The organism is Flavobacterium sp. AG291, assembly GCF_003350375.1.
Taxonomy (GTDB): domain Bacteria; phylum Bacteroidota; class Bacteroidia; order Flavobacteriales; family Flavobacteriaceae; genus Flavobacterium; species Flavobacterium suzhouense.
In genome coordinates this window covers 57,672-115,342 of sequence record NZ_QQAR01000008.1, presented here as the reverse complement: position 1 = coordinate 115,342, position 57,671 = coordinate 57,672, and the positions used below count along the sequence as shown (strand labels likewise).

Here is a 57,671-nt window from a genome sequence, read left to right as displayed (position 1 = left end):
TAGCAAAAGGCAAGGGCCACATAGAGTTAGCACGCGCCATACCTACTATGGTATCCAGTTTTGTTGCAAAAAAGCCTTCTCCTGAATATCCTTCAGGTGCTTCAACCATTTTTATATCTGATGACTTGCTCATTGTAATTTAAGTTTTTGATTATAAGGAAATGTTTAATCTTCCTTTTTCTCCTTCATTTATTCCCACTCCAAACCTTTTTTCTTCATCACGTAGAAGAAACCTACCACAAGAAGAAGCATAAAGATTCCCATTTTTATAAGTCCTTCAACGCCCATTTCGCGGAAATTAACCGCCCATGGATACATGAATATAACTTCAACGTCAAAAAGCACGAACAGGATGGCAACAAGGAAGTATTTTACCGAAAACGGTATGCGGGCGTTACCAACAGATTCTATACCGCACTCAAAGTTTTTGTCCTTGTTTACAGAATGTCTTTTAGGGCCAAGCAGGCTCGATACAAAAATTGTAGTGCCCACAAAGCCAACAGCAAGAAGGATTTGCATTAAAATTGGGAAATAATCCGCCTGATTTGTCTGCATATTATATGTTTAATTTATAAAACAATTCACAAATATACACGTCATAGCTGAACAAATTCAACGTTTTTGTGATAGAAAAAGAATATAACCTTAATTTTTATTGGTTCTAAATAAAAACCGAATTAACAAATTTTAACACAATGTGAAAAAATTGTTATTATAAATTTTTTTCGGTTGTCAAATTCTTAAAAAAACACCTAAAAAACTAGTATTCCATGTGGGATTCTAAATAAAAAACCGCCCTTATTAAGGGCGGTTGGTTGATTGGTAGGTGATATGGTAATATATTTTAAGCTTATAGCGATGCAACCTGAGCGGCTACTTTACCTTTTTTTCCTTCTTCTTCAACGTAGCTCACTTTGTCTCCTTCGCGCAGATTCTCTGTGTTTAGGCCTGTAGCATGAACGAAAATATCCTTTCCTGTTTCGTCATCAGTTATGAATCCAAAACCTTTGGACTCAATGAAAAATTTAACTTTGCCTGTTCGCATTTCTGTAATAAAAAAAATTAATAATGGTTTCAAAGATAAAATTTATTCTGACACATCAAAGAAAAATGTTAAAAAAATTAATATTAATACATTGTAACGAGTAAAAATGCGTTGTTTTCTTAACTATTTAGCTTATTTGTAAGTTTTTTAATTACAGTAAGAATGTCTGTGTTTACAGGCTAAACTGCCAGTTTGCGATTAAACAGATACTGTTTGTTGAGATCTTTTCTAAGTCAATAGTACTAATATTTGCAAGTCCAAGATTGTCCCGTAGTTCTACATTGAGTTCATGATTTTTGTTCAGCTTAAATTTTGTCCCTATACTTAAGCTGATGCCATAATCGAATGATTTATAATTCTGTTCGTAGCTTTTTGTGGTTTTGTCACCAGTAATCTTATAGCCTTCGTCGAAATTATATGCTATAAATCCGCCGCCAGTTATATAATTATTCTCATAAATGTCAAGATAGTATTTCAGGTTTATGGGGATGACAACATAATCAAGCGAGGTTGTAACTTTGTAATTTACTTTAGTAGTAACTTCAACGCCGGTACCGTCGGGTCCAGTTATAAAACCGCTAGAGGTGTAATTGATTTTTTTTGCAGAACTCTTCCTTTCGTAATTAATGCCGGTGCGAAATGACCATCTTTGGTTGAGGGGAATCTCTGTAGTAAGTCCTATCAGGTATCCAAAAGCATATTTAAAGTCTTCCGGATAGCCCCTGCCTCTTATGTCGGAGTACGTTGAGCCGATATTGATTCCGTATTTTATTTCTTCCTGCGCTGATGATAATAGGGGTAATGCGAATAATAATAGTAGGTATAGTTTTTTCATTAAGGTGTATTGGTTTATGTGGCACAAAAATAGGGAAAGGTTTATTTTTTTGGTAAATTAAGCTTTCTTAATAAAATAAGAAAACCTTTACGGCGTTTATAATCTGTAATCTAACTTACTATGTGAAAGAATGAAAAAAAGCATAATTATAATTCTATTGTTGTTTGCAAATTTTTCGATTGCCCAAAACATTAGGGCTACCTACACTAAAACCACTCTGAACATGATTGGGGATGATAGTGATGTTCCAAGCGAACTGATGCCTTCTTTACATAGTTTTGAATATTCTGAAGGTAAATCGATTTACAAAATTACCTAGTCCGAAAAATCATCTGTGAAGCTGGTTGACAAGGAGACACATGGAGTCAAATATCAATCGGTACATAAAGTAATTCTTCCTGATGAGGATACTTATTATAAGGATATCAGAAATAATGTGTTCAGGCAGGAATGTTCTGATCCGGAAGGGGGATATAGCCTCAAAGATAAACTGAGGGAATTCAATTGGGAGTTAACCGGCGAAACGACTGTAATAAACGGCTATAAATGTAAAAAAGCAACTGCTGCCGTGACCTCTAAATACCTTAATCGCTCCTTTCCTGTGTATGCTTGGTATTGTGAAGCGATACCGGTAAGCGATGGGCCTTCTTTTTATTGGGGTCTTCCGGGATTAATTATAGAGGTTAATATGGATAATAAATATAAAATTTCTCTAACGGATATTGAGATCGTTAAAGAAGCTATAGTTGTCAAAGAGCCTTTGAACAAGAATGAAATGATTACCAGGGAGGAATTGGATAAGAGGTGGTAATGCTTTTACCTTTAGGAGAAGCTTTAAAAACAAAAAAAGCGGGAGTTAGTGACTCCCGCTTTTTTATTGTATGATGAAACGCTTCTTATTGCGCTACATTTAATTTAATGCTTAGTTCGGTAAGCTGAGCATTGTCAATTGTTGATGGAGCATCGATCATTACATCACGCCCTGAATTGTTTTTAGGGAACGCGATAAAGTCACGGATGGTTTCCTGACCACCAAGGATGGCCACAAGCCTGTCGAAACCAAATGCAAGACCGCCGTGTGGTGGTGCACCAAACTGGAACGCGTCCATAAGGAAGCCAAACTGAGCTTTTGCCTGCTCTTCGGTAAAGCCAAGGTATTTAAACATCAGTGCCTGTGTTTCTTTATCGTGTATCCTGATAGAGCCACCGCCTATTTCGTTACCGTTTAGTACAAGGTCATAAGCATTTGCCCTTACATCACCAGGGTTTGTTTCAAGAAGTGCCATGTCTTCGGGTTTTGGAGATGTGAACGGGTGGTGCATCGCGTGGAAACGCTCGCTTTCCTCATCCCACTCTAACAGAGGGAAGTCTACAACCCATAGTGGAGCGAATACTTCAGGATTTCTCAGTCCAAGGCGTGTTGCCAACTCCATACGGAGTGCGCTAAGGCGTGTACGTGTTTTGTGTGCATCACCGCTTAGTACTAAAATAAGGTCGCCCGGTTGAGCACCTGTAATCTCAGCCCATTTCTTAAGGTCTTCCTGATCGTAGAATTTATCAACTGATGATTTTATAGAACCATCAGCTTCATATTTTGCATATACCATACCGTTAGCGCCTACCTGAGGGCGTTTTACCCACTCGATAAGCTCGTCGATCTGTTTACGTGTATAAGCAGCAGCACCCGGAACTGCAATACCTACAACAAGTTCTGAACTGTTGAATACTGCAAATTCTTTGTGTTGTGCTACTTCGTTTAGTTCTCCAAACTCCATTCCGAAACGGATATCCGGTTTGTCGTTACCATATTTTCTCATGGCATCGGCATAGGTCATTCTTGGGAATTTACAGGTTTCAATACCTTTAAGTTCTTTTAATAAGTAGCTTGCAAGGCCTTCAAATACACCCATGATGTCTTCCTGCTCTACGAATGCCATTTCACAGTCAATTTGCGTAAACTCAGGCTGGCGGTCAGCACGAAGGTCTTCGTCACGGAAACATTTAACAATTTGGAAGTATTTATCCATACCACCTACCATAAGCAGCTGCTTAAAGGTTTGTGGTGATTGCGGAAGAGCATAGAATTGCCCCGGGTTCATTCTTGATGGTACAACAAAGTCACGTGCGCCCTCAGGAGTCGATTTTATAAGTACCGGAGTCTCCACCTCGATGAATCCCTGGTTAGAAAGGTAGTTTCTTACTTCCATTGCCACTTTGTGACGGAACATAAGGCTGTTCTTAACCGGGTTACGACGGATGTCCAGGTAACGGTATTTCATTCGGATGTCTTCACCACCGTCAGTCTCATCTTCAATGGTGAACGGAGGGATGATGGCAGCGTTAAGTATAGTAAGCTCACTAACCAGGATCTCAATATCTCCTGTGGCCATAGCAGCGTTTTTAGATTCACGCTCTATAACAGTACCTTTAACCTGAATAACAAATTCACGGCCAAGTGTAGCTGCCTTCTCAAAAACCTCTTTTTGAGTACGCGCTTCGTCAAATATAAGCTGGGTTATACCGTAACGATCCCTAAGGTCTACCCATATAAGGAATCCTTTGTTACGTGATCTTTGTACCCATCCGGCTAGAGTTACTTCCTGGTTGATATGCGATGCGTTAAGCTCACCGCAATTATGGCTTCTATACATTACTTGAAAATTTTACGAATGCAAATTTAGCAACTAATGTTTACAAAGCACAAAAACATGACACTATCTTTTTATCTTCCTCCGGTCTCTTTAAATGAGTTAATTATACCGGCCATTTCTTTCTCGTAGCTGTTTCGGTTTTCGGCATCGGTCCACACCATTATCTGGTAAAAACGATTGGCTCCTTCAATAAAGCCGATTTTCCAATATACACGGTTGCCTGATGAAACACCTTCAAACGAAATGGTGCGGGCTTTGAGTCCGCCAATTTTGGTTTCTTCAAAAGGAGGAAGCTGTTTTTTTGCAATAGAAGTCTCCATCCCATCAAGAATCATCTGTGAATAGCCTTCAAGAGTAGTTGGGTATTTTGCAGACAACTTTTTTTCAGCAATTTTAGCGGTAATGTCATCTTTGGTTTCGTCAATCCCTATAACAAAAATATTCTTGACTTTATTCTCATATTGAACCGATGCATCTTTATTAATATCTCCTGTTCTGATAAAATGATTAGGCAACTCCAGTGTGTAGCGATTACCAACATGGGCAGTTGTTGTGGTTTGCTCGCACGAAATGAACAGTGAAGCACAAAGTAATAATAAGAGTATATATCGGGTCATATGATTGTTATTTAAGTTGGTACTAGCAATTTAAGTATAAATACGTAATAATTGATGGGTTTGTCGTTTTTTTATTCCTTTAACGGGCTATATGTATAAAGCTGCTGATGGTATTGGAATAAAGTTTATTTTTACGGGAAATAAATCAATAACTATGAAAAAGATTGCGTTGATGCTGCTGTTTTCTATTGCAGGAGCTTATGCACAAACAGAGCCGATTAAATTTACGGCCAAGATAGTAAACCGCAACAGCGACTCACTGATAGTAAGGAGTCAGAAGGTGAATAAAGTGATTAAAGGAGATGCTAAAGGGAATTTTACAGATTCTTTTACTGCTGATGCCGGTTTTTTCCAGTTTTCTGACGGTACAGAACAGACAAACTTGTACCTTAAACCCGGGTATGACCTGACTATGATTGTTGATGGAAAAAAATTTGACGAGACACTTACCTATAAAGGAAAAGGAGAGAAGGAAAATAATTTCCTTGCCAAAATGGCCGTAGATAATGAGGCTTTGGGTAAAAAACTTGAAACCACTTCAGATCAGTTGACGCAGTTTAAACTTATAAATGAATTACTGGCCAAATTAGATGCCGGGCTTCAGGACAAAACATTGGATGAAGGTTTCCGTACCAGTTTAGGACAACAAATCGCAGGTCAGCGCAAGCAAATGGAAGCTATGGCTGCTCAGGCTGAAAAATCATCAAAACTAAAAGGCTTAGCTTCGGCATCATTTGACTATGAAAATGCTAAAGGGGGTAAAACCAAACTTGAAGATCTAAGAGGTAAATATGTTTATGTAGATGTTTGGGCTACATGGTGTGGTCCTTGCCGTCAGCAAATACCTTTCCTGAAACAGATTGAAGAAAAATACCACGGTAAAAATATTGAGTTTGTAAGTATATCTATTGATAAAGCTACAGATCATGATAAATGGAAAAAAATGGTAAACGATCAGGCGCTTGGAGGAACACAGCTTTTTGCAGATAAAGACTGGAGTTCCACTTTTGTTCAGTCGTATGGTATTAACTCAATTCCAAGGTTTATTCTTATTGGTCCTGATGGTAAAATTGTTGATGCAGATGCTAAAAGACCGTCAGATCCTGCGCTTCAGGCAGAACTTGATAGCTTATTAAAATAATATCATTTATAAAAATAATAAAGCCACTTTACAGTGGCTTTATTATTTAAAGAAAAAGGCTCACTATATAATATATGTGTCGTGAGTAAAGTTATATTTGTGATTAAAAACAATATTTAAAATATGAAAAAGATTGCATTTTTATTCCTGCTGGCTATAACAGGAGCATATGCGCAGACTGAAGTAAAATTCAGTGCCAAAATACAAAACAGAAATAGTGACTCGCTATTGGTACGTTCAAAGACTTTTAAGAAAGTACTTAAAGCCGATAACAAAGGGGCTTTTAAAGGTTCTTTTGCTGCTGAAACAGGATTTTATCAGTTATTTGACGGAACCGAAAGTACTACAGTATACCTGAAAAATGGTTTCGACCTTGCTCTTACGATGGATGCTAAAATGTTTGACGAATCTATTGTGTATAAAGGCAAAGGCGAAAAAGAAAATAATTATCTGGCAAAAAAGGCTTTGGATACCGAAGTGCTTTATGAAAAACTCAGTAAAACTGAAAAAGGATCCGACCAAAAAACCTTAATCGATGCTTTTATAAGTGGTTCTGAACAGCAACTTAAAGATCAGGGGCTTGATGCATCTTTTGCAGATATCATGACAAAGGAGCTGGAAGCCGATCGTAAGGAGTTGACTGCAATGGGTGAACAAGTTGCGAAGATGATGAAAATGACAGGACAGCCTTCACCTTTATTTACGTATGAGAATTTTAAAGGTGGCAACACCAGCCTGGCAGACTTTAAAGGCAAATATGTTTACATAGATGTTTGGGCTACGTGGTGTGGACCTTGCCGTCAGGAAATACCTTTTCTTCAGAAAGTAGAAGAGAAGTACCATGACAAAAATATAGCGTTTGTAAGCATCTCAATTGATAAAGCGAAAGATCATGAGAAATGGAAAAAAATGGTAAAGGATAAGTCACTTGGAGGGGTTCAGCTTTTTGCAGATAAAGACTGGAGTTCTGATTTTATATTGGCTTATGGTATAGATTCAATTCCAAGGTTTATCTTAATAGGTCCCGATGGAAAGGTTATAAATGCAGATGCTTTAAGACCATCAGATCCGGCGTTGCAGGCACAGCTAGATTCTCTTTTAAAATAATCTAAAAGTTACTTTAATGTAAATTTAATGTTAACTTAGTGTTACCGAACCATCTGCCACGGCGGATGGTTTTTTGTTTTTTAGCCTCAGAAAGTCTTTTTAATGGGTTAAAAAAGTATAATTCTTATAAAATGCTGATTTTAGGTTATCTCTCTAAAGTATAGTAAAATAAAGACTTTACAAAGATTTTTAAATTTTCCAATGTTAAGTTTTTAGTTATGTTATGAAATTGTTATCTAAATGTAATGTTTGTGTAAATTATATTCGATAAATTTGTAAAGAGATTAAAAGATTTACAATAACCCTAAAAGACAAATTGAAATGAAAAAGATATTATTTGCCGGATTACTATTGTCAGCAGGTGTTTTATCTGCACAAAATAAAGATCACGATTACTCAGTAGAGAACAATATAGTAAAAGCTGTTTATTATTACGAAAATGGTAATATCAAACAGGAGGGAACATACAAAGACGGTAAACTACACGGAAACTGGACCGCTTATAACGAAGACGGTACAAAGCAATCTATAGGAGAATATACTAACGGACTAAAAACCGGAAAATGGTTCTTCTGGACTGGAGCTGTTCTAAACGAAGTAGATTATAACAACAGCAGGATTGCTGAAGTTAAAAAATGGTCTCAGGAAGCTGTGGTAGTAAATAATAAATAGAAATACTGTTTATTATTTGAGAAAGGCTGTTAGTTTTAAACTAACAGCCTTTTTTATTTTATGTTTTAGCCTTTTTTTTGTTTCTACGGCCCCACCATATCAAAAAGCCTGATATTGGCAACAGCATGCATACAAAGCTGGCAATAAAGGCTATTATCTTGCCTGGAATACCCAGTATTGCACCTACGTGAATATCATAATTGGCAGTAATCAGCTTTTCACCAAAATTCCTGTCGCTGTGGTTTTTTTCATACAGTAGTTTACCGCTATACTGGTCAAACTGAAGCTGGTGATACACATAATATTTACCCGGATATTGCTGTACATAAACTTCAATATGTCCTGTTTTAGCGGTATCGGCCGGTTTACCAATACTAAGGGCATCCGCGTCTTTATATTTAGCATTAGTGTAAGCAAAAGCTTTTTCGAATGCTATATCCCTGTTACCATCACTGATTACAGATTGTTTTTCTACGACCTCAGGAGGGGTAAGGCTTTGCGAACCGGCAACATATACTACAGCCTGAAACCAGGTAAAAGCCCAAACCATGCCGGTAAAAGCAATAATAATGGCTATGCTTGCTATGTAAAAGCCGAATATATTATGGAGGTCGTAGTTCTTTCTTCTCCATTTAGTTGAGTCTTTCCACTGAAACCAAAAACGCTGCTTGCGTGCTGCTTTGTTCTTTGGCCACCAAAGGATAATACCTGTAATTAGCATTATAACAAAGATAAAGGTAGACCATCCGATAATCTGCTGCCCTACAGGGTGATGTATCAGCAGGCTCCAATGCAGCATTTTTATCACATTGAAGAAATCTTTTTCCTGATCGTAAATAGCAAGTATCTCCCCTGTATAGGGATCTACATATACATTGTAGTAGTAGTCTATAGAGTCAAAATACCAAAAACAGTCTTTCTCATTTTCTGCCGCTTTATAACAATGGAACTCAACCGATCTTTTGGGGTCTTTGTATACGTGCATATCGTTGAACGTAATACTGTCGCCGATAGCCTTATAGGTTTCATTCCAGATGGCACTTACAGACAAGCGGTTTGCTTTTACTTCAGGAACATAAAGGGCATCTTCACGCTGCCAGTCGCTTATCTCCTGACTAAAAACAAATATGCAGCCTGTGATAGAAAGGAAGAGCACGACAAGTCCCGAAGTAAGGCCGAGCCATAAGTGCAACTGGCCTATAAATTGTTTAAAAGTATTTTTTTTGTTTTTTTTCATGCAGCAATTTTTGTTTTGGATTTTTTATTGTTGCGGCCTATCCATATCACTACTCCTGATACAGGCAGAGCGGCAGCAATCAGACTGGCAATAAAAGCAATGATTTTACCCGGCAGATTAAAATATTGTCCGGTATGCAAACCATAGTTCATTTCCTGTAATTGCATTCCGGCACTTTTTTGATCGTACAATTGTTGTTTCAGCAATTCTCCGGTTGCAGGGTGAAAGAACATATTAGACTGGTGGTCAAAATCAAGCGATTCAGGATACGATCCTGTAATTATCGCGCTTTTATGATCCTGTTGCCAAACAAAACACATTTGGTCTTCAGGTCTTGCCTTTCTTGCGGTTGTGTAAGCTATATCTACAGGGATAACAGATTTTGACGTTTCTAAAAGTGTATCTACTGTAACAGTTGCTTTTTCTTCAGGATAATCGTTGCCCATGTTACCAACAAAGTACATGGTTTTATGCATCCATTCATACGAGAATGTCAAACCTGTAAGGGCAATAGTTAGTGCTATGAGAGCAACATAAAACCCGGTAACGTTGTGCCAGTCATAATTTACCCTTCGCCATTTGGCATCCCATTTTATTTTCAGTCTTTTTTTCAGGTCGGTTTTCTTCTTAGGCCACCAAAGAACAATGCCTGATAAGAGCATTATGATAAAAATAATGGTGGCTATACCTACTACCTGTTTGCCAATTGCTTCAGGAAGCAATAAATGCATGTGCAGGTCTTCTATGAACAGAAAAAAATCGTCTGAGGTTTTTTCGCGGTGCAGGAATTTTCCGGAGTAGGGGTTAAAGTACACATTATAGGCTTCACCGGCTTCAGTGCTGTAAACCAAAGCACTTCTGTCAGAACCATTGTATACTACCATATCGGCAGTTGCATTAGGGTACAAGGCTTTTGTTTTTGCCTGTAATACCGAAGGCATAAGGTAAGGAGCGTTTACAGCTTCTACCTTTCGCCAGTCGCGGGTAAGGTCTTTTATTTCGTCATGAAAGCAAAATATACAACCGGTAATGCTCACTATAAAGACAATAAGCCCGGAGGAAAGCCCGAGCCATAAGTGGATTTTGCCAATCCATTGCTTTAAAGTCTTTTTTTTCTTCGGTTTATTCTTTGCCATTAATCGAAACTAAACGTGGAGACAAAAGTAAAACATCTTCCCGGAGGAAGATGTTTTTAAATTGTTTTAGAATTTATAAGTAACACCTCCCATAAATGTTCGTGGTGCCTGAACATTGATTGTTGTGTAACCGTTAAAGTAAAGCTCGTCTGTAAGGTTGTTTACTTTTAATGACACCCTGTATTTAGGTTTGTCATAGAATAATGATGCATTAAGCACAGTATATGATGGAAGCTTGAATGTCTCTCTTGCTCCGGTTGAAACATATTGGTTGTAAATAAGAGTTTCGTCAGCATAATTCCCTCCAAAGCCGATACCAAGGCCGTCGATAGTTTCTACTGGAAGTTTGTAGCTTATCCAAAGGTTAGCTAAGCTTTGAGGACCCGCTGTAGTAGGGCGAAGGCCATTTACGTTAGCTTCCGTTTTTTCAAGTCTACTGTCATTATAAGCATAACCGGCAACAATGTTTAATCCAGGAATTGGGTTAGCATTTATTTCCAGTTCAAATCCTTCACTTTTTTGTGTACCATCCTGAATAGATGAGTTAGGGTTCAAAGCGTCAGCCCTTACAATATCTTCTACCTTGATATTGTAATAGCTTATGTTAGCATTAAGCTTGTTCTTAAAGGCATTAAGTTTTACACCCACCTCAATCTGGTTAGCGTGTTCCGGTTTAAATGTATCGGTATTGATATTAGGCTGTGTACTCCCCTGGTTAGGGTTAAGCACATTTTTAAAACTGTTTTGGTAGTTACCAAATACAGATACCTGTTCTTCTATGATTTGGTAAACGATACCAAATTTAGGAGAGAAAGCATTTTGAGAGAATCCGCCCGATGTTGTGTTTGTAACCGCATTATAGCTGCCTCTGTTTTCAAAATTATCAAAACGTACACCTGCAGATATAAGAAGACTAGGTGTAATATTAAGTACATCGCTTACATAAACGCTATGTGTGCTCAGGTTTGTTCCGCTGTTGTATACGTTAGTTGACTGGTCAAGCTGAGCCTGAACATTGTTCTGGTTAAATGCATTGTAGTTTGGTATTGTGCCATTGTAGTCTACGATGTCAAACAGGTAACCTCCGCTTGGAAGATAAGTAATATTAGTATATCCTTTAGTATGGTAGATGTCTCCGCCAATTACTACTCGGTTTCTCATTTTACCTATACTAAAGTCTCCTATAAAATTTTGTTGGAATTCGATAGCATTAGATGAACCCTGGAAGCCCCATGCGTTTCTTGACATCTGTGTGGTGTTTAGCAGGTACAACCATACACCCGGACCTTCAGCTTCATTGTTAGCAGATGTAATTACCGATTGCGATTTCCAGCTGTCTGAGATTTTGTAATCTACTGTTGCAAAGATGTTACGGCTCTTAGTTTGTGTTATAAAATCGCTTCCGTTTAATGAACGTTTAAAGTCGTATTTTAAATCCTTAGCATTAGTAATACCTATTTGTGATGGAGTTGCTGTCCAGTCCAGATAGATAAGGTGCATTCCTGTTGCATCCTGGTTAAAGAATTCTCCTTCAATCGTTGCAGTTAGTTTGTCGCTGAATTTATATGTAAAGGATGGAGCAAAAAAGAAGCTTTTATTCATTCCATAATCCTGGAAGGTCTGTGATTTAGTTGTAGACGCATTGAGTCTGAAGAGTGCTTTTTTGTCTTCACTAACCGGTGTGTTAACATCTATAGTAGCACGGTTAAATCCAAAACTTCCTGTTTGGTAAGTAACCTCACCGCCAAAAGTTTCATGAGGTTTTTTAGTAACACGGTTTATAAGACCACCGTAAGAAGTAAGTATACTACCAAATAGTGTAGCCGATGGACCTTTTATAGCTTCAATACTTTCAATGTTAGCAGCATCGTTATTAGCAATCACAGTACCTGCAACGCCATTTCTTACCAACGCCTGAGTTACGAATCCTCTCGATGCAAAATATGAGCCACCGTCTCCGGCACGGCCTGTAGAACCCCAAAGTTGATATACACCCGGTATGTTTTTAATAGCATCATCCTGGTTTGTTACCAGCTGGTCAGTCATTAATTCTTTAGTAACTACGTTGTAAACCTGAGCGTTTTCAAGATTTTTTAGTGGTAAGCGGGATACTGTTACACTTTCTTTTTTAGAATATCTGTTAACGTTGCCGCTAATCACTACCTCATTAAGTTGTTCCTGACTTTCTGTAAGAGTAAAATCTTTCTTAACATTCTCTCCGGCAGCAACAGTAACGCTGGTTTCAACATTAGAGATTCCTACTGCAGAAACACGTATAGTATAGGTTCCCGGTTTGATGTTTCTAATTTCATACTGACCATTTGCACCTGTAACGGCCGAATAAGCAGTACCTTTTAAAGCTACAGAAATGTTCTCGGCAGGTGTGTTACCGCTTAGAGAGATTGTTCCGTTTATTTTTCCTTTTTCCTGGGCTGCCATTGTTATGGTAACAAAAGTCATTAGGAAGAACAAAACTTTCTTAAATGTAATTGTGTTCATTTTTATGATGGTTATCTTGTTTTCGCATGCAAAAGTAATAGCCAGTAACCAATTACACAATATTATTTTTAATTATTCTAAATAAAAACTTTATCCTCTTTAAAAATGTTTTCTGTCTATAAATTTTGCAGTTTTTTTTGTGATACCATAAAAATTGAAACTTTATATTCGATTTAATTCAGCTAAAAGGGCAGGATTAATCAATTTTTACTCTCCGGTTCACAAAAAAATAACAAAAAAGCAGGGGGCTGTGTATTATACACAGCCCCCTTTTATATAAATCTAAACTCTAAACTTTAGTGTTTTGCAGTAAAGCCATCTTCGCTCAGTTCCCTGTGCTCATAATCGGCTACCATTTCTTTTTCATAATCAATAGGTTCGCCTTTAGAGAATCTTCTGATCAAACTATCAAATATAGAGTACACAACAGGTACAATTACAAGGGTAAGGAATAGCGAACTCACAAGTCCTCCAATGATTACCCATGCCAGACCATTGTTCATCTGTGCAGCACCACCTTTTGCCAATGCAATTGGAATCATACCGATAACCATCGCAATAGTCGTCATAAGGATTGGACGAAGACGGGCGTGGTTAGCCTGTACAAGTGCATTGAAAGTAGTCTCACCGGCTTCCTTACGGTGGTTGGTAAAGTCTACAAGTAATATCGCATTCTTACATACAAGACCAATAAGCATGATGATACCAAGTATCGTGAATATATTTAATGAGTTGTTTGTTAACGCCAGTGCCAGCAATGCCCCGATGAACGATAGTGGTACCGAGAACAATACCACGAACGGATATACAAAGCTGTTATAAAGTGCAACCATTACAAGGTATACTAATACGATGGCTGCAAGTAACGCAATACCCAATGTACCGAATCCTTCTTCCTGCATCTCCATATCACCACCCCATACGTAGCTTACACCCATTGGGCGTTCCATTTTCTCAAATACTTTTTGCCAGTCAGCGATAACAGCACCTACAGGACGTCCTACCGACTGCCCCTGTACGGTAACCGAAGCACTCTTGTCACGTCTTTCTAGTAACGATGGTCCTGAACCTTCTGTTACAGCAGCAAACTGTGATAGTTTCACTTCCTGTCCGGCATTATTTATAAAAGTAAGGTTACGTACATCGTTAATGTCCATACGGTTCTCTTCACCGAAACGGATGTTGATGTCATACTCATACTGTCCTGCACGGAATTTACCATCAGTATTACCATTGAAGGCAGTTTGCATGGTCATACCTACGGTTTGCAGGTCAAGACCCAATGCTGCCATCTTATCACGGTCTACCTGAACATTTACCTCCGGTGAACCTGATTCAGATGTTAGCTTTATCTCGGTAGCACCCGGAATTTTAGCAAGTTCAGCAGCAGCTTTATTTGCCCACTCCATAGCGCTTTCAAGGTCGTTACCGGTTACGGTAAGAGCAATAGGAGCATCATCGGCACCACCCATGATACTTACCGGGACGGTTTTAATTTTAGCACCTACCAATACTTTTTCAAGCTCACGTTTGGTTTTCGCAGCATATACGAAAGAGTTATCTGCACGATGCTCTTCATCTACAAGAGTAACAGTAATTTCCGATTTATAAGCTGTACTCTGTACACCTGCAAAACCTTCACTGGTTTGTCCTACTGTTGTGATGATACTTTTTACTTCAGGTCTGCTGGCAAGGAATTTTTCAGCTTCCTGAGTCATAAAGTTAGTCTGTTCCAGAGAAGCATCTTTTGGAAGTTCCATCTGCACAATGAATTGTCCCCTGTCCAGTTTAGCGAAGAATTCACCACCTACATAGGTTCCGGCAATCATAAGGGAACCTATGAAAAGAAAAATTGCTACACCAAGGCTGGCAAGTTTTGTCCATCGGCTTTTAAGCGACCATTTAAGAATGTCGGTAACCCAGTGTGTAAAACGGTCAAGACCTTTCTCGAAACCAAGGATAATACGTCCGAATAATGATTTTCCTGTAATGTGCTCCAGTTTACCAAAACGTGATGATAACCATGGGATAAGTGTAAAAGATGATAATAGCGACAGTAATGTGGCTATAACTACAGTAACACAAAACTGTGTAATAATATTAGACACCAGACCGGAACTCATTGCAATAGGCAGGAATACCACAACAATTACAAGAGTAATAGCCATTACGGTAAACCCAATTTCGGCAGTACCGTCATAGGCAGCACGAATCCTGCTTTTACCCATTTCCATGTGGCGGTAAATGTTCTCCAATACCACAATGGCATCATCCACAAGAATACCTACCACTAGCGATAGTCCAAGTAAACTCATTAAGTTTAGGGTATAGCCCATAAGGTAAACACCAATAAAAGTAGCGATAAGCGATGCCGGAATCGATACCATTACAATAAGTGCATTCCTTAAACTGTGAAGGAAAAACAACATTACGAAAGCCACAAGGAAAACCGCGATAAATAAATCGTGGATAACCGCATCGGCAGCAACAAGGGTAAATTCAGAGGTATCATTAGCCACGACAAGTTTTAATCCTTGGTTGGCATAATCTTTTTCAATTTTAGCAATGGCAATACGAATATCCTCACTCACCTGAACGGCATTCGCTTCAGTTTGTTTGGTAATCTGAACCGCTATAGCGCTACCTTGGTCTACCCGTGCAATTTTATCAGCTTCTTTCTGGCTGTCCTGTACATCGGCAACCTGTCCAAGACGTATCTGGATTCCATTTTTAGATGATACTACCAGGTTACGCATTTCTTCTACGCTACGGTATTTACCCGCAAGACGTACAAGCATTGAGCTTTCACGTGTTTTAACGCTACCGGTAGGGAAGTCAAGGTTACTGCCAAGGATAGCCTGCTGTACCTGAGCGATACTAAGGCCATAACCTTTCAGTTTGTCTTCCATAAGGTTTACCTGAATTTCACGTTCCTGGCCACCTACAAGTGTAACCTGAGCCACACCCGGAACACGGGCAAGAATAGGTTCAATTTTTTTGTCAAGGAGGTCATAGAACTCAACTTCATCCATGTTTGAAGTTGCTCCCATGGTAATGATCGGAAGGTCACTAAGTGAGAACTTTACAAGAGCCGGAGGATCGGCATCTTCCGGAAGATCTTTTTCAATAGCGTTTATCTTACGCTGGGCATCATTAAGGGAGTAGTCGGCATCTGCTTCAGATTCTAATGTTACCATTACAAGCGATAAGCTTTCGTACGATTTAGATTCTACCTTTTTTACAAGTTCCAGCGAAGATACTGCATCTTCAATTTTCTTTGTAACCGTGTTTTCTATCTCACCCGGCGATGCTCCCGGATATACAGTAGAAATTGTTATCACGTTCATTTCAAATTTAGGGATAAGCTCGTAGCTCAGGTTGCTGTAGCTAAATAGCCCCCCTAACGTAAGTATGATGAACAACACTATAATAAGTGTTGGACGTTTTATGGATATTTCTGCTAATTTCATTTTAAGTTTTTATTGGTTGCCTTTTGCTTAAGCTAAGGCGGGTGGTTATTTTATAACACTAACTTTTGTACCATCCTGCAGATTGATCTGACCGCTGGTTACTACCACATCGCCTTCTTTAAGGCCGCCCAGGATTTCTACCTCTTCACCAAAGATGCGTCCCGGAGTTACTTTTATAAGTTTGGCAACACTGTCGTTAACTACAAATACCTGACGGTTTCCTACACCACCAACAAAAGCTACCCTTGGTACTGTAAGTACAGATACCTGGCCAGAATTGTCTTTACTGCCAAATGTAGCCGAACCATACATACCGGCTTTAATCTGGTTGTTAGGGTTGTTGGTGATTTCGATATCAACAGGGAAGTTTAACGATGCATCAGCTTTAGGAGCAATGAAAGTGATTTTTCCTGTAAATTGCTTGTCAGGATAAACGCTTACGCTTACAGGTACCTGAGTGCCAAGTTTTAGAGTTGCCACCTGTTGTTCTGTAACGGTAACTCTTAGCTTAAGTGTAGAAACGTTTACAAGTTCGAACAATACAGTACCCGGAGATACTACCGATCCCGGTTCGATGTTACGTTTATTTACAATGCCATTTATGCTTGATTTGATAGAAGTATCACCAAAGTTTACTTTAGCCTGGTCATAACGTGCTTTTGCATTAGCAAGGTTAAGCTTAGCATTATCAAGTTGTTGTTTTGTTACACCACCGGTTTTATAAGCATTTTCATAACGGGCGTTGTCGGCAACAGCAGTTTGGTAAGCGGTTTGCGTGTTTTGAAGTTCAATAGAAAGATTATCGCCTTTAATAACAGCAAGTACCTGCCCAACGCGTACGGCATCACCTTCGTCTACCAAAACCTTTACTACACGGCCATTGTTCTCAGCAGGGAATTCAAGTTGCTGAGCAGCTTCAAAAGTACCGTTAGCGATATAATCAGTATTAGGTTTTTCGTTTTTAACGGTTGTAGCCTTAACGGCAACCGAGTTGTTTTTTTGCGAAACTACAGCAGTTTCGGCATCATTTTTTGCTTTGTTTTTATTAAGTATGAAGGCGCCAAGAGCGATTACGCCTACACCTGCCAATATATAGATTACTTTTTTCATGGGGATTAGTTTGTTAAGGTTTTTAATTCTCCTTTAGCTTTTATAAGTTGCACTTCTGCCAGTTTATAGGTAAGCAGCGCGTTTGTATAATTACGTTGTGAAGTGATATAACTGGTCTCTGCATCTAACAGGTCAGTTAATGATGCAAGGCCGTTTTGATAGTTGTTCTGAACATCGTCAAGTACTTCCTGAGCCAGTTTTACATTTTCTTTCTGGTTGGCAATATTGGTAAGGCTTACTACCATTTGCGATTTGGCATTCGAATAAGCAAGATCAAGCGAAAGCTTAGTGTCTTTAAGATCTTCTTCCGTTTCGCGAATGTCTATATCGGCCTGTCTTACTTTGGCACGTGTACCAAAACCTGTGAATATTGGTATGTTTAAATTCATGGCAATAGCCGAAAAGTCAGTCCAGTATACACCGGCAGATGAAAGCTGAAACCAAGGCATTTTAGGTCCCTGACCAATGTAATTATAGCCTGCTGTTAGCGATAGTGTAGGGTAGTATGCTGCCTGTACTGCTTTTTTATTGAACTCATACAGTTCTTTTTGCTTTTGCATTAATCGATATTGCGGAAGTTGGGTAGTATCCGGAGTATCGTTTAGCGATTGCGGTGTAACCTCAAATTGGGTGTCCGGTAAAACTATAGCCGTCTGAATTGGCATACCGATAAAGAATTTAAGCGCATTTTCCTGCTGCTCAAGGTTACTGCGCAGCTGTATGCGTTCAGCATCAAGATTAGAAACGGTTACATTAATTCGATCCAGATCAATCCTTTTTGCAAGGCCATTGTCGAACTGACCTTTAATGATATCACGAATTTTCGCGGTGTTTACATAGTTGCTGTCTACTACCGTAAGCTGTATGCGTTGCACATATACATTATAGTAGTTGTTGGCTACCCTTTCTATTACCTGCTCATCGGTAAGTTCTGCATTTACCTGATAGAATTCACGCGTGGTCTTCGCAGCACGCAAACCTGTAAACACCGACTGATCGAAGATGTTTTGGGTAAGGCTTACACCTGCTACCGAGCTCCATTTTTGGCCTAATGCCAAAAGTTGTGTGCCCTGTCCAAAATCAACAGCCGTTTGCTGTATGATTGGGTTATAGGTAAGGTTTCCGCTTGCCGAAATGCTTGGTAGTGCTCTTGATCGTACCTCCTGAATCTGGTACTCAGCGTTCTCTACCGCTAATTTTGCCTTTCTTGCTTCGAGCTTGTTTTGCAATGCATAGTTTACGGCGTCCTTTAGCGTGAGTTCCTGGGCAGGTGCTGTTTGCGCCTGCACCCCCGGAATCGCCAATATAACCGTAAGCAAAGCAAGTCCCTTTGCCGTGAGGCTTTTAAAATCATTTATGATTTTCATGGTCTAACTGTGTTTATTGATGATGATTATTGTTTAAAAAGTGTTCTGATTATAATTTCCTTACGTTCGCTAAGGAGTGTGTCATAATATTCTTTGGTAAGGCTCATGGATTCCTGAATCAGTGGTCTCATAGAAATAGGGAAAGACATTAGCGAGATAAAATTCAACACAAATTGTTCCGGCCTCATCTTTTCGATGTTTCCTTTATCCATTTCAAGGGCAATCTCCAGATAAAATTTGTCCAGCAGAGGGCCCATTTTGTCTTTATCCTTAAAAGCACAACCTTGATTAGCCTGAGTAACCATGTATATTTCCAGATATGGATACTTTTTAGACTGTTCAAAGAAATTGTCCAGATGCTGACTTAATTTTTCCTTCAATGGTAGATTTGTGTTCAATATCTGCTCGCTTAATTCCTGTTCCTGTCTTTGGGCATCTTCAAATACAATCTCAAAAAGCTTATCCCTCGATCTGAAGTAATAGTTTATAAGCGTACGGTTTACTCCTGCGGCATCGGCAATTTCCTGTGTGGTCGCATTAAAGCGTCCTTCGCCAAAGAATATGTTCTTGGCGGTTTCCATTATCAGCTTTTCTGTATCCTGATCCGTTTCTTTAACTAACATATTTGTTTAACTTTTATGTTTGACAAAATTGTCAATGCAAAATTAATGCGTTTTTCGTTTTGTTAAATGTTAATATTTTGTTAATATTTTTTCAACTCTTCTATAAGTACATCAAGCCCTTTCCTGGTTGAAATTGCTCTTAAATGATATTCCAGATATTGTATAGTCAACGCATTTACTTCATATACTTCCGTTGGGAAGATTTCCGTATTCTTGATGCCGGTAAGACCGGTAAAGTAAATACGCGATACAAAATCGATGTTTATATCGGGTCTGTAAAGTCCGCTTTCAATGCCTCTTTGTATGTTGTGAAGCATGCAGCCGTGCATTTTTTCAAATTGTTTCGCGTGTAAAGTAGAAAAGGTCTGGGGGAAGAACTTTTGGAGCTGATAAAAGGGGGACGTTGTTTCGTTATTTAGTTTTCTGCTTAGAAAAGTTCGTATTGTAAAGATCTCCTCTATGGCATTTTTGTTTAACTCGCATATTTTGTCTACCCCATCAGATATTTGTTCAAAAAGATAAAATGTACTTGCCTGTACCAGTTCATTCTTGTTGGCATAATGCTGATAAATGGTTTTTTTTGATATTCCCAATTCATTGGCAATATCGTCCATGGTTACACTTTTAAAGCCTAAAGTCATGTACATCTCATTGGCTTTCTGTAGGATAGTCTCTTTCATTGAATTCAAATTTCGGGGCAAATGTATAAAAGGAAACTTTTAAAACCAAAAAAGTTTCCAAAGTTTTTGATTTTGTTAAGATTAATTTTAGTTATAACACAGAGGTTCGCGAAGAAACACAAAGACACACTAAGGCATAGAAAGTTTTTTGTTCTGGAAGTGCACAGAGTTTTTCTGTCAACGGCAAAATTGCTTTGACAGCTTATAGTGTGTAATATTTCTTTGAGTTACTCCGGGTTACTTTGCTAATCTCTGTGTTATAGCTTATGTGAAACTCAGATGAAAACTTTTTGAAAGGAAAAGGAAAAAGGGGTATTTTAGCAGAAAAATTAGATAAATGCTCCCTATAGCACATTACCAGCAAATTGTTTCCGATTACTTTGCAAACACATCCTTCGAAAAAGAACCTCTAGATCTTTATAAACCTGTGCAATATATACTGTCTTTGGGCGGTAAACGTATGAGGCCGGTGCTAACGCTTATGGCGGCCGATATTTTTGGTGCCGATTGTAAAGAAGCGCTTCCCGCAGCTGTGGCGGTAGAGATGTTTCATAACTTTTCGCTGGTACACGATGATATTATGGATGATGCTCCTTTGCGACGAGGTAACCAGACTGTACACGAAAAATGGAATCTTAATACAGCAATTCTCTCAGGTGATGCCATGCTGATACTGGCGTATCAGTTTTTTGAAGAGTATGAGCCTGTAATTTTCCGTTCGCTGGCAAAGCTGTTCAGTAAAACAGCACTTGAGGTATGTGAAGGCCAACAGTGGGATGTTGACTTCGAAATGAGAAACGATGTTACCGAGCCGGAATATCTTAAAATGATTGAGTACAAAACAGCGGTGCTTGTAGGTGCGGCCATGAAAATGGGGGCAATTGTTGCTAAAACATCTCATGAAAACTGTGACCTTATATATGACTTCGGTCTTAACCTTGGGATAGCCTTCCAGCTTCAGGATGATTACCTGGATGCTTTTGGCGATCCGGCAACCTTTGGTAAACAAATAGGCGGGGATATTATCGAGAATAAAAAAACGTATCTTTATCTAAAGGCTTTGGCGCAGGCTAACGAGTTTGAAAAACAAAATTTATTGCAATGGTTCTCGGTTCAGCCGGAAGACCATAGTGATAAAGTAGTGGCGGTTAAAAATATCTTCAGGCATACCGGTGCCGACGCTACAATAAAACAGGCTATAGAAGACTATACCTATAAAGCATTTGCTACTTTAGAAAAGCTGGATATAGCCGAAGATAAAAAAGCACTCCTTAAAAACTTTGGCGAAAGCCTGATGCAAAGAAATGTATAATGACGTTTACAGCACCTCTTAATACCGACCTTTTACTTTCGGAAGCACAAAAAGAGCAGCTTTACATAAAACTTGTAGAGCAATTGAATAAAGATTTTACACTGGCTAACGAACCCGTAGATTTTGCTATTGAGATTACGCCTATCAATCTAAAGTTGGGTGTGCAGGATAAGATCTACAACCTCATTCAGCATAAGTTTGCCGAATACCTGAACCTGCTGTACATCATAGATGTGCCGGAGAAAGATATCAAAGCTCTTAACGGCAGCGATATCGCCGAACTGGCGGAACAAGTGGCTTTTTTGGTGCTGAAACGGGAATGGCAAAAGGTGTGGTTCAGGAATAGGTATTAATACTATGAAAAACATTTTTCTTTTTCTGGTTCTACTTGGTAATATTCTGGTTCAGGATAAAATCCCTTATGATGTAACAAAAGTTACAACCAAAAAAGAACTTAACTTTTATCACACTGACAAGAGAGGGATAAAGTATAAGGATGTTGTTTATTATGTTGAAAACGATCTTAATGTGATTACGGCTTATCAACAAAGTGGTAAGCTAAAATGGAAAGTAAATTTTACAGAGAAGTTCACATCTGAAGTTATTGGAGAGCGTAAAATCCGATATATAAATATCGATAAGGATAAATTGCATGTAACCTATACAAAGCATGATTATTTTGAAATTGACCTCAAAACAGGAAAGCTGTTTTATTGGGGGTCGGATTAAAAATAAACCCTTACAAACGGTATGTCTGGTTGAGGTTCTTATTTTTTGGGCTTAAGATTAAAAGTTTCTTTTTGGTTGTTGATTTTTAATGTCAAGCTATTTTTTGATCTGTTGGTAATTTGATAGTAAGAGGTGTCTTTTAGGTTTTTGACTAAAAGTATGTATTCGCCAACTATTTTTTCACTTTCAGGAGATTTGTAAACTGAATCTATTAATTCATAATCGCAAACATCTTCGCCAGAGAATTTCATGTTTTTGAAAAAAGCGATTTTGTTTGACCGAATACTGATTCCTGACATCGAGTCTATATTGCTTATCCATTCTCCGTCAGTAAGTAATTTTTCTTTATTTGGTTTTGATAGTTTAATTTGTTTGTGTTCGTGGATATTGCAACTGATTAGGGTAATGATTGTTGTCAGAGCAAATACTGCAATTGTGTTTCTTTTCATTTTAATAATACGTTGATAATTCGGGTTTAAGTGTTTTTGGACTCAAAAATAAACCCTTACAAACGGCATCCAGGCTTCACTGTAAACATAATCGTTGTCGTTAAACAATACATTGTAACGGATGCCTATAATAACATTTCCGGTATTGTAACCGGCACCCAAAAATAATCCTGTGTTCCAGAAATCCCTGCTGTAGCCATCATATTGTCCGTAGCGGTCAGGTTCTACATCAAGATTTACCCTTAGTTGTTCTAATTCTGCTGATAGTTGTACCTGTGGGATTGGATTGAATAATCCTATTACGCTCCCTCCATACATCCACGATGAGTAAAGGTGCTTTTGTTCGGAGTAGCTTCCCTGTATTCCTATGCCTAAAGCAACATATTGGTTAAACTGGTAAATAGCCTGTGGTGCAAGTGTTACATCGGTATAACCGCTTCCGAAACCGGCTCCTATGGCGCCTCCAAAACGTACCTTGCTCCAAAAATCATTTTGTTGTGCGTTAACGGCTGTAAAACACATAAAAAAACTCATGGATAGTGCAGCTTTTGTTAAAAAACTTAAGATGTCTGATTTCATGGCCGATAGTATGTGAGGTTTGAAATATAAATATATAAAAAACACTGAAAGATTATTACAAATATTGTACTTTTGCATAAAATTTTTTAAAAACAAAGGTCATAAATACATTAGTATGGACAGGTTTTCCTTTTTAAACGCAGCACATACTGCTTTTTTTGCAGATTTATACGATCAATATATAGAGAATCCGGACAGCGTTGAACCCAGCTGGAGAAGCTTTTTCCAGGGGTTTGATTTTGGTAGTACTGTAGAGTACGGAGGCGGATTTGAAACTCTTGATGCTCCCGGGGCAGCTACTGCTACCGCAACTCAGCCGGTATCTGATTATTCAGGTATCCCTGAAAAACTTCAGAAAGAATTTAAGGTGCTTAATCTTATCGAAGGTTACCGCACGCGTGGCCACCTGTTTACCAAAACCAATCCGGTTAGGGACAGGAGAATCTTTACTCCTTCATTAGCACTTGAGAACTTCGGTCTTTCAGATGCCGATCTTAACACTGTGTTTGATGCAGGTAAAGAAGTAGGTCTTCAAAACGCTACTCTTGCCCAAATCGTAGATCACCTTCGTAAGGTATACTGCCAGCACATTGGTGTTGAGTATATGTACATCCGTGATCCGCAGGTAAGACTGTGGATTCAAAACAGGCTTACGGTTAATGCTAACCAGCCTTCTTTCTCTGCTGATCAGAAAAAGAATATTCTTGGTAAATTAAATGAGGCGGTTTCTTTCGAGAACTTCCTTCATACAAAATATGTAGGTCAGAAACGTTTCTCTCTTGAGGGATGTGAGTCGCTTATCCCTGCGCTTGATGCACTTATTGAAGGTGCAGCAGATAAAGGTGTTGAGCAGTTCGTAATGGGTATGGCTCACCGTGGCCGTCTTAACGTTCTTGCTAACGTATTTGGTAAGTCGACTTCAGATATCTTCAGTGAGTTTGATGGTAAAGACTATGATGATGACGCCCTTTTTGATGGTGACGTAAAATACCACCTTGGACTTACAGCTGATAAGAAAACAAGAAATGGTAAGCAAATAAATATCAACCTTGCGCCAAACCCTTCGCACCTTGAAACTGTAGGTGCAGTTATAGAGGGTATTGCAAGAGCGAAACAAGACAGGCATTATGCCGACGATTTCTCTAAAGTGCTTCCTATCGCGCTACACGGTGATGCTGCCGTAGCGGGTCAGGGTATTGTTTACGAGATCGTTCAGATGGCTAAGCTTGATGGTTACAAAACGGGTGGTACTATCCACGTTGTGGTGAACAACCAGGTTGGTTTTACAACCAACTACCTTGATGCACGTTCGTCAACCTACTGTACAGATATCGCTAAAGTAACGCTTTCGCCGGTACTTCACGTAAATGCAGATGATGCAGAAGCTGTTGTACACGCTATGTTATTTGCGCTTGATTACAGAATGGAATTTGGAAGCGACGTGTTCATTGACCTTTTAGGATACAGAAAATATGGCCATAACGAAGGTGATGAGCCTCGTTTTACACAGCCTAAACTATACAAGATCATTGCTAAACATAAAAACCCAAGAGATATCTATGCTGAGAAGCTTATAGCTGACGGCATTATAGCTGCGGATTATGTAGGTGGTCTTGAAAAAGAATACAAAGCAGTTCTTGAAGAGAATCTTGAGGCTTCAAGAAAAAAAGAGCTTACTATCATCACTCCGTTCATGCAGAACGAGTGGGAAGGTTATGGTCAGGCTGACGAGCAGGAAATGCTTAAAAAGGTAAACACGACTTTCTCTAAAGACATGCTTACCGATATCGCAAAAGTGATTACAGAACTTCCTTCTGATAAAAAATTCATTAATAAGATACAGAAGCTTATCAACGACAGAAAGACGATGTATTTTGATACTGATAAGCTGGATTGGGCTATGGCTGAATTGCTTGCTTACGGTTCATTGATGACAGAAGGATATGATGTTCGTATCTCAGGACAGGACGTAGAGAGGGGTACTTTCTCTCACCGTCATGCGGTAGTAAAGGTTGAGGATTCAGAAGAAGAAGTAATTCTTCTTAACCATCTGAAAGACCAGAAAGGTAAATTCCATATTTACAATTCATTGCTTTCAGAATATGGTGTTGTAGGTTTTGATTATGGTTATGCCCTTGCGAGCCCTAAAACACTGACCATTTGGGAAGCGCAGTTTGGTGACTTCTCTAACGGTGCACAGATCATGCTTGACCAGTATATCTCTGCTGCCGAAGATAAATGGAACAACCAAAACGGACTTGTGATGCTATTGCCTCACGGTTACGAAGGCCAGGGTGCTGAGCACTCTTCGGCGCGTATGGAGCGTTACCTTCAGCTTTGTGCAAACCACAATATGTATGTGGCAGACTGTACAACGCCGGCTAACTTCTTCCACTTGTTAAGAAGACAAATGAAAACTACCTTCCGTAAGCCACTTATCGTGTTTACACCTAAGAGTTTACTACGTCACCCATTAGTAGTTTCTTCTGCGGATGAGTTTGCAAACGGCAGCTTCCAGGAAGTGATAAACGACCCTGCAGCAGACGCTAAGAAAGTGAAAACGCTTGTGTTCTGTACAGGTAAATTCTACTATGACCTTATCGCTGAAAGAGAAAATCTTAAGCGTGACGACGTAGCCTTTGTAAGGATAGAACAACTGTTCCCGCTTCCGGTAGAGCAGATCAAAGAAATCATAGCACAATATCCTAATGCTGACGATTATGTGTGGGCACAGGAAGAGCCAAGAAACATGGGTGCTTACAGCTACATGCTTATGAACTTTAACGAAGTTAAGCTAAGACTTGCGGCTCCAAAAGCATACAGTGCACCTGCAGCAGGTAGCTACACACGTTCTAAAAAACGTCATGCAGCGGCCATAGCTATGGTTTTTGACAAAAACTTATTTAATTAATTATCGTACTTTTGATTTTCAAAAAAGATAGGAAACACAAATAAAATTATACTGACATGATTTTAGAAATGAAAGTCCCTTCACCGGGGGAGTCGATTACAGAGGTTGAGATCGCAACATGGCTTGTAAAAGACGGAGATTATGTAGAGAAAGATCAGGCAATTGCCGAAGTTGATTCAGATAAAGCAACACTAGAACTTCCTGCTGAGGTTAGCGGTATCATTACCCTAAAAGCAGAAGAAGGTGATGCAGTAAAAGTAGGGCAGGTAGTTTGCCTTATCGATACTGATGGTAAGCCAAGTGGTGATGCTGCTCCGGCTGCTGCTAAAGCACCTGAGGCTCCTAAAGCTGAAGAGAAAAAAGAAGAACCTAAAGCTGCTGCTCCGGCTCCGGCTGCACCTGCAAGCTATGCGGCAGGGACACCATCTCCGGCTGCTAAAAAAATATTAGACGAGAAAAATATCCCTGCTTCTGACGTTACCGGTACAGGTAAAGGCGGAAGAATAACTAAAGACGATGCTGTAAACGCTACAGGTAAAGCATCTATGGGTACTCCTACAGGTGGTAACCGTGGTTCTGAGCGTACTAAGCTTTCTATGCTTCGCCGTAAAGTGGCTGAGCGTTTGGTTGCCGCTAAAAACGAAACAGCTATGCTTACCACGTTCAACGAGGTAAACATGACACCTATAAACAATGTTCGTAACGAATTTAAAGATGCATTCAAAGCAAAACACAATGGTGTGAGCCTTGGTTATATGTCATTCTTTACAAAAGCTGTTGTAAGAGCGCTTCAATTGTTCCCGGATGTTAACTCAATGATTGACGGTGACTTTAAAACGACTTATGATTTTGCTGATATCTCTATTGCAGTATCTGGTCCTAAAGGACTTATGGTGCCTGTAGTAAGAAATGCTGAAACACTTACATTCCGTGGTATTGAGGCAGAGATCAAACGTCTTGCACTACGTGCACGTGATGGTCAGATTACTGTTGATGATATGACAGGAGGTACATTTACAATTACTAACGGTGGTGTATTCGGAAGTATGCTTTCTACACCAATCATTAACCCTCCACAGTCAGGTATCCTTGGTATGCACAACATTATCGAGCGTCCTATCGCTGTAAACGGTAAAGTTGAGATCCATCCAATGATGTATGTGGCACTTTCTTACGACCACAGAATCATCGACGGACGTGAGTCAGTTGGTTTCCTTGTAGCGGTTAAAGAAGCTCTTGAGAATCCTGTTGAGCTACTTATGGACAACAATCCTAAAAAAGCGCTTGAACTATAGTTCTAAGCTCATTATAAAAAAAGAAACCCCGCTCATTGAGCGGGGTTTTTCGTTAATAGGGGATATTGGGGAATCAGTTTACTTTTAAACCACTGTTATTGGTTTTTGGGTTGACTGCAATATAACCAGAACGATTAGTAGATAATCAGGTAAAAGTACCTGATTATTCAGGAGCCTAAAAACAAAATCCCTGTATTGGGGTACAGGGATTTGCTACTCTCAATTAATAACAGAAATCATTTTTTTAAGGTAATGCATCTATGAGGGCAATAAGTTCGGCTTCGGTAATAGTGTCGAGTTCAGTATCATTTATAACAATAATCTGATCGGCAACAATGGTTACAGGTTTAATGGCATATACCCATTCTCCGTCCTGTTCGGATGCAAAAATCACATAACATTCCAGCCCGATAGGGATTTGTCCATAATGCTCACTGAAAAGTTCGGTATCTTCATCATATATGTCTAATAAGGCAAGTGCATTGGTTTCGCCAACATAGGCAACAAAAACCTTGCTGTTAGTATCATCATACCCCTCAGGCACATCTACATATATGGTGGTTTTTGGTCTTGGGTCGCTATAGAAACGGTCGATATTGGTCCATCCAAAATGGTTAAAGTAACAATAGTAGTTACCGCCTTCGGCACCTACGCCGGCTTCCTGTTGTCCCTGCGGGTTGTCCGGATTAACTTCATCCCACACAACGTTGCCGTTCTCATCTTCGGCACCAAACCAAATTGTCATGTCATTATCCTGTCCTCCGGTAAGGTTTGTGGGAACCATCAGTTGCATTCCGCAACCCATTTCAAGCTGAACGCCATCTTGTGTGGCATTAATATAAAATTCACCTCCGGAGATAAGCAGGCCTTTTTCACCGCTTGGTGTAAGTCCCATAGTAGGTTTGCTTGCTGTAAGCATATTACCGCGGTTAAAAACTTCTATATATTCAAGATCTACGCTTCCGGTAACAGCTACTCCGTTTTTAGTCAAGCAAGCTGGATATAGGGATATCTGGACACCTTTTTCAGACGTAAATGTCACAACACTTTGAGAAGTATCGAAAGTAAATTCCTGTTTTAGGTTTTCAAGAGCTTCCTGGTGCAGTGCGTTAAATTCGGCTGCGGTTGGTGCTTCAGGAGTTTCAGGAACTTCCGGATTAGGGTTTGATGGATTTTCAGGAATGTTTTCTTCAGGGGTAACTATGTCTACAGGTTCATAATCGCAGGCGCTAAAAAACGCGAAAAGTAAAAGTGCAGGCAAGAGTAATATTTTCCTTTTCATGATTGTAAGATATAAGTTAGTTTATGTTCATTATGAGTTTGCATGCTCTATTGAAACAATTTACTTTTTAAATACCCTACCGGAATTAAAATTATGAAATAGTATAAAAGCGAAAACCCTGATGCCAAACATCAGGGTTTCAATATATAGATGCCTTTCGGCAGATAAAACTTAACCGTTTATAACTAGATGCATGAGCCACCTAAAGGTTGCGTGTTAAAATGAAAAAAGCCCTTTTAAGGGCTTTTAGAGATTCGTTTATTCTTTTATAACTTTTATAGTTTTGGATGCGTTACCGGAATTTACGGTCACAAAATAAACACCTTTGCTAAGTGATGAGACATCTACCTGTGTAGTAGTACTGTTTATAGTTTTGGAAATAATTTTTTGCCCTAAAGCATTCACTATAGAAACTGAATTTATATCCGTTGCGTTTTGAATGTTCAATACATTGTTGGTAGGGTTAGGGTAATAACGCAGTCCTTTAAATATGAAATCTTCATTGCTTAAGATAAGGTTTACGGTTACTGCCAGGCGTTGCGAGCTCTCTACACCGCTTATGGTTTGCGATGCATAGTAAGTCTCACCATCAACAAGTAGTGTAGTAAGAGGTAACGGCTGGCTTGTTCCATCAGGGAAATCCGGCATTCCTTCGCCATCATTATCATACCATTGAATATTTTCGCCTTGAACTTCAATATCGGCTAATGTTGCACCTTCGGTAAAGGTTTGTTCTGGTATACCAGTTGGTGCGATAGGGGTCACTTCAAGAGTTAGAGCAACGGTAATTCCGCAGATATTTCTAACCTGTCCTATATGAGTTCCGTATGGAATATTGTAAAAATTCGGTGAGTCCTGCCAATCTCCGTTATCTAGAGCGTATTCGTAAATGCCTTCGGGAGTTACAATAAAAGTAATAGATTGATTATCAAATTCGGCAGTTACATCAAACGGTCCTGCTATAAGTATAAGTTGTTGTTCTTTTATTATATAGCATCCCTCGCTGCTCATAATTCTCACCCAAATTGAAGTGGATGTCTCGCTGATATAGCTTTGAGGATTTGAAATTGCAGCAAAACCTGCTTCAGCATCCGATAGGTTGGTATAATATGATATATCATAGGGGCTTCCGATGAGACCACTATTTGTTGTTAGGTCAAATATTGATTCACATTGTTCAATTGATGGTAAGTCAGGTGATGTTGGTAAAGGAAAAACAATAAGGTTGAAAGATGCTACAGCATAATTATTACTGTTTGCAATTTCAGTAACCCTTACATATACAACATTGTTATTTGTAGAAGTAAAATTGGTAGGGTTTAAAATTTCACCTATACCAGCATTGGCTTGAGCAAGTGTGTCGTAATATGCGACTGTAAAAGAATTAGGGTTCAGACCAGCGAGCACATCGTTACTGTTGAGTGTAAGGTTAAAAAAACCAAGTCCGGGAGAGGACTCGCAGACGGTCAGATCCATAGGTGAATTAATGTTTGGCTGAGCATAAGCCAATGTCCCAAAAGAAGAATAAGTAATAATTTTTTCATACGTGGTTGGTTTAGTGGTAGCTAAAATATGAAAAAATTTTGCATTAATATATTGAAAGTAAGTTTTTTACTTCAAATAAACACAATGATTATAGTAATCAATAATAGCCTTGCCTTTCATTAAAATATCGGCTCCAATGATGCCATGAACGGGTTTGGCTTTGTATTGGCGTAGCGCTTCGTTTACATGCGACATATCAAAAATAACGAGTCCGAAGTTTTTGTTGCTCCATCTGCCCAGTTTCAGTTTGTTGTTCAGGGATGTCTGGGTTGCCATACCGGTTCCGCCTGCTCCTGCAGCTTTAGTGTCAGAGTCATTTGCGGAAAGCTCAAAAAGGGAAATGCCTTCAAAGCCCACACAGCTGTTAGAAGCCCCGGTGTCCAGGATAAAGTTTCCTGTAACTCCGTTTATCTTGCCTTTTATCAATAAATGCTGGGTCTTTGAAATCTTGAATTTTATGCGGGTATAGCCTTTTTCTTTAAGTGTGGCATACAGGTTTTCCATTTTCTGTGTTGCTTTTGGTCAAAAATACTTTAAAATATGATAATAGTACGGCAAAAGACAGGCCAACTTTGTAATTTTACGGTCCAAAATTGCTTTTATGATCCTTACCGATACCCATACTCATTTATACAGTGAAGAATTTGCTGAAGACCGCGACGCCATGATGCAGCGTGCCTTTGATGCAGGAGTGACACGTCTTTTTGTACCATCTATCGATTCGTCGTATACACAGCAGATGTATGATATTGAAAACCAATATCCTGAAAATGTGTTTTTGATGATGGGCTTGCATCCTACGTATGTAAAAGAAAATTACCTTGAAGAGCTGGCGCATGTAGAGCGTGAGTTGGCATCGCGAAAGTTTGTTGCGGTAGGAGAAATAGGTGTCGATCTATACTGGGATAAAACCCGCCTTGCCGAGCAGCAGCACGCTTTTAAGCATCAGATACAACTGGCGAAAAAGTACGGACTGGCTATAAATATCCATTGTCGTGATGCTTTTGATGAAGTTTTTGAGGTGCTGGAAAGTGAAAAGGGAGAAAATCTTTACGGAATTTTCCATTGTTTTACAGGTGATTTTGAGCATGCTCAAAAAGCAATTTCCTATAACATGAAACTCGGAATAGGAGGGGTAGCGACTTTTAAAAACGGTAAGATCGACCAGTTTTTAGCTGATATCGACCTGAAACATATTGTGTTAGAAACCGATTCGCCTTACCTGTCGCCGGTACCGCACAGGGGCAAGCGAAATGAAAGCAGCTATACGTTGCTGGTTGCTGAAAAACTTGCTGCCATTTACGGTAAGAGTGTTGCAGAAATAGCAGAAATCACAACTCAGAATTCTAAGGAGATTTACGGGATTTAAAAAAGATTTAAAGAGAAAGTCATTATTTTTTTGTTCTTTTGTGAATTGTATTAACCATAAAGAAGTACATGTCTAAATTTGACCATATAAGGCCTTTTTATGATAGTGAGGTAAATGAGGCTATATGTAGCGTTGTGCATCACCCAATGATGAAAGCGCTAATGAGTTTCACATTCCCGGATGTGGAAGAGGAGGTATGGGCCAATCAGCTAAGGAAAACGCACTCTAAACGTGATTTCCAGATTAATTTTATATACAATGCTATTCAGCAGGTATTGCAGAAAAGCTCCGACGGACTGACTACTTCCGGATTTGAAAAATTAGATAAGCATACACCATACCTGTTTATTTCTAACCACAGGGATATTATTCTGGATACATCGTTAATAAACGTATCATTATACGACCACGGTCTTATCATGACGGCATCTGCTATTGGTGATAACCTGGTTCAAAAAGCATTTCTGCATACTTTGTCGCGCCTTAACCGAAACTTTTTGGTACAGCGTAGCCTTTCGCCAAGAGAACTGCTGCAAAGCTCTAAGCTGATGTCGGAATATATATGCCAGTTGCTAACCCGCGAAAACCGTTCGGTTTGGATAGCACAGCGTGAAGGACGTACCAAAGACGGTAATGACATGACCCAACAGGGTGTTCTTAAAATGCTTGCCATGGGATCGGACGAAGAGAACCTGATGGATTATTTTAAGAAGATCAAAATCGTTCCGGTTTCAATTTCTTATGAATATGATCCTACCGATATGCTGAAAATGCCACGCCTTATGGCTGAAGCAAATGATGAGGTTTACATTAAGGAAAAGAACGAGGATTTCATGACGCTTATCAGTGGTATAATGGGGCAGAAGAAACACATTCATATCCACGTGGGGGATATTCTCGACAAGGAACTTGACGTTATCAAGGAGGAGAACGACAACCAAAACAAACAGATACAGGCTCTGGCTCAGGTTATAGACGATTCTATACTGACAACCTATAAGCTTTGGCCTACCAATTATATTGCCTACGACCTGCTTAACGATACCAATCGTTTTGCAAACCATTATACGGAGAAGGAGAAGAACCTTTTTGAAAGAAGGCTCGAAATGCGAATCGATATCGAAAATAAGGTTATGAGAGAAGGTTTCCTTGCGATGTATGCCAATCCGGTGGTTAATAAAATGAAATACGAGAATGCAGTCTAAGCCTACTATTTTATTGGTATATACCGGAGGAACCATCGGGATGGTGAAAAACCACGAAACCGGTGCCCTTAAGGTTTTCGATTTTAAAAAACTGCTGCAACGCATTCCCGAACTGAAATTACTGGATTGCGATATAGAAACCATCTCTTTCGAAAACCCTATCGATTCCTCTAACATGGATGCGTCTAAATGGGTTAAGATCGCCACTATTGTAGAGGAGAACTACGATAAGTTTGACGGCTTTGTTATCCTTCACGGGTCAGATACTATGTCCTATTCGGCATCGGCACTGAGCTTTATGCTGGAGAATCTTAAGAAACCGGTAGTGTTTACAGGTTCGCAACTACCTATCGGCGATTTGCGTACCGACGCCAAAGAAAATCTTATCACTGCAATTCAGATAGCTTCTTTACGACACAAACACCTGCCTGTCATCCAGGAGGTTTGTTTGTACTTTGAATATAAATTATATCGTGGTAACCGTACCACAAAAATCAGTGCCGAGCATTTTAATGCCTTTACATCGCCTAACTATCCTGCCTTGGCGGAATCCGGCGTACACCTGAAAGTAAGCAACGACCTTTTATGGCCTGTGGCTAATGACAGTGATCTGAAAGTTAGCCACGAAATGGACTCGAATGTGGTTATCGTAAAAATGTTCCCTGGCATCAGCGAGGCGGTATTGTCGGCTATCGTAAATATACCAGGACTTAAAGGTATGGTGCTGGAAACCTACGGTAGCGGTAATGCACCATCAGAAGACTGGTTTATCAACATACTACAGAAGGCAATAGCAAACGGACTGCACGTGGTAAACGTAACGCAGTGCTCGGGAGGCAGTGTGAACATGGGCCATTATGAAACGAGTACCATGCTTAAGAAGTTAGGTGTAATATCTGGTGAAGATATTACTACCGAAGCTGCAATTACCAAAATGATGTACCTATTGGGACAAGACGTTCCGCATGAAGAGTTCAAAATGGTTTTTGAAACTTCACTACGTGGTGAATTATCATAATTAAAATTTTTATATCCGGACAGAAAGCCTATTTTTGCCCGCAACTTAGAGAGGTGGCCGAGTGGTCGAAGGCGCACGCCTGGAAAGTGTGTATACTCCAAAAGGGTATCGAGGGTTCGAATCCCTTCCTCTCTGCTTAGTAAATCCCTATTGAATTGATATTCAGTTCATAGGGATTTATTGTTATTGATGTTTGTACGATTTCTGTACGGTAAATACTTTTCAAAATAAAATCAGCCTGATAATAGGAAAAAACTAATCTATCAAATATAAAGTTTTTATTTATTATCGAAAGTGGGGGGTGGATAGAAAATGCTTTAAGAGTACCCATCATTTTTGTGGGTGGTTGGTTAGATATACACATGGTATTTATATAAAAAACGATATAATAATAGATGTATGTAACATCAAATATTGTGAAGTCAATACAAGTATTAGATTAGCTATTTAATGGACATTCATTCTATAGAATCACAGTTGTTTTCCTTTCCGGCTTGGACGCTATAATCAAAAAGTTCGGGGGCTATATAAGTTTCGAAAGCCGTTTTCCATTTATTAGGTATACTTTTCCATTCACTCCCCCATTTGGAAATGTGCTCATAAGCACGATATGGTTTTTCTGAGGAAGGTTCTGGGTATTCAAGTAAATCTTCGATAGTGTGTTTAACCATAAACCTGTATTTCTCATCTTCAAGAGATTGCAAAATTGGGTCATTAAATTTTACTGCACCGGGCTCAGTATCTTCGTCATGTATTACAAATGGTGTAATAGACATTGCTCGCAGATATTTAACTAACGAAATGATTGTTGCTTTACCCCTTGCTTTAACTATTTGATAATCGGTTAAAAACCTTTTCTTTTCATTATCTGGCAACCTATTTACTGTTTCTTTTAAAAGAATTTCTTCTGTGTCACCCTCAACAATTATTATTCTTTTACAGAAGAAGACTTTTGCAATATTGTCGTCAATTTTCAAAATAAATTTTACATATTGCTTCTCTTCATTTTGAAGACCTCTATATGCTTCTGTAGTATTAAAAGGTACTGATCTAGAAATGAAACATCCTACTCCACTATCAAATTCTAGTTTAAAAGAATTAAGTACTTGTTTAGGATAGTCAGTATCATCAATTTTTTTACTCAAATCAATCATATAGGGGGAATGAGTTGTGCAAATTATTTTTGAATTAGTAGAAGTTGCTAATTCATATATTTTTTCCCTCATTAAAGCAGCAGCGTTTGGATGCAAATACATTTCAGGCTCTTCGAATCCAATGATTAATGGTCGTAAAGATACTCCGGCCATACGCTTTCTTTCAACAAAATTTTCTCTATATCTTAACAATGCAAAAACGGTTGAACGTATAGAACCCATTCCCTGTCTTTCGGGTTTCGTTCTAACATTACTGCTCATTTCAATGTCAAAAGAGGGTGTTATTGATGAGGCATCACCTAAAAGAGTTTCAATATGAATTTTAGTTTCGGTAAATACGCCTCCAATAATAGTGTTGATCTCTTGAACCATTTTTCCAAATTCTTTGGTATCATCATCAGGACTCAATTCACTCGCCAACAAATTTAGATAATGCTGAGCTAACTTATAATTTTCAGAGATTTCACGAACATCTTCAAAAAGTTCTTTCATCATCTTTTGCAAAGTCCCAGTTTTACCTTCTATATCATCTTTTCTATATTCTGCCGGGATTATTAAGAATTTTGGTAAACGTATTGATATGTTTCCTTCAATTCCTCCTGGGTTATTAGCCCATTTAGCATCAACCTCGTTAACATCCCATATTTCCGAGATTAGCTCTAATTTCTCTTGTTCTTTTGCCGGGATAGACTTACTGCCGTCTGTAAAGCTGAATACTTCTTTTATAATGTCTTCTTCAATTCCTGCTGAAATATAATCATTAGGTGATTTACATTTGGAAAATTTAGAATTTATAGTTTTATCAAAGCATTTCATTTCCCTCACAACGTTTCCTTGCCTTGAGAAAGTTTTTCTATAATAGATGCAATTGCTATTTTTGCCGCCTACATTCTCTTCGATAATTCTTCCTTTAAAGCCTTTCCAAGTTTTAGCTTCCGCTGGTAAATCGATAAATTTAGCTTCCATTATAACTTCATTAACCAATGTGCAATCATCTGTTGTTTTAAAGAAGTCTTGTTCAGAAAGTTTTTGTGTTTCTGAAAAAAATGTTTCTATGGCTTTTAAAACTGAACTTTTTCCTATATTGTTTTCTCCAATAAGAAATGTTGCGTCACCCATTAATACTTTCGCCTCATAAATTCTTCGAAAGCCTTTTATATAAAAGTATTCTAGTTTCATATCGATTGAATAAGTAGCTAAAAGTAGGAAAAACTTTATTACAAGTGATCTAATATATAGAATTTTGTTTCGATAATACTGTACTCTTTAATTTCAAGAGTGTCGGATAGCTAATCTCATATGACTCATAAGTTATTTTCAGAATAGAGTAATATTGTATTTCCCTATTAGTATTAAGAGCGTAAATACCTTAAATTTCTACAGGTCTTTAATTCACCGGTAAGACAAAAGTTAGCCGGCTGTATCTGAAAGGTTATTGAAGATAAACTTTAGTTATAGGCTTTCCCTATATTAAATGAATGTAAGTAAAATATAGAATGATTCTGAAAATGTTTTTATATAAATACTTACATTTAACCATCTTACTAAATCTTACAATATGAAATTAATTTTAAGAGATCATATAGAAAAATGGGCAACGAGATTTGATTCTAAAGGGACACTCCCTACACTTATTTCGCGTTTAGTTAGAGCTAGTACACCCTACGGTACAAAAGCAGACTTTCCTTCAGGTAGTGCGGCTTTCATTGGTGGATGGGATGGAACTGTAGATTGCCAAGAAGAAACTCCATATGTTCCTAAGGGAATATCTTTATGGGAGTTTGGGACTGAGGATGATAATAAAGGAAAAGCTGACGATGATTATGCTAAAAGGACTAAAGATCCTCAAGGATATAACCAAAAGGATTGTGTCTTTATTTTTGTTACTCCTAGGTTTTGGAAAATGAAAGATAAGTGGGTTAGTGCAAAAAAAGCTGAGGGGATATGGAAAGATGTAATTGTATATGATTCGTCGAACTTAGAGCAATGGCTTGAGATTACTTTGTCTGTATCAAGATGGTTTTCTAGCCATGTTGGAAGTTATCCTTTTGATGGAATTATGACAGCCGATGAATTTTGGAGTGAATGGTCGACTGGGATGAATGGTTTAAAATTATTACCAGATATAATAACTTCAGGAAGGGAATATGAACAACAGCAATTGTTGACAATATTACAGGAATCTGCTAGTATAAAGGGTGTGAGAGCGTCAACTAAGCAAGAGGCGATTGCTTTTATAATAGCTTCAGCAATGCAATTTCCTGAAGGAGAATCCGAAAGATTTTTCTCTAAATCTTTAATAACAGATACAGAGGGTAACTTTAGAGGAATTAGAATAAATTCTAGTACCTCCTTAAATTTAATTCCAAGGTTTGATGAGAGGCAACCACTTTATTTAGCCGCTTCTGAAGGGCATCATATATTAATCCCCTTAGGTGCAGATGATCCATTTAGTCAACAGGAAACTATAACACTTCCGACAATTAATAGAGAAGGACAAATTAATTCTTTAATTAAAAGCGGAATAAGTGAGGAAACTGCAGAAAAATTTTCAAGGGAAGCAGGTAGGAATATTACAATAGTAAAAAAACTTCTTGGATTTGAGGCATCAAAAGCTAAGTGGTTTGTTACAGAAGATATTAAAGAGATTATTCCTGCATTACTTTTGGGAAGGTGGAATGAGACTCATGTCGGTGATATAGAGATTTTAGAAAAGCTGTCCGGGGTAAAATATACAGAATATGTTGTCACTTTGGCTAAGTGGAAAAATTTTGAAGAGTCACCAATAATTCAAATAGGAGAAACATGGAGATTAACATCACCTCTTGATCTGTGGACAAATCTATCTGCTCACATAACAAAATCAGATTTTGACAATTTCAGTGAATGTTTTTTTAAAGCTTTTAAAAATGGCAACCCAGTAATCCGGCCGGAGGGTGAAGATACTGTTTTTTCTTACTATAGTAATAAAACTGAATTTTCAAGTTGGGCAAGAGAAGGATTGGCTCAATCTTTAATATTGATTGCACGTTTCGGTGACGGATTAAATATTGCAAATATAAAAACACCACAAATATGGGTTGATGAAATAATTAATGAGCTCCTTAAAGTTGATAATGACAAACTATGGGTTTCAATTAATCATGAAATTCCATTGATAGCTGAAGCATCACCTACTAGCTTTTTAAATAATGTTAAAAAATCGCTCTCAAGTAATAAACCACAAATAATAGAAATGTTTACTGAAACGGAGGGTTTTTTGTATGCAAATAGTAATCATACGGGGCTTCTTTGGGCTTTAGAAGGTTTGGCATGGATGCCAGAGTACCTTTTAGATGTTACAGTTATTTTACTTACATTATCACGACTTGATCCGGGTGGAAGTTTGTCTAATCGCCCTATAAATTCTGTAAGAGAAATTTATAAGCCATGGCATTTTCAAACATTGGCAACGTTTGAAGAGAGAATGGAAGCCCTAACCTATGCAGTTAAAAAGGAACCAAAATCAGGATGGATATTGCTTATGTCTATGATGCCAGACTATAATGGTATTGGACAGACCACTCATAAAATGAGATGGAGAATATTTGACAAAAATACTCATCAAAATTACACTCATAAAGAAGTTCATGATACTTATTCTTCTGTTTTTTCACTTATTCTTGAAACGTTAGAATATGAAGATTCTAAATTTTTAGAATTGATTAATAAGTCCGTAAATTTAGCATCTACTGATAGAAGAAAAATTTTTGATTGGGTTGAAAAACACGCCTCTGATGTGAAGATGTCAAGTTTAATGACATGGAATGGACTTCGTAAAATACTACATCATCATAGATCATATTCAAATGCTGATTGGGCTTTACCGGAGACAGAACTTTTGCATTATGAGAAATTATATAAAAAGCTTACGCCACAAGATACTATAAGTAGAAATCTTTGGCTATTTAATGAACAATGGCCTGATTTTCCTGAAGGGTTTCCATTTGTAGAGGCAGAATTCGAAAATAGACATAAGAAACAAGAGGCAAAAATTAGCGAGGTTAGGAGGAATGCCATCGAAACTTTCTTGTCTGAGTTTGGTGTTCAAGGTACTTTAGAAATAAAAAAATCTATAAAAAATTCATGGGCATTTGCAGAAGCACTTGCGTATGTGCTTACTAATGAGGCTGATATTCTATCAATTTCTGATAGTTTGTCCGATGATCAAGATACAAGGTTTGTACACGGTTTTTTTTATACCAAATTTATTTCTGAAGGTTTTCAATGGATTATAAATATATATAATACCTTCAAAACTCATGGCTTTAACAGTAGTGCATTGGCAAATATCCTTATACCTTTAAATCAAACTCAAGAATTATGGGATTTTGTTTCAACTCTTGATGAGGATGTGCAAATTGAATATTGGAGAAACATATATCCGAGGTTTTTTCATGTTTCGAATGATGAAAAAACTTTTGGGATTAAAAATCTTATTAAACATGGCCGTTTCTTTTCAGCAATAGATGTATCATCCCATTTTGCTAAAGAATTACCGACAACAATATTAGTTGAGCTATTACAAAAAGCAGCTAATGAAGAGGCTAGTGAAAAGCCTAATATTCAAACACATGAAATTGAAAGAATTTTTGAGTCTCTTTATGAACGAGATGATATTGATAACTCGATCTTAGTAAATCTGGAATGGCTTTTTCTGCCCATTTTTGACTCTTATCATGGTAAAAGAAATCCAAAAATATTAGAAGAAGAACTGTCAAAAAATCCTAAGTTTTTTGTTGATCTTATTACGTGGATGTACAGGCCGGATAGTGATGTTGAAGCTAATACCGATGAAAATACGCTGTCAGATGAACAAGTTCAAAACCGAGCGACCCAGGCTTACCGTCTTTTACGGTCGTGGAAAAAAATTCCTGGTATGCAGGATGATAGCTCTATTGATAAAACTCAGCTTGTAGAATGGATTGAACAGGCTAGAAATTTAGCTGAGCAGGCCGGTAGATTAAATGTGGCTGATTCTCATATAGGTAAAGTTTTAGCTACCTATCCTGAAAATATCTCTTCTTGGCCACAAGAATTTATATTTGAAGTAGTTGATAATATCAATTCTGATGATGTAAAGAGTGGCTACAGGTCAGAAATGTTTAATAAAAGAGGTTTTTCTTCAAGGGGGGCTAATGAGGGGGGCGATATAGAGAGAGGTCATGCAAATTACTTCGCCAAACTTGCCAAAGATTACAAGAATAAATATCCAAATGTCGCTGAGATATTTAAAAAGCTTTCCGAAGGTTATCTTTTAGATGCTCAAAAGATGGATGATAGTGCAGAAAGAAGGAAGTTGGAATATTAATGTTTTAAAAGCTCAGAAGGAGCTACACCCAATACAGAGGCAATTTTGTATAATGTGCGCAAAGTGGTGTTAATTTCAGCTCTTTCAATTCTGCCAATCTGTGATTTGGGGATGTTACAATCATTAGCCAAATCTTCCTGAGAAAGTCCACTTTGTTCTCGGAGTCTCTTAATTTGTGAGCCAACTAGCTTTATAAATGTATCCTCTGAAGCATCCATATCCAAAGGTGTAAACAATCTAAAATTTGTTTGGACGCATATATGCGTTTTTTATATATTTACACCTGATAAATCTATAGGCACATGAAAAAAATAGTACAATTCTTAAGCGTTTTGTTGATTGTATCTTGTTCAGGTTCGGACGAAAGCCCTGTAACAAATCAGCAAGGGACAAATTTTTTTAAAGTTAATAATACAGTTTATCCAATAAAACATGTTTACATATTAGCTACTAAATATTCTGATCTTGATTTTGCTGGGTATAATATTATACTTACGGATGGTGAAATTTCGACAAATCATGACTTTGACGGTGTGGAAAGTTTTTCTGACTCAATGACACATGCAGCGTCATTTTTTGTAATGTTTGATGAACCATTAACAACTATTCCGAAAGGAACATTCAAATACAATAGTAGCCCGGGAACTAGAGATCTGGCATCCTACGGAATTGTGGATAATATAGTAGTTGAAGGCGGAGAAATAGCATCATCAAATATTGTTTCCAAACAGTCTGATTTAATAGGAGAGAATGGAAGAATTATAATCACAGAAAATACAGTCGATACGAATATAAATTTTAATCTTGTCACCACAGTAGGTCAAATTCAAGGGCAATTTACAGGAACGGTAAAAACCAATTTCTAATGAGAACAATATACTTCTTATTTTTAGTTTTATTAGTTTCGGCTTGTCAGAATAATAATTCCTCAAATCAAATTGAACCTCAAAATTATTCAATTCCTAAGGCAGTTCCGGTCGAAACTTCCGAACCGGTGATAGTTCCAAAGTATTACTTTATGGTTTTTACGGCTGAGCAACCATATGAATTATATACATCATATAATAACGAGAAACATATTCTTAAAAGAACTGTACAGCATATTACTGATATTGAGGAAGTGAACATTGAGATAGACGAAGACTTCAAATATAGAGCTTTGGATAATGCTGAAAAGAACATAAGGGAAACTGCTCTGAGAGGAGCCACAAACAAATTTAGAATGCTTGCGACTGCATATGAAATTAGTGAAACAGAGGCTGAATCAAAAATTATATCAAGAGACCTGTATGTTTTCGATTCATATGCAGACGCAAGTAAAGCAAGGCACTCACGTATAGAGAATGTTTCAAAATAAAAGTATGTGCCTATATAGAGGGTTTATTTGTTAGACCTTCTATATTTGACATTCATGCCCTAAGCAACCATCTTTAATGATTGTTGTGGGCAGTCCATCATTTGTGAGAACTTTTCAGATACTTTTGTTAGGATGTCGTTATGAATACTGTTTAAATGATATTTCGTAATAAGAGCTTTAAATCTAGCCTTTCTGTTTGTTTTAACCTTATAGCTTCTATCTCGACTAAGTTTTTTCCAGTAATTGGGATTTGTGTATAAATTAAGTTCATTTTGATCCTCTTGCGTCATGTCTACTTCTGAAAAGTCATCTATAACTATAAGTTTTTGGATTTCACCCATCAAGAAAGCATATAGTTTTCTTATTACATCTTCCTTTTGTAAATCCTCCAGTCTATTTATTCCGAACTTCTGAAGCTTACGTTTAGATATGATTTTTATTTCTACTCTTAATATATGATTTTGTAAGCGATATTGTTTAGACTTATTGTAAATCTTGAGTAAATAATCGGTTTTGTGAAATACTTTCATATCGCCCCGGCCTCTAAATTTCTCATCTGCATTAGGGGGATCTAAGTCATACATTAATAAGTTATAGTCAATTAGTTCTTGAGGATCTTTAGATAATTGAATATTTAATCCAAATTCTAGATTTGTTATATATGTCTTCTTATTCAATCCAAAAACTTTAATTAAATGAGAAATACTTTCATTAGAGGATGAAAAGCATAGATCATTAAAATTTTTTCTCTCCTTGCCATTTAGAAGATTGGTAAGCATATGGATACTGCCCCTTATAAAGGAACTCTTACATGTTAGCACGACATCCATATTAAAGTATTTACCCCTTTTTGGGCAAGCATCTATCAACCCGGTTGATAGGTCTAATTTTGTGCTTAAATCAATGACACGAGTATGATTGATATGATCCTGTAGGTGTTTTTTTTGAGGAATCCAGATTTTTGCATTATCTATCATTAGGCTGCATCGTTAATAGTTAATTTTCTTTTAGATTGAATAGGAATTAAGGCGTTTATCAACTCACTTTTCTTATAATATCTTCGCCCTCCAATTCCATATGCTTGTACCTTACCTTGTTTAGTCCATTCCCATAATGTTGATTGATCAATACCAAGAAAAATAATGGTTTCATCTCTAGTTAACACTTCCTTTTCGCAAGGTTTCAGATTTTCAATTATATCTTTTAGTTGGCTCTTAAGATCAGAGCTTAACTTTGTAACCAGTTGTTCAGGGCTATACTGTATAAATTGTATATTGGAATTCATTTTGATATGTTTTAGTTAAACAATAGATCGTAGCCATCTCTTACAAATGACTCTAATAACGTGATCTCGTACTGATTTTAACTCTCATTGATGCACCAACGAAGAGAAGATAATTTAACTTAGTAGCTACCTGTTTTTCATCTAGTACAAAGTTACTACACGATTTAAACGCGAAATATGATCTGTTAGATAGGGAAATACTATTTAACATTATGAATACTGGTGAATATTGTAAATTATTGAAAATCAATATTAATTTGCTGAACTTAATTAAGCTTGGAAAAAGTTTAACATTTCTGTATAGCCAATTAAATTAAGCTTGGAGTTTGCAAGCCAAATTAACAATTGTTTAATAAGTTAACTCTTATTTAAGGTTTCTTAAAAAATCTTAAAGTACGTTATTATACAAAATAATCGCTAATTTCCATAGCCATATCCTTGTTACTTTTACCGATATAATTTAAAAACATAGATTCACTTTTGTGGCCTGTTATGTATTTTAAATAGGTAGTTGGTACCTTTCCATAATAATTGGTGGCAAATGATCGTCTACCAACGTGAGAAGTAATCAATTCCCATTTTGGATATGTTCCTGGCTTTTTCCTGAATATTCCGCTTTCCGGTTCTGTTTCTTTGTATATACTTCCTTCAACAAGTGTATTTATACCTGCTATTTTACAAACAGTTTTTATAAACTCATTATATCGTTGATCAGATATTTTATAAGGGAAGTCACCATTTCGGCTCTCAAGAATGTTCAGAACTTTGCTCGATAACGGTATTGACATAACTGTCCCTGTTTTCTTTTGGGTAAATTCCAGCAGATGAATTTTCTTTGCTTCCTCTTTATTATCGCCCTTTTTTAATTCAATACGGATCATGTCTTTTTTGAATCTCATAAAGTCAGATACTCGTTGCCCCGTATAACAGGATATAATAAGCCAATCTCTCGCATTTTTGAGGCTCTCAGACAGTTCTTCTTTAATATTTTCTATTTGGCTAATCTCATCAAATGTTAAGTATATTTTTGCAGACCTCTCCTTATTAGCCTTCAGATTATCAAGTTGTGGACTAGTTTCAATTCCCATTGACCGGGCATGTCTACAAAAGGTTTTTACAAATGAAAGTTCCCTTTGAATAGTGTTTTGGGCGTAGCCTTCAGAAATATAAAAATCTATAAACTCGTTTTTAAATTTATCATTAATGTCTTTAATGTATATAGGGGTTTTCTTCAATGTTTGTAGCTTTTCAAGCTTACCTTTTATTGTTTTAAACTTTTGAATAGATGAATCTTTCAGATCAAATCTCCTGTGAGTGATGTAAAAATCAATATACTCAATTATGGTATTTGGTACAGCCTCGTCTTTGGCCGGGTTATAGTATAAATCTATTTGATTCTTCAGCCATACGTTAGTAATTTGTTCAGGGTTAATTAGATCAAAAGCTTTTAAAATGTGATTAGAGAGTTTATTAATCTGTGTGTTTATATCATGTTGTAGATTTAAATTCACAGAATCCTTGATCCTTTTTTGAGGGTGTATTTTTTCCCAATAGTATTTTGAGACGTATACTTTTGATTTGCCTCCAAAGACAAAGTCTTTATCATTATATCTGTACAAAAGTCTAATGTTAAGATTTGCTTCTTCTTTTGTTGACCGGTAGAGAAAATTTACTGTAGGCATAGGTGTATTGTTACAATACAAATATAACAATTTTGTATTATTTTTGTACGGTAACATCCGAATTATTCCAATATTACCGATTGTTATCCAAGATGAGTATATGTATTATTTAGTTGTAAAATATTGAAAAACAGAGTTTTTATTGTTGTTATGCAATGTATTGTATTTGGTATGATATAGGATGTATGCAGTCCCTTCCTCTCTGCCAAAGAAATCAATGCTCCCGCTATGCGGGAGCATTTTTTGTAATCCGTGCCACAAAAACAAATTATCTTAACACAAGTTAAACTTACCCATCTCTCTCGCAAACTCCCTCAAATTTCCCTATTTTTGCTGCTTAACAACCAAAAACAACTATGGCAGGAGGAATTTTTGCGATTCTTGATGATATCGCAGCATTGATGGATGATATTGCAGTAACGAGTAAAGTGGCTACCCAAAAAACAGCCGCTATACTTGGTGATGACCTCGCAGTTAATGCTGAAAAGGCCACGGGCTTTTTATCGTCGCGTGAGCTGCCTGTACTTTGGGCTATTACCAAAGGCTCACTTCTTAACAAGTTAATCATTATCCCTATTGCCTTATTGCTGAATTACTTTTTTCCTGTAGCTATTAAATGGGCTTTGGTATTGGGAGGTATTTATCTTGCCTATGAGGGCGTAGAGAAGATTATCGAGTTCCTGTTTCATCGCACTAAAACTGGTCATGAAGTAATAGAAGATGCAGAGGATACCGATGGCCCTGAAGAAGAAAAAGCCAAAGTGAAATCGGCCATTACTACCGACTTTATATTGTCTATCGAGATCGTTATCATTGCATTAGGAAGTACCTTAGGAAAACCATTGATGACACAGATACTGACTGTCGTTGTAGTTGGCTTTCTGGCTACTGTAGGTGTATACGGAATCGTTGCACTTATTGTACGTATGGATGATGCGGGTTTCAGCCTTATACGACGTTCTAACGATAAAGGCTTTTTAGGGGCGTTGGGTAATTTGCTTGTTAAAGCATTGCCTGTAGTTATTAAGGCACTTGCTGTGATTGGTACGCTTGCACTTATCATGGTGTCAGGTGGTATTTTTGCACATAACATTGAGTACCTGCACCATTTTCTTCCGGAATGGCCATCTATAGCAAAAGAAGTAGTTATTGGGCTTGTTGGCGGAATTGCTGCAGTTATTCTGATGACTATCGGCAAAAAGATACTGTCGCTTGTAAAGCCTGCGTAAGGTTACAGGTACAAAATATGAAATGCTCCGCGAGGGGCATTTTTTATTACTTTTAAGTAAATTTTTAATCATGGCTGAATCAAAACCACTCATCATAACAGGTCCTGAAGAAGGCGATGCTCTTTTTATTGCAGGCTCTAATTACAGGGTTGTACTCACCGGAGGACAAACTAATGATAAACTGGCTATTATAGAAATGAACATGCCGCCGGGCAGTGGTCCTGTACCGCACGAACATCCGTTGTTTCAGGAAAGTTTTTATGTGTTGGAAGGGGAAGTGGAGTTCAGGACAAAATCAGGAACATATACGGCCAGAAAAGGTGCTGCAGTAACTATTCCCGAAGGTGGGCCAGTGCATAATTTTAAGAATATATCGGGCGAAATGGCAAAGCTGTTATGTGTGGTAGCTCCTGCAGGACTTGATGCTTTTTTTAAAGAGGTTTCAAAACCATTAAGGGAAGGAGAGAAGCCTCAGCCGCCTACCTATGAGGAAAGGGCTAAAATTATGGAAACTGCCGAAAGGTATGGACAAAAGCTCTATCCGCCGGATTATTTTGACAAACAATCATAAAAAACTACATTATAATATGTTTAATGACAAGCAGTGATTTAATCGTTATCATTTAAGATATTATAAAAAGTACGTTACACATATCTTATTTAATAAAAAAAGGAAACACGAGGTTTCCTTAATTATTGGTTGTATTGGTTTATGCTGTTGCAGAATAGTTTTTAAGTTTAGCTTCGTTGAGAGAATTCAGGTACTCTGAAGGAGATTTTCCCATGAGCTTGGTAAAAGCCCTGAAAAATGTTGTCCTGGATTTAAAGCCTACAGCCCATGCCTGGCCTTCAAGCGAAAGGCTTTTCCATTCACTGTCGCCGAGTTGCTGGATGAGGTATTCAATTCTTTTTTTATTTATAAAATCCTGAAAGTGCAGGTTATGATAGGAATTTATAAAATGCGACAGATGATGTACAGGTATATCAGTCAGTTCAGAGAGGTCACGTATCACAAATCCCTTTTTAAGGTAAGGTTTATCTATTAATGCCTTTTCTATCTGAGCAGAGTACTCCAGTATCTTTTTGTCGGACAATACAATTGCTTGTGCCTTACAGTGCTCAACTTCATTGATTGAAGGGGCTTCGGTAATTACCTCTAATGTTTTTAGGTAGTCTTCGTGAAGTTTTTTTGTGTCAAAAAACACAGAAGGCTTGTAAAAAGCCACATAGCCCGCTCCTAACAGTATCGCTGAAATAATGAAGTCGTTAATAATATTGAAGTTTACGCCGAAAGAAAGACCATAAACTTTTTGGATGAACAGCCCAATGAATAGTGATAGTATTAAAAAGCTAAAACATTTAAGCCATATGGTTTTTTTTGCTGAGAGTAAAACAAGTTTATCCGTATTGGTAAATGTAATTAATGCCTGCGTGTAGGCATAAAGTAACCATGCAAGGCTAACCAGCATATTAAAAGCATAAAAATCGGTAGTGTAGTCAACAGTGTTAAATACCCAAAAATTTGGATTAACGATTTGTGAGTTACTTGTAACTGTATAAAAAAGATAGAGTAAAGCGGGCAAAAAATTCAGCGAATGATACCATTTGAATACCAGAGATGGACTGGTAGTTTTCTTGGTGTATAAATAAGCGCATGGAGCAACAATAAAGGCTAATGATTTTAAAGGAGAAGCTTCATTGAGATAGAAATGCAGGCTACTGGTATATAAGCCATAGATGCAGGAGCAGGATAATGCAAAAAGGCAAAGGCTAAGAAGTAAGTTTTGTAAGATGTTTTCCTTTTTGCAAATGATAATGACTGAAACTATCAATCCAATCATTCCGGCTAAAAAGAACATAGTGGATAGTAAATTTGTAATCATAATAAGGTGTATTGGCTGTTGGTCTTACTAATTTAGACTTTATTTCAACTGCAATACGTTAATAAAATGTCAAATTGGTTAAAATTTTAACATTTAGGTTACTATGAGTAAATAACTTATCCCGGTGCCTACTAATACAGTAAAGGCTGATATTAGTAGCATTGGAATTAATGTATATGAATTTATTTTGCTAACACTTGATAGTTGCTTTCTTCGCAGTAAGAAGTAAAACGTAATAACGGTTAAAAGTACAGTGCCGGTCACAACAAGGACAATGCCCATAATATTGCTTTCGGCAATTATTTCCTGAGTTAATAGTTTTGCTTCAGAAAGTATCTGTGGTCCCTTGCTGATACACAGTCCGGCTAAGATCATGACAAGTGTAGTACGCACCCACGCCAGATGTGTTGTTTCCAAGGCTAGATCGGTTTGTTCTGCCGTTAGATAATCCCTGAATTTCCTTACCGGAACTATCTGATGAAAACTGGAGTGTATTTTCTTCATGGCCATGTTTTGATGTGTTTGGTAATTTCAATGGAGGTATTGTTCAATAATATATTTACTCCGGTTAAAGTATTTTTACTTCTTAGAAGACATCATTACATTGTCTTTGTCCATCTGAGCCGAAAGAGCTTTGTTGTAACCCGCAAGAAAATCATCCAATGATGCAGGATTGTAGGTTTTAGACTGAACAGACCAAACCATTTTTTCGGATTCGGCATCGTATAGGTTCGATTCAAGGTAGTATATCTTATCATCGGTATAATAGCCTGGGGTATAAAAGTTGTTATAACCGTAAGTATAATATGTACCGAAACCACCATAATAACCAAAACCCATAGGGTAGTAATTTGTAGTTCCCGGAACATAACGGGTTTCATGTTCCTGATTTACTAATGCTACTGTTAGTATTCCATCACAATTGGTTTCTCTTATTTTTTTTAAAATAAGTTCTTTGTCTTTTGTAACGTCACCGGATCTGAAATTGGGAGGTAATACATCTGAACTTTTTACCGTAGCAGATCCTCTTGAGGCTATTAACTGAGCCAGTCCGTTTTCAACGGTTTGCCTTGCAGCAGCCCTGTCTGAAATAGCAACGATAAAGACTTTGCTATAAGCTTTCTGAGGTGCAGCTGCATCTTTATACGATCCGGTTACCGACGTATTTGTGCCACAAGCTGTAACTAAAAATAATAAAGTGAATAAGTAAAGGTGTATTTTTTTCATAATCAGGATTGTCTTTGGTTAATATGACAATGCAAAGTAACCTGATTATATTTCTTAAGCCTTTTTTTTAACGCTTAATAGGTTGCATCTTATAAAATGAAACATTTTTCTAATATTTAGTGTTGCTGCATAGTTTTTACATTCCATAGTGGCATAAAAAAAACCACCAGCGCTAGCTGATGGTTTTAAATATCTTAGATAAGAATTTCTTAAAGAAGCTCGATTTCCTGAGTTTCACCAGGAGATGATTTTCTCACGTTAATCACCCTTCCGGTTTCATCAATTACAAAAGCGATAAACTCTATGTTAGCAGTATTAGCAACATTTGCAGGTACCGCAACATTGAAAGTTCTTGTATATGTCTGGCCAATTTTTGTTTGGTCAGCAGTAATAGCTTCACCGGTCATTCCCGTAAGCGGATCTCTAAGCACATGATTATGCTCGTAGTCTTCCAGTAGGTCAACCCCGTCATAATATGAAGTATAGTTGTGCTGCTCATAAATAAGCCCGTTTTCAACTACGTATACTACCAATTTAAGGTTATTACTGAAATCTTTACCAAACATTACATTTACATCCATACTAATATTACCGTTAGCAATAGAAGATGTCATAGCAACACCAAGCTTTGGGTTTTCACCCTGTGTTAGAGCTATGGCTTGATTGATATTGTTCGGTTCAGGGAAAGCCCACTGAATGTTTCTGTTCAGGTATCCTTTAGGATATCCCGGAGCAAGGTTCATTGCTGTTTCAAATGCAGAAGTGTCATAGGTGTATGGATCATATCCGGTGTCATTAGGATTTTTTCCCGGACCGTGGATGGCTACTGCTATAGCATCTTCGGTTTGATTATGAACCAATTCTATAGCATGCGCAACCCTTGGGCACCATCCGCACCATGTGCCTGTGTAATCTTCAATCAGCATTCTTTTCCTGAAGTTGATTCCTGTTCCGTCGTGATAGTTTATCATTAATGGTGATGAAGTTACGGCATTGTAAACAGCTGTTACTTCAAAATTTCCAACAACATCAGATGTGAATGTGTTGCCTTCAATTTTGTTGCCATCAACATAAAATTCAGCCTCTTCAGTCAGTTCATCGCCTTTAGCGTCTTTTACTGTAAATGTAACGGGGTTTCCAATTACCTGAACAGATTTATCGGCAGTAAGGCTGATGTTTGTCTGGGATTCTAATATTTCATAATCAGTTGAACAGCCTATAACGATAAGTAGGGCTGCAACTATCAGGATAAAATTCTTTTTCATTGTAATGTAAGCGTGCATTGGTGCTTTTAAGCTAATGCGTATTAGTTTTTAACAAACTTTATCTGAGCTGTTTTGTTTTCTTCGGTAGTAAAACGTGCAAAGTAAACACCCGCTGCAACTGATGAAAGGTCGATTGCCTGAGAACCATTAACAACAGTAGCCGATTTTACGATTTGTCCGTTGATGTTAACGATCTGAAGTTTTGCATTTTGGTTAGCAGTAACGTCAAGTGTGTTTTTTACTACAGTGTTATTTACTACGATACCCATTTTCTCAAGAGAAGCAAAATCAGTAGTTGATGCTGTAGGGTCGTATTTATACGTGAAAGTAATAATCGGTTCACCTGTTTGCTCTCCGGCAGCGTTTACGTGTACAAGTGCCATGGTGTAGCTTACAGGAGATTGGTACTGATTGTAAAAGTAGTTTTCTGCCCCACTTGTTCCGTTTGGCAATACCTCTGTGTATTCATTTGCTACACCCGGAGGAGCCAAAGTACCTTCAGGTGCAGTATTAAAGCAGTATCCTCCGTAACAAAATTGTACCTGATTTCCTAAAGGATTTACATCTGAATCAACCATTTTAAGCTTAACATTAATGGTTTCTTCAGTATTGTTTAAAACCAAAAAATGCATTTTCGCTTCTGATCCATAAACATTGTAAGTATATGTCTGGTTATTTTGAAGTTCTACATCACCATCCATTACTATAATTTGTGCCTGAGCAAAAACACCAACAAAAAGTGCAGCTGCTAAAATAATCTTTTTCATTTTTCCGAATTTAATTTAATGTATGCGTTTTTATTAAAAAAGCTATCGGAAACAGAAAAGCCGTTCCCGATAGCGTTATATTATATAACTGTTAAATAGTGTTTAAAACTATTTGATGATTAGTTTTTCAACTCTTTCGCCAGATGCACCGTTTATTTTAGCGATGTACATACCTGTAGAAAGTCCACTTAGGTTGATAGAACCACCGTTTTCGATACCTTTAGCAGTGTGAACTGTTTTACCTGTAAGGTCAGTAACCGTTACGTCGATGGTTTCTTCAGTGCTAAAATTGAAGATGCCGTTAGAAGGGTTAGGGTATACAGCTAATGATTTAGTTTCGAAAGTCTCGTTATCAAGAGTTCCGTTTGTTTTGAAGGCAGTCTCCTTAATAACCTCGTATTGGAAAGTACCATTGTGAGTAAACAGTAGAGTTCCATCTCCAGCTGTAATAGTTACGCCGTGTGCTGGAGCTTCACCATTTTCGTTCGCATCCCAACCATCACCATAAGCATCACTTAAGAGGATAGTATAACACTCATTAGAGCTTAGTGTTTTATTGTATGTAAACGTTTTTTCCTGATAAGTAGGTGTGTTAGTGTAGTTTGGTGTTTGGTATGCTATGTCAGCTGTAGTGTAACCTCCCTGAGGTTTGTTTCTAAGGATGTAAAGTTTCATCTCATTAGGATACTCATCTGTATGAATCGTAATAGTTATATCATCAGTAGATTCAAGCGGAGTACCTGTTACATAATCATATTCTGCTGTGATGTTGTTTTCAGGGTTTGTATCAACTGCCGGAGCATTATTAACCTGAGTAAGTATAGCCTGATAGTTAGCACCTTCTTCAGAAATAATACCATCAAAAGTTACTTCAGCTACTCCAAAAGGAACCAGGTTAACGTCAAAAGGCTGAGTTGCTACTACTTCCCCATCTTTTTTAAGTTGTACTTCTACATGAGATACAGTGTGTCCGTAACTTTGTACATATGCACTTACAGTAGCTCCTGATTCACAGTATTTTCCACCTCCGGCTCCAATTCGGCCCCAATGGTCAACACCTACCATAGCAGTACCTCTTGCAGTATTAATAGCTGCAACCATAGTAGCTAACGAAGCTCTTTCAAGGTTAGTAACTGTTCCAGGTTCATCTTGCCCGTTTGGAGTAATTATGTAAAGAGATGGAAAACCTTCAAGATTATAAGCTGCAGCAGCAGTATCATTATTGATTATAGGATAATTTGTTCCCTCAATCCAGTTTCCTTGTGATGGGCCGCGTTCAGGTTGTCCTGCTGTTGGAGGTAAACTTTGTCCGCCTAATTCAAGTATGTGTGTATTGTCATCAGCTTCAACGAATATTACAGCAAGCTCATCGCTTCCGTTTGGTCCGTAAGCAGCATAAAGATCTTCTAGTGTATGAGACTCGTGGAAAGACCAACATGGGCCACACCAAGCTGCTGACAAATCAACAACTACAGTTTTTCCAGCATTTAGATAAGCCTGAAGTGAAATTTGTTCACCATAAGTTATGTCATTCCCTACAATTGAAAGGATTTGCTGTCCTGAAATTTCCGGCGCCGGAGATCCGTTTGCGATTTGTGCATTTGCAGCAAAGGCACCCATAAGCATCATGCCAAGTAGTAGTCTTTTTTTCATAGTTTAAATAGTATAGTTGTTATTTTATCTTTTATATTCTAATCTAAATTAAGTTGTTATGGGTTAAGCATATATAAACCTAATGTAAATTATTTTGACGAAATTATAGAAAAAAATGACATGTCAAAATTTTTTCGTCAAATCATGTAAAAAAAAATCTAAAAAATGGCAAAAAACATGATAATCTACCAGTTCGATAGACTTTTAACCGCTAAAAATGCAACTTTTTTTAAATTTTATGCTGTTCTTTTTTGTTTTTAACGAAAACGCATACTATTAGATGTTAATTTTTTTTTAATATTGCGCACGCTACTGCAAATGCAGTTTTATTTAAACTTTATAATTATGAAAAAATTAGCCCTGCTGTTTTTGTTTCTTACAGTTTCTGCTTATGCGCAAAAAGAAATGCCATCGGTAACACTTAAGTCATTAGATAATAAAACACTTAGTGTTAAAAATGATTTCGCTGAGAAAGATAAGCTTTATGTATTTTGTTTTTGGGCAACATGGTGCGCTCCTTGTATTAATGAGCTTGATGCAATAAATGAAAATTATGCAGCATGGACTAAAGAGCTTAATATGGAGGTAATTGCCGTTTCTATTGATGATACGCGTACACAAAAGCGTGTTAAGCCGTTGCTTAACGGTAAAAAATGGCCATATACAGTACTGCTTGATACAAATCAGGATTTAAAACGTGCTCTTGGAGTGGCTAATCCTCCTTATACAGTAGTGGTAAAAAATAAAAAGATAGTTTACATCCACAATGGTTACAGCCAGGGTGCAGAAAAAGAACTTTATAATAAACTGAAGCAGCTGTAATTAATGAAAAAGCTATTCCTACTATTACTGCCTTTTGCAGCGGGTGCTATTTATGCCCAGGAAAATGATACAATACAAAAAAAGAACTACGGAAAGATATACGGAAGTTTAGAATCGAACTCGCAATGGTATCTTAACGATAAAGGGAGAGGGCTTAACCATCCTGAAGATCCTTTCCGTTCTAACAATTACTTGTTGGTAAATTATCAGCTTGGAGGTTTTACTGCCGGAGTTCAGGTAGAAGCTTATGAACCTAATGCGCTTTTAAACTACAATCCGGGTTTTAAGGGTACTGATCTTGGTATTTATTTCGCAAGCTATAAAACAGAAAAGTTTGAGTTTACTGCTGGTTATTTCTATGAGCAGTTTGGTAGCGGAATGCTGCTCCGTGCATGGGAAGACCGTGCATTAGGTATTAATACTGCACTTCGTGGGGGAAGAATCATTTACCGCCCAAGTGACAATGTAAGATTAACAGCATTATACGGAAGACAACGTAGCGGTTTCGATGTGGCAAATGGCGATATCTATGGCTTTGATTCTGATTTTAACGTAAGCCAGCTGCTAAACTTTCAGGAAAGTGACCTTTCATTTGGATTAAGTTATGTTGGGCGTTACGAAAATGTAGATTTACCGGATCCGAACTTTCATTCATTAACGAGCATGTCGGCTTTCCGATTTAATTTCATTCATGATGCATTTTATGTGTCAGGGGAGTATGATTATAAAATTGATGATGCAGTGCTTGACGCACAGAATAATATATCGAATGATTTCGTAAAACCGGGCAATACGGTATTGCTTAATTTCGGATATTCTAAATCAGGACTTGGTATCGATGCAACTTTCCGTCGTATTGAGAACTTTAAAGTGCTTTCTGAAAGAATTCCAACGGCTACCGGAGATTTACAAACAACCAGTCTTAACTTTAACGACAAGGTGCTAAACTTTACACCGGCACTTACAAAACAGCACCACTCTAATCTGGCTAATATTTATGTTTTCCAGGCGCAAAGTAAAGTAGACTTTATTGACCCAACTAAGATGAAAGCGGGTGAGACCGGGGGTCAGATAGATATTTTCTACGACTTTGATAAAGGATCGTCTTTAGGAGGTAAATACGGAACTAAAGTTGCCCTGAATTTATCAAGCTGGTATAATCTTCCGGGGAGTTACAGAGCCGTTCCGGCAGATTATAGTACAAGCTTTTTTGGTGTAGGTGAGAAATATTTCTCAGACTATAACTTTGAGGTGAAAAAGAGGCTTTCTGATACATGGCTTACAGGTTTTGAGTATATCAACCAATACTACAACAAAGACTGGTTAGAAGGTGGTGATAAGGTAAGAGCTAACATTGCTGTTGCAGAAGCTACTTACAACTTTGCTGATAACAAATCAATCCGTCTTGAAGGTGAACATATGTGGGCCGATGCCGATAAGAAAAACTGGGCAGGTGGTACACTAGAACTTAACCTGAATGATAAATATTCTTTGTATGTTTGGGATATCTATAACTACGGTAATGACGATCCTAAAAAACAAACACACTACTACAATATGGGAGGTGCTTACCGAATAGGAGCTACCCGTATTGCTGCTAACTACGGTAGGCAGCGTGGCGGACTTGTATGTGTGGGCGGTGTATGCCGTTTCGTACCTGAGAGTACTGGTTTTACGCTAAACATTACTACTGCTTTTTAATAATTACCAAAGTTTTATATACGTGAAGATCCCTCTGAACTAATCAGGGGGATTTTTGTTTAAATATAGTCAAATAGACTATAAGTGTTTGTCAAAAAACACTATTTTTAGCTTTCCAAAAAACAAACCAAAAATCTATGAAAAACTATCCTGAGATTATCCGTTGGGGTATTATTGGCTGCGGCGATGTAACAGAACGTAAGAGTGGTCCGGCATATCAGAAAACGGAAGGATTTGAACTCTATGCCGTAATGCGCCGTGATTCCGAAAAAGCGGCTGATTATGCGCAAAGGCATGGTGTTCCTAAACATTACACCGATGCTGATGCGTTGATCAATGACCCTGAGATTGATGCCATATATATTGCTACACCACCGGATACCCATGAATTTTATGCCCTTAAGGTGGCCGAGGCTGGAAAACCATGCTGTATAGAGAAACCTATGGCACCGTCATATAGCGAGTGTGTTAACATTTGTAAAGCTTTTGAGGGAAAAGAATTGCCATTATTTGTGGCTTATTACCGTCGTTCGCTGCCTCGTTTTTTACAGGTAAAGAAATGGATGGAAGAAGGAAAAATAGGGAAGGTGCGCCATGTAAACTGGCATTTAAGCAGAACACCTTCGCCGGTAGATATATCGGGAGAATATAATTGGAGAACTGATGCCGAAATAGCCAGAGCAGGTTATTTTGATGACCTGGCCAGTCATGGACTCGATCTTTTTGCTTTTTTCTTTGGTGATTTTAAAAAGGTAAACGGCAGCAGTTTAAACCAGCAGGGGCTTTATACTGCAAAAGATGCAGTTGTTGGTTCCTGGGTTCACGAATCAGGGGTTACAGGTACCGGAAGCTGGAACTTTGGAAGTTTTGAGAAAGATGATAGTGTTACTATCATTGGCAGTAAAGGAAAGATAGAATTTGCAATATTTGATGATGTTCCTTTAAAACTTACAACAAATGATGGAGTTGTAGAGATTGAGATCGAACATCCTGAGAATATTCAGCTTTACCATGTTAAGAACATGAAAGAGCATTTGGTAGGTAATCTGCAGCATCCTTCAACAGGAACCTCCGGAGCCCATACCAATTGGGCAATGGAAAGTATGTTAGGTTTATAAAAAAGAAAGGCCTCTGCAGCACAGCAGAGGCCTGATTCTATAACCAAACCTAACCTTAAACTGTTACCTTACAGCAACAGTTTCAACAAACATTTTATCGTTATATTTTGTTACTACGGTAAACTTCGCAGCATTAATTTTCTTGGTGTCAAAGCGTTTTGCATATGCAGCCTCGCCTTTAAAGGTTTCGTTGAAAAGCTCAACATTGTTCTCATCATAAAGAACGATCGATACCGGTGTATTGTTCACTTCTTTGATGTTTACGGTTACGATACCGTCTTTAGTGGTAACCACAGGCTTAAGCACTTCGGCAATAGCCCTGTCAGACACTGATGCTGTTTTCTCATCAATCCTGATTTCGTAACGCGCTATTTTAGTTCCGTTTTCAGCTTCAAGGAAATAGCTTCCTGCCGGGAAAGCGTTCAGGTCATACGTCCTGCTTATCTTTCCGTCTTTGCCCTTAATGTTTTCTTCAAAAAGGATCTCACCATCTTTACCGGTAATAGATACGTGTGCTTTTGTATTGTTGATTGAAAAATTGATCAATTTTCCAAGGCCGCTTCTTACGCTAACAGAAAAATCTGCATCGTTTGCTCTTACTCCAAACGCAGTTAAAAATACTGCAAGGGCTAAACCGAATTTCACTACATTTTTCATACTATTTATATTTATTGGTTTAACAAAAATTCTATGTTGCTAAATTAGTATTGATGTAAAATAGTATGCGCACCTATATTTTCTAATTTATATACTATATTGTCTTTTCGAAAACGTTATAGGTTAATTTCATGTAAATACTGGCATAATTTTTATAAATTTGAGTTCCAAAACACATCTGAAGATGAAAAATCTGAAAGCAACTTATGAAGTTATCGAACCTGCTTTTGGCACTTCTTTTTATTATTCCAAATATGTGCAGAATGCCAACATCAAAGCGCACCTCTGGCATTACCATCCGGAAGTTGAACTTGTATTCGTAAATGGCGGAACCGGAAAGCGCCAGATAGGCAGCCATATCTCCTATTATACGGATGGCGACCTAATACTTATAGGCAGTAACCTACCGCATTGTGGTTTTACCGATGACCATACAGGTAATAAGAACGAAACGGTTATCCAGATGAAACCTGATTTTCTGGGGGATGCTTTTATGGCGTTGCCCGAAACCCAAAACATCAACAAACTTTTCGAACGGGCTAAAGGAGGAATCGCTTTTGGTGAAGAAACTAAAAATGTATTAGCTGAAAGGATAGAAGCCATGGAATTCCAGCCTCCGTTGGAACGACTGCTTACC

General features: G+C 37.8%; 53 protein-coding genes and 1 tRNA gene (2 of these 54 cut by a window edge). 23 read left to right on the top strand and 31 right to left on the bottom strand.

Translation table 11 applies throughout. The annotated features are described in order from the left end of the window. From DEU42_RS10135 to DEU42_RS10120, 4 genes are all read right to left on the bottom strand, one after another. Positions 1-133, bottom strand: partial view of an NADH-quinone oxidoreductase subunit B gene (locus DEU42_RS10135; protein WP_114758182.1) — the beginning only. 419 nt of this gene lie to the left of the window's left edge; 133 of the gene's 552 nt are visible here — the first part of the coding sequence; it begins with the start codon at positions 131-133; the stop codon falls past the left edge of the window. Between the two features lie 56 nt (positions 134-189). Further along, positions 190-555, bottom strand: coding sequence for an NADH-quinone oxidoreductase subunit A (locus tag DEU42_RS10130; RefSeq protein ID WP_114758181.1), 366 nt, complete (start codon positions 553-555; stop codon positions 190-192). Positions 556-850: 295 nt separating this feature from the next. After that, a complete protein-coding gene (locus DEU42_RS10125) occupies positions 851-1,045 on the bottom strand; it encodes a cold-shock protein (protein ID WP_114758180.1) in 195 nt (64 codons plus the stop codon). Positions 1,046-1,217: 172 nt separating this feature from the next. After that, positions 1,218-1,880 carry a porin family protein gene (locus DEU42_RS10120; RefSeq protein WP_114758179.1) on the bottom strand — a complete coding sequence of 221 codons (663 nt, stop codon included), beginning with the start codon at positions 1,878-1,880 and terminating at the stop codon, positions 1,218-1,220. Between the two features lie 130 nt (positions 1,881-2,010). Between DEU42_RS10120 and DEU42_RS10115 the strand changes: the two genes are divergently transcribed. After that, a complete protein-coding gene (locus DEU42_RS10115) occupies positions 2,011-2,199 on the top strand; it encodes a hypothetical protein (protein WP_114758178.1) in 189 nt (62 codons plus the stop codon). A 15-nt stretch (positions 2,200-2,214) separates the two neighbouring features. Further along, positions 2,215-2,691, top strand: coding sequence for a GLPGLI family protein (locus tag DEU42_RS10110; RefSeq protein ID WP_114758177.1), 477 nt, complete (start codon positions 2,215-2,217; stop codon positions 2,689-2,691). Positions 2,692-2,776: 85 nt separating this feature from the next. On the opposite strand, the gene aspS is transcribed toward DEU42_RS10110, so the two are convergent. Next, positions 2,777-4,531, bottom strand: a complete 1,755-nt coding sequence (aspS, locus tag DEU42_RS10105) for an aspartate--tRNA ligase (protein WP_114758176.1) — start codon at positions 4,529-4,531, stop codon at positions 2,777-2,779. A 71-nt stretch (positions 4,532-4,602) separates the two neighbouring features. Next, on the bottom strand, positions 4,603-5,148 hold the full coding sequence (locus DEU42_RS10100; RefSeq protein ID WP_114758175.1) for a hypothetical protein: 546 nt from the start codon (positions 5,146-5,148) through the stop codon (positions 4,603-4,605). Positions 5,149-5,302: 154 nt separating this feature from the next. Here DEU42_RS10100 and DEU42_RS10095 point away from each other — a divergent pair, with 154 nt between their 5' ends. From DEU42_RS10095 to DEU42_RS10085, 3 genes are all read left to right on the top strand, one after another. Continuing rightward, positions 5,303-6,289 (top strand): TlpA family protein disulfide reductase, encoded by a 987-nt coding sequence (locus DEU42_RS10095; RefSeq protein ID WP_114758237.1) that lies wholly within the window; start codon positions 5,303-5,305, stop codon positions 6,287-6,289. 123 nt (positions 6,290-6,412) lie between these two features. Further along, positions 6,413-7,396 carry a TlpA family protein disulfide reductase gene (locus DEU42_RS10090; RefSeq protein ID WP_114758174.1) on the top strand — a complete coding sequence of 328 codons (984 nt, stop codon included), beginning with the start codon at positions 6,413-6,415 and terminating at the stop codon, positions 7,394-7,396. 321 nt (positions 7,397-7,717) lie between these two features. After that, positions 7,718-8,068 (top strand): toxin-antitoxin system YwqK family antitoxin, encoded by a 351-nt coding sequence (locus tag DEU42_RS10085; RefSeq protein WP_114758173.1) that lies wholly within the window; start codon positions 7,718-7,720, stop codon positions 8,066-8,068. A 58-nt stretch (positions 8,069-8,126) separates the two neighbouring features. On the opposite strand, the gene DEU42_RS10080 is transcribed toward DEU42_RS10085, so the two are convergent. The 8 genes from DEU42_RS10080 to DEU42_RS10045 all read right to left on the bottom strand — a co-directional run bounded on the left by DEU42_RS10080 (position 8,127) and on the right by DEU42_RS10045 (position 20,190). Beyond that, on the bottom strand, positions 8,127-9,305 hold the full coding sequence (locus DEU42_RS10080) for a PepSY-associated TM helix domain-containing protein (protein ID WP_114758172.1): 1,179 nt from the start codon (positions 9,303-9,305) through the stop codon (positions 8,127-8,129). Continuing rightward, positions 9,302-10,441 (bottom strand): PepSY-associated TM helix domain-containing protein, encoded by a 1,140-nt coding sequence (locus tag DEU42_RS10075; protein WP_114758171.1) that lies wholly within the window; start codon positions 10,439-10,441, stop codon positions 9,302-9,304. Before DEU42_RS10075 ends, DEU42_RS10080 begins: the two co-directional genes overlap by 4 nt. Before the next feature lie 66 nt (positions 10,442-10,507). Beyond that, a complete protein-coding gene (locus tag DEU42_RS10070; RefSeq protein WP_114758170.1) occupies positions 10,508-12,940 on the bottom strand; it encodes a TonB-dependent receptor in 2,433 nt (810 codons plus the stop codon). 296 nt (positions 12,941-13,236) lie between these two features. Beyond that, positions 13,237-16,410, bottom strand: coding sequence for an efflux RND transporter permease subunit (locus DEU42_RS10065; protein ID WP_114758169.1), 3,174 nt, complete (start codon positions 16,408-16,410; stop codon positions 13,237-13,239). 45 nt (positions 16,411-16,455) lie between these two features. Further along, positions 16,456-17,520: an efflux RND transporter periplasmic adaptor subunit gene (locus tag DEU42_RS10060; RefSeq protein WP_114758168.1), complete on the bottom strand. Its 1,065-nt coding sequence runs from the start codon at positions 17,518-17,520 to the stop codon at positions 16,456-16,458. A 5-nt stretch (positions 17,521-17,525) separates the two neighbouring features. Further along, positions 17,526-18,887, bottom strand: coding sequence for a TolC family protein (locus tag DEU42_RS10055; RefSeq protein ID WP_114758167.1), 1,362 nt, complete (start codon positions 18,885-18,887; stop codon positions 17,526-17,528). A 26-nt stretch (positions 18,888-18,913) separates the two neighbouring features. Then, positions 18,914-19,510, bottom strand: a complete 597-nt coding sequence (locus DEU42_RS10050) for a TetR/AcrR family transcriptional regulator (RefSeq protein ID WP_114758166.1) — start codon at positions 19,508-19,510, stop codon at positions 18,914-18,916. An 80-nt stretch (positions 19,511-19,590) separates the two neighbouring features. Then, positions 19,591-20,190 (bottom strand): TetR/AcrR family transcriptional regulator, encoded by a 600-nt coding sequence (locus tag DEU42_RS10045; protein ID WP_114758165.1) that lies wholly within the window; start codon positions 20,188-20,190, stop codon positions 19,591-19,593. Positions 20,191-20,527: 337 nt separating this feature from the next. Here DEU42_RS10045 and DEU42_RS10040 point away from each other — a divergent pair, with 337 nt between their 5' ends. From DEU42_RS10040 to DEU42_RS10030, 3 genes are read left to right on the top strand one after another with little or no spacing between them, the layout of a single operon-like run. Next, positions 20,528-21,502, top strand: a complete 975-nt coding sequence (locus DEU42_RS10040) for a polyprenyl synthetase family protein (RefSeq protein ID WP_114758164.1) — start codon at positions 20,528-20,530, stop codon at positions 21,500-21,502. Further along, entirely contained in the window at positions 21,502-21,855 is a 354-nt protein-coding gene (locus tag DEU42_RS10035) for a hypothetical protein (RefSeq protein ID WP_114758163.1), read from the top strand. Before DEU42_RS10040 ends, DEU42_RS10035 begins: the two co-directional genes overlap by 1 nt. A 4-nt stretch (positions 21,856-21,859) precedes the next feature. Beyond that, positions 21,860-22,231 carry a hypothetical protein gene (locus tag DEU42_RS10030; RefSeq protein ID WP_114758162.1) on the top strand — a complete coding sequence of 124 codons (372 nt, stop codon included), beginning with the start codon at positions 21,860-21,862 and terminating at the stop codon, positions 22,229-22,231. Positions 22,232-22,269: 38 nt separating this feature from the next. Here the strand turns inward: DEU42_RS10030 and DEU42_RS10025 are convergent, their stop codons facing one another. Then, positions 22,270-22,680 (bottom strand): hypothetical protein, encoded by a 411-nt coding sequence (locus DEU42_RS10025; protein WP_114758161.1) that lies wholly within the window; start codon positions 22,678-22,680, stop codon positions 22,270-22,272. 42 nt (positions 22,681-22,722) lie between these two features. Beyond that, entirely contained in the window at positions 22,723-23,259 is a 537-nt protein-coding gene (locus tag DEU42_RS10020) for a hypothetical protein (protein ID WP_114758160.1), read from the bottom strand. A 115-nt stretch (positions 23,260-23,374) separates the two neighbouring features. Here DEU42_RS10020 and DEU42_RS10015 point away from each other — a divergent pair, with 115 nt between their 5' ends. Together DEU42_RS10015 and odhB are read left to right on the top strand one after the other, a co-directional pair. Continuing rightward, complete coding sequence (locus DEU42_RS10015; protein WP_114758159.1) at positions 23,375-26,170, top strand: 2-oxoglutarate dehydrogenase E1 component; 2,796 nt, start codon at positions 23,375-23,377, stop codon at positions 26,168-26,170. Positions 26,171-26,226: 56 nt separating this feature from the next. Further along, positions 26,227-27,465 carry a 2-oxoglutarate dehydrogenase complex dihydrolipoyllysine-residue succinyltransferase gene (gene odhB / locus DEU42_RS10010; protein WP_114758158.1) on the top strand — a complete coding sequence of 413 codons (1,239 nt, stop codon included), beginning with the start codon at positions 26,227-26,229 and terminating at the stop codon, positions 27,463-27,465. A 244-nt stretch (positions 27,466-27,709) separates the two neighbouring features. Here the strand turns inward: odhB and DEU42_RS10005 are convergent, their stop codons facing one another. From DEU42_RS10005 to DEU42_RS09995, 3 genes are all read right to left on the bottom strand, one after another. Continuing rightward, positions 27,710-28,747: a hypothetical protein gene (locus DEU42_RS10005; protein ID WP_114758157.1), complete on the bottom strand. Its 1,038-nt coding sequence runs from the start codon at positions 28,745-28,747 to the stop codon at positions 27,710-27,712. 258 nt (positions 28,748-29,005) lie between these two features. Continuing rightward, positions 29,006-30,223, bottom strand: coding sequence for a T9SS type A sorting domain-containing protein (locus DEU42_RS10000; protein ID WP_147278101.1), 1,218 nt, complete (start codon positions 30,221-30,223; stop codon positions 29,006-29,008). 135 nt (positions 30,224-30,358) lie between these two features. Beyond that, positions 30,359-30,796 (bottom strand): retropepsin-like aspartic protease, encoded by a 438-nt coding sequence (locus DEU42_RS09995; protein ID WP_114758155.1) that lies wholly within the window; start codon positions 30,794-30,796, stop codon positions 30,359-30,361. Positions 30,797-30,893: 97 nt separating this feature from the next. On the opposite strand from DEU42_RS09995, the gene DEU42_RS09990 reads away from it, so the two are divergent. The 4 genes from DEU42_RS09990 to DEU42_RS09975 all read left to right on the top strand — a co-directional run bounded on the left by DEU42_RS09990 (position 30,894) and on the right by DEU42_RS09975 (position 34,019). After that, positions 30,894-31,661: a TatD family hydrolase gene (locus DEU42_RS09990; protein ID WP_114758154.1), complete on the top strand. Its 768-nt coding sequence runs from the start codon at positions 30,894-30,896 to the stop codon at positions 31,659-31,661. A gap of 68 nt (positions 31,662-31,729) precedes the next feature. Next, the gene (locus DEU42_RS09985; protein WP_114758153.1) at positions 31,730-32,866 is read left to right on the top strand and encodes a 1-acyl-sn-glycerol-3-phosphate acyltransferase; all 1,137 of its coding nucleotides are present in this window, start codon (positions 31,730-31,732) and stop codon (positions 32,864-32,866) included. Next, the gene (locus DEU42_RS09980; RefSeq protein ID WP_114758152.1) at positions 32,856-33,884 is read left to right on the top strand and encodes an asparaginase; all 1,029 of its coding nucleotides are present in this window, start codon (positions 32,856-32,858) and stop codon (positions 33,882-33,884) included. The genes DEU42_RS09985 and DEU42_RS09980 overlap by 11 nt, the downstream gene beginning before the upstream one ends. 47 nt (positions 33,885-33,931) lie before the next feature. Further along, a tRNA-Ser gene (locus tag DEU42_RS09975) sits at positions 33,932-34,019 on the top strand. A 323-nt stretch (positions 34,020-34,342) separates the two neighbouring features. On the opposite strand, the gene DEU42_RS09970 is transcribed toward DEU42_RS09975, so the two are convergent. Next, the gene (locus DEU42_RS09970; RefSeq protein WP_114758151.1) at positions 34,343-36,217 is read right to left on the bottom strand and encodes an ATP-dependent nuclease; all 1,875 of its coding nucleotides are present in this window, start codon (positions 36,215-36,217) and stop codon (positions 34,343-34,345) included. 379 nt (positions 36,218-36,596) lie between these two features. Between DEU42_RS09970 and DEU42_RS09965 the strand changes: the two genes are divergently transcribed. Further along, positions 36,597-40,388 (top strand): hypothetical protein, encoded by a 3,792-nt coding sequence (locus DEU42_RS09965; RefSeq protein WP_114758150.1) that lies wholly within the window; start codon positions 36,597-36,599, stop codon positions 40,386-40,388. Here the strand turns inward: DEU42_RS09965 and DEU42_RS09960 are convergent. Further along, on the bottom strand, positions 40,385-40,606 hold the full coding sequence (locus DEU42_RS09960) for a helix-turn-helix domain-containing protein (protein ID WP_114758149.1): 222 nt from the start codon (positions 40,604-40,606) through the stop codon (positions 40,385-40,387). The two genes, DEU42_RS09965 and DEU42_RS09960, sit on opposite strands and share 4 nt — an antisense overlap. 84 nt (positions 40,607-40,690) lie before the next feature. On the opposite strand from DEU42_RS09960, the gene DEU42_RS09955 reads away from it, so the two are divergent. Together DEU42_RS09955 and DEU42_RS09950 are read left to right on the top strand one after the other, a co-directional pair. Next, positions 40,691-41,254 carry a hypothetical protein gene (locus DEU42_RS09955; RefSeq protein ID WP_114758148.1) on the top strand — a complete coding sequence of 188 codons (564 nt, stop codon included), beginning with the start codon at positions 40,691-40,693 and terminating at the stop codon, positions 41,252-41,254. Continuing rightward, positions 41,254-41,745, top strand: coding sequence for a hypothetical protein (locus tag DEU42_RS09950; RefSeq protein WP_114758147.1), 492 nt, complete (start codon positions 41,254-41,256; stop codon positions 41,743-41,745). The genes DEU42_RS09955 and DEU42_RS09950 overlap by 1 nt, the downstream gene beginning before the upstream one ends. A gap of 59 nt (positions 41,746-41,804) precedes the next feature. Here the strand turns inward: DEU42_RS09950 and DEU42_RS09945 are convergent, their stop codons facing one another. The 3 genes from DEU42_RS09945 to DEU42_RS09935 form a co-directional block, all read right to left on the bottom strand. Then, positions 41,805-42,722: a hypothetical protein gene (locus DEU42_RS09945; protein WP_114758146.1), complete on the bottom strand. Its 918-nt coding sequence runs from the start codon at positions 42,720-42,722 to the stop codon at positions 41,805-41,807. Beyond that, positions 42,722-43,030, bottom strand: coding sequence for a helix-turn-helix domain-containing protein (locus tag DEU42_RS09940; RefSeq protein ID WP_114758145.1), 309 nt, complete (start codon positions 43,028-43,030; stop codon positions 42,722-42,724). Before DEU42_RS09940 ends, DEU42_RS09945 begins: the two co-directional genes overlap by 1 nt. A 401-nt stretch (positions 43,031-43,431) precedes the next feature. Continuing rightward, positions 43,432-44,712 carry a phage integrase SAM-like domain-containing protein gene (locus DEU42_RS09935; protein WP_114758144.1) on the bottom strand — a complete coding sequence of 427 codons (1,281 nt, stop codon included), beginning with the start codon at positions 44,710-44,712 and terminating at the stop codon, positions 43,432-43,434. Positions 44,713-45,068: 356 nt separating this feature from the next. Between DEU42_RS09935 and DEU42_RS09930 the strand changes: the two genes are divergently transcribed. Further along, a complete protein-coding gene (locus tag DEU42_RS09930; protein WP_114758143.1) occupies positions 45,069-45,941 on the top strand; it encodes a DUF808 family protein in 873 nt (290 codons plus the stop codon). A gap of 70 nt (positions 45,942-46,011) precedes the next feature. After that, positions 46,012-46,512, top strand: coding sequence for a cupin domain-containing protein (locus tag DEU42_RS09925; RefSeq protein WP_114758142.1), 501 nt, complete (start codon positions 46,012-46,014; stop codon positions 46,510-46,512). Positions 46,513-46,651: 139 nt separating this feature from the next. Here the strand turns inward: DEU42_RS09925 and DEU42_RS09920 are convergent, their stop codons facing one another. The 6 genes from DEU42_RS09920 to DEU42_RS09895 form a co-directional block, all read right to left on the bottom strand. After that, on the bottom strand, positions 46,652-47,824 hold the full coding sequence (locus DEU42_RS09920; RefSeq protein WP_114758141.1) for a helix-turn-helix domain-containing protein: 1,173 nt from the start codon (positions 47,822-47,824) through the stop codon (positions 46,652-46,654). Positions 47,825-47,917: 93 nt separating this feature from the next. Beyond that, positions 47,918-48,328, bottom strand: a complete 411-nt coding sequence (locus tag DEU42_RS09915; RefSeq protein ID WP_147278100.1) for a DUF202 domain-containing protein — start codon at positions 48,326-48,328, stop codon at positions 47,918-47,920. A 75-nt stretch (positions 48,329-48,403) separates the two neighbouring features. Further along, positions 48,404-49,051, bottom strand: a complete 648-nt coding sequence (locus DEU42_RS09910) for a hypothetical protein (RefSeq protein WP_114758139.1) — start codon at positions 49,049-49,051, stop codon at positions 48,404-48,406. Between the two features lie 209 nt (positions 49,052-49,260). Further along, positions 49,261-50,316: an Omp28-related outer membrane protein gene (locus DEU42_RS09905; protein WP_158537873.1), complete on the bottom strand. Its 1,056-nt coding sequence runs from the start codon at positions 50,314-50,316 to the stop codon at positions 49,261-49,263. 41 nt (positions 50,317-50,357) lie between these two features. Next, a complete protein-coding gene (locus DEU42_RS09900; RefSeq protein WP_114758137.1) occupies positions 50,358-51,083 on the bottom strand; it encodes a T9SS type A sorting domain-containing protein in 726 nt (241 codons plus the stop codon). 108 nt (positions 51,084-51,191) lie between these two features. Beyond that, positions 51,192-52,736, bottom strand: a complete 1,545-nt coding sequence (locus DEU42_RS09895; protein WP_114758136.1) for a T9SS type A sorting domain-containing protein — start codon at positions 52,734-52,736, stop codon at positions 51,192-51,194. Positions 52,737-53,081: 345 nt separating this feature from the next. Between DEU42_RS09895 and DEU42_RS09890 the strand changes: the two genes are divergently transcribed. The 3 genes from DEU42_RS09890 to DEU42_RS09880 all read left to right on the top strand — a co-directional run bounded on the left by DEU42_RS09890 (position 53,082) and on the right by DEU42_RS09880 (position 56,377). Beyond that, the gene (locus DEU42_RS09890; protein WP_114758236.1) at positions 53,082-53,558 is read left to right on the top strand and encodes a TlpA family protein disulfide reductase; all 477 of its coding nucleotides are present in this window, start codon (positions 53,082-53,084) and stop codon (positions 53,556-53,558) included. Between the two features lie 3 nt (positions 53,559-53,561). Continuing rightward, entirely contained in the window at positions 53,562-55,259 is a 1,698-nt protein-coding gene (locus DEU42_RS09885) for a DUF6029 family protein (RefSeq protein ID WP_114758135.1), read from the top strand. 137 nt (positions 55,260-55,396) lie between these two features. Further along, a complete protein-coding gene (locus tag DEU42_RS09880) occupies positions 55,397-56,377 on the top strand; it encodes a Gfo/Idh/MocA family protein (RefSeq protein WP_114758134.1) in 981 nt (326 codons plus the stop codon). 63 nt (positions 56,378-56,440) lie between these two features. On the opposite strand, the gene DEU42_RS09875 is transcribed toward DEU42_RS09880, so the two are convergent. Further along, positions 56,441-57,034 (bottom strand): hypothetical protein, encoded by a 594-nt coding sequence (locus DEU42_RS09875; protein ID WP_114758133.1) that lies wholly within the window; start codon positions 57,032-57,034, stop codon positions 56,441-56,443. Between the two features lie 184 nt (positions 57,035-57,218). Between DEU42_RS09875 and DEU42_RS09870 the strand changes: the two genes are divergently transcribed. Beyond that, positions 57,219-57,671 carry the 5' portion of an AraC family transcriptional regulator gene (locus tag DEU42_RS09870; RefSeq protein WP_114758132.1) on the top strand. The gene runs 420 nt beyond the window's last position, so 453 of the gene's 873 nt are visible here — the first part of the coding sequence; it begins with the start codon at positions 57,219-57,221; its stop codon lies beyond the right edge, outside the window.

Coding starts and splice junctions, on each gene's coding strand:
- DEU42_RS10130 (WP_114758181.1), bottom strand. CDS start 555: ATGCAGACAAATCAGGCGGATTATTTCCCAATTTTAATGCAAATCCTT.
- DEU42_RS10125 (WP_114758180.1), bottom strand. CDS start 1,045: ATGCGAACAGGCAAAGTTAAATTTTTCATTGAGTCCAAAGGTTTTGGA.
- DEU42_RS10120 (WP_114758179.1), bottom strand. CDS start 1,880: ATGAAAAAACTATACCTACTATTATTATTCGCATTACCCCTATTATCA.
- DEU42_RS10115 (WP_114758178.1), top strand. CDS start 2,011: ATGAAAAAAAGCATAATTATAATTCTATTGTTGTTTGCAAATTTTTCG.
- aspS (WP_114758176.1), bottom strand. CDS start 4,531: ATGTATAGAAGCCATAATTGCGGTGAGCTTAACGCATCGCATATCAAC.
- DEU42_RS10100 (WP_114758175.1), bottom strand. CDS start 5,148: ATGACCCGATATATACTCTTATTATTACTTTGTGCTTCACTGTTCATT.
- DEU42_RS10095 (WP_114758237.1), top strand. CDS start 5,303: ATGAAAAAGATTGCGTTGATGCTGCTGTTTTCTATTGCAGGAGCTTAT.
- DEU42_RS10090 (WP_114758174.1), top strand. CDS start 6,413: ATGAAAAAGATTGCATTTTTATTCCTGCTGGCTATAACAGGAGCATAT.
- DEU42_RS10085 (WP_114758173.1), top strand. CDS start 7,718: ATGAAAAAGATATTATTTGCCGGATTACTATTGTCAGCAGGTGTTTTA.
- DEU42_RS10080 (WP_114758172.1), bottom strand. CDS start 9,305: ATGAAAAAAAACAAAAAAAATACTTTTAAACAATTTATAGGCCAGTTG.
- DEU42_RS10075 (WP_114758171.1), bottom strand. CDS start 10,441: ATGGCAAAGAATAAACCGAAGAAAAAAAAGACTTTAAAGCAATGGATT.
- DEU42_RS10070 (WP_114758170.1), bottom strand. CDS start 12,940: ATGAACACAATTACATTTAAGAAAGTTTTGTTCTTCCTAATGACTTTT.
- DEU42_RS10065 (WP_114758169.1), bottom strand. CDS start 16,410: ATGAAATTAGCAGAAATATCCATAAAACGTCCAACACTTATTATAGTG.
- DEU42_RS10060 (WP_114758168.1), bottom strand. CDS start 17,520: ATGAAAAAAGTAATCTATATATTGGCAGGTGTAGGCGTAATCGCTCTT.
- DEU42_RS10055 (WP_114758167.1), bottom strand. CDS start 18,887: ATGAAAATCATAAATGATTTTAAAAGCCTCACGGCAAAGGGACTTGCT.
- DEU42_RS10050 (WP_114758166.1), bottom strand. CDS start 19,510: ATGTTAGTTAAAGAAACGGATCAGGATACAGAAAAGCTGATAATGGAA.
- DEU42_RS10045 (WP_114758165.1), bottom strand. CDS start 20,190: ATGAAAGAGACTATCCTACAGAAAGCCAATGAGATGTACATGACTTTA.
- DEU42_RS10040 (WP_114758164.1), top strand. CDS start 20,528: ATGCTCCCTATAGCACATTACCAGCAAATTGTTTCCGATTACTTTGCA.
- DEU42_RS10035 (WP_114758163.1), top strand. CDS start 21,502: ATGACGTTTACAGCACCTCTTAATACCGACCTTTTACTTTCGGAAGCA.
- DEU42_RS10030 (WP_114758162.1), top strand. CDS start 21,860: ATGAAAAACATTTTTCTTTTTCTGGTTCTACTTGGTAATATTCTGGTT.
- DEU42_RS10025 (WP_114758161.1), bottom strand. CDS start 22,680: ATGAAAAGAAACACAATTGCAGTATTTGCTCTGACAACAATCATTACC.
- DEU42_RS10020 (WP_114758160.1), bottom strand. CDS start 23,259: ATGAAATCAGACATCTTAAGTTTTTTAACAAAAGCTGCACTATCCATG.
- DEU42_RS10015 (WP_114758159.1), top strand. CDS start 23,375: ATGGACAGGTTTTCCTTTTTAAACGCAGCACATACTGCTTTTTTTGCA.
- odhB (WP_114758158.1), top strand. CDS start 26,227: ATGATTTTAGAAATGAAAGTCCCTTCACCGGGGGAGTCGATTACAGAG.
- DEU42_RS10005 (WP_114758157.1), bottom strand. CDS start 28,747: ATGAAAAGGAAAATATTACTCTTGCCTGCACTTTTACTTTTCGCGTTT.
- DEU42_RS10000 (WP_147278101.1), bottom strand. CDS start 30,223: ATGGATCTGACCGTCTGCGAGTCCTCTCCCGGACTTGGTTTTTTTAAC.
- DEU42_RS09995 (WP_114758155.1), bottom strand. CDS start 30,796: ATGGAAAACCTGTATGCCACACTTAAAGAAAAAGGCTATACCCGCATA.
- DEU42_RS09990 (WP_114758154.1), top strand. CDS start 30,894: ATGATCCTTACCGATACCCATACTCATTTATACAGTGAAGAATTTGCT.
- DEU42_RS09985 (WP_114758153.1), top strand. CDS start 31,730: ATGTCTAAATTTGACCATATAAGGCCTTTTTATGATAGTGAGGTAAAT.
- DEU42_RS09980 (WP_114758152.1), top strand. CDS start 32,856: ATGCAGTCTAAGCCTACTATTTTATTGGTATATACCGGAGGAACCATC.
- DEU42_RS09970 (WP_114758151.1), bottom strand. CDS start 36,217: ATGAAACTAGAATACTTTTATATAAAAGGCTTTCGAAGAATTTATGAG.
- DEU42_RS09965 (WP_114758150.1), top strand. CDS start 36,597: ATGAAATTAATTTTAAGAGATCATATAGAAAAATGGGCAACGAGATTT.
- DEU42_RS09960 (WP_114758149.1), bottom strand. CDS start 40,606: ATGGATGCTTCAGAGGATACATTTATAAAGCTAGTTGGCTCACAAATT.
- DEU42_RS09955 (WP_114758148.1), top strand. CDS start 40,691: ATGAAAAAAATAGTACAATTCTTAAGCGTTTTGTTGATTGTATCTTGT.
- DEU42_RS09950 (WP_114758147.1), top strand. CDS start 41,254: ATGAGAACAATATACTTCTTATTTTTAGTTTTATTAGTTTCGGCTTGT.
- DEU42_RS09945 (WP_114758146.1), bottom strand. CDS start 42,722: ATGATAGATAATGCAAAAATCTGGATTCCTCAAAAAAAACACCTACAG.
- DEU42_RS09940 (WP_114758145.1), bottom strand. CDS start 43,030: ATGAATTCCAATATACAATTTATACAGTATAGCCCTGAACAACTGGTT.
- DEU42_RS09935 (WP_114758144.1), bottom strand. CDS start 44,712: ATGCCTACAGTAAATTTTCTCTACCGGTCAACAAAAGAAGAAGCAAAT.
- DEU42_RS09930 (WP_114758143.1), top strand. CDS start 45,069: ATGGCAGGAGGAATTTTTGCGATTCTTGATGATATCGCAGCATTGATG.
- DEU42_RS09925 (WP_114758142.1), top strand. CDS start 46,012: ATGGCTGAATCAAAACCACTCATCATAACAGGTCCTGAAGAAGGCGAT.
- DEU42_RS09920 (WP_114758141.1), bottom strand. CDS start 47,824: ATGATTACAAATTTACTATCCACTATGTTCTTTTTAGCCGGAATGATT.
- DEU42_RS09915 (WP_147278100.1), bottom strand. CDS start 48,328: ATGAAGAAAATACACTCCAGTTTTCATCAGATAGTTCCGGTAAGGAAA.
- DEU42_RS09910 (WP_114758139.1), bottom strand. CDS start 49,051: ATGAAAAAAATACACCTTTACTTATTCACTTTATTATTTTTAGTTACA.
- DEU42_RS09905 (WP_158537873.1), bottom strand. CDS start 50,316: ATGAAAAAGAATTTTATCCTGATAGTTGCAGCCCTACTTATCGTTATA.
- DEU42_RS09900 (WP_114758137.1), bottom strand. CDS start 51,083: ATGAAAAAGATTATTTTAGCAGCTGCACTTTTTGTTGGTGTTTTTGCT.
- DEU42_RS09895 (WP_114758136.1), bottom strand. CDS start 52,736: ATGAAAAAAAGACTACTACTTGGCATGATGCTTATGGGTGCCTTTGCT.
- DEU42_RS09890 (WP_114758236.1), top strand. CDS start 53,082: ATGAAAAAATTAGCCCTGCTGTTTTTGTTTCTTACAGTTTCTGCTTAT.
- DEU42_RS09885 (WP_114758135.1), top strand. CDS start 53,562: ATGAAAAAGCTATTCCTACTATTACTGCCTTTTGCAGCGGGTGCTATT.
- DEU42_RS09880 (WP_114758134.1), top strand. CDS start 55,397: ATGAAAAACTATCCTGAGATTATCCGTTGGGGTATTATTGGCTGCGGC.
- DEU42_RS09875 (WP_114758133.1), bottom strand. CDS start 57,034: ATGAAAAATGTAGTGAAATTCGGTTTAGCCCTTGCAGTATTTTTAACT.